At 60.0% G+C, this 46,435-nt stretch carries 30 protein-coding genes, 1 rRNA gene and 2 pseudogenes (1 of these 33 running past the window's edge); 14 read left to right on the forward strand and 19 right to left on the reverse strand.

The genetic code is table 11. The annotated features are described in order from the left end of the window. Positions 1-1,204, reverse strand: partial view of a PepSY domain-containing protein gene (locus ACQKEN_RS12885; RefSeq protein ID WP_427685986.1) — the 5' end (the start) only. It extends 1,349 nt beyond the left edge of the window; only the first 1,204 of its 2,553 coding nucleotides appear in the window; the start codon lies at positions 1,202-1,204; its stop codon lies beyond the left edge, outside the window. Between the two features lie 492 nt (positions 1,205-1,696). After that, positions 1,697-3,946, reverse strand: coding sequence for a TonB-dependent receptor (locus ACQKEN_RS12890; RefSeq protein WP_427685932.1), 2,250 nt, complete (start codon positions 3,944-3,946; stop codon positions 1,697-1,699). Positions 3,947-4,141: 195 nt separating this feature from the next. Here ACQKEN_RS12890 and ACQKEN_RS12895 point away from each other — a divergent pair, with 195 nt between their 5' ends. The 5 genes from ACQKEN_RS12895 to ACQKEN_RS12915 all read left to right on the forward strand — a co-directional run bounded on the left by ACQKEN_RS12895 (position 4,142) and on the right by ACQKEN_RS12915 (position 9,003). After that, positions 4,142-4,822, forward strand: a complete 681-nt coding sequence (locus ACQKEN_RS12895) for a Fe2+-dependent dioxygenase (protein ID WP_427685934.1) — start codon at positions 4,142-4,144, stop codon at positions 4,820-4,822. Positions 4,823-4,825: 3 nt separating this feature from the next. Continuing rightward, positions 4,826-5,632 carry a tetratricopeptide repeat protein gene (locus tag ACQKEN_RS12900; protein ID WP_427685936.1) on the forward strand — a complete coding sequence of 269 codons (807 nt, stop codon included), beginning with the start codon at positions 4,826-4,828 and terminating at the stop codon, positions 5,630-5,632. 224 nt (positions 5,633-5,856) lie between these two features. Further along, on the forward strand, positions 5,857-7,104 hold the full coding sequence (locus tag ACQKEN_RS12905) for an alpha-xenorhabdolysin family binary toxin subunit A (RefSeq protein ID WP_427685938.1): 1,248 nt from the start codon (positions 5,857-5,859) through the stop codon (positions 7,102-7,104). Between the two features lie 11 nt (positions 7,105-7,115). After that, positions 7,116-8,111: an alpha-xenorhabdolysin family binary toxin subunit B gene (locus ACQKEN_RS12910; RefSeq protein WP_427685940.1), complete on the forward strand. Its 996-nt coding sequence runs from the start codon at positions 7,116-7,118 to the stop codon at positions 8,109-8,111. Positions 8,112-8,175: 64 nt separating this feature from the next. Further along, positions 8,176-9,003 carry a hypothetical protein gene (locus tag ACQKEN_RS12915; RefSeq protein ID WP_427685942.1) on the forward strand — a complete coding sequence of 276 codons (828 nt, stop codon included), beginning with the start codon at positions 8,176-8,178 and terminating at the stop codon, positions 9,001-9,003. 52 nt (positions 9,004-9,055) lie between these two features. Here the strand turns inward: ACQKEN_RS12915 and ACQKEN_RS12920 are convergent, their stop codons facing one another. Continuing rightward, the gene (locus ACQKEN_RS12920; protein ID WP_108120815.1) at positions 9,056-10,219 is read right to left on the reverse strand and encodes a type III PLP-dependent enzyme; all 1,164 of its coding nucleotides are present in this window, start codon (positions 10,217-10,219) and stop codon (positions 9,056-9,058) included. Positions 10,220-11,513: 1,294 nt separating this feature from the next. Between ACQKEN_RS12920 and ACQKEN_RS12925 the strand changes: the two are divergent. Beyond that, positions 11,514-11,976, forward strand: a pseudogene (locus tag ACQKEN_RS12925) (hypothetical protein). Positions 11,977-12,112: 136 nt separating this feature from the next. Here ACQKEN_RS12925 and ACQKEN_RS12930 read toward each other — a convergent pair. From ACQKEN_RS12930 to ACQKEN_RS12945, 4 genes are read right to left on the reverse strand one after another with little or no spacing between them, the layout of a single operon-like run. Next, positions 12,113-13,282: a betaine/proline/choline family ABC transporter ATP-binding protein gene (locus ACQKEN_RS12930; protein WP_108120962.1), complete on the reverse strand. Its 1,170-nt coding sequence runs from the start codon at positions 13,280-13,282 to the stop codon at positions 12,113-12,115. An 11-nt stretch (positions 13,283-13,293) separates the two neighbouring features. Further along, on the reverse strand, positions 13,294-13,947 hold the full coding sequence (locus ACQKEN_RS12935; RefSeq protein WP_108120811.1) for an ABC transporter permease: 654 nt from the start codon (positions 13,945-13,947) through the stop codon (positions 13,294-13,296). Beyond that, entirely contained in the window at positions 13,944-14,912 is a 969-nt protein-coding gene (locus ACQKEN_RS12940) for a glycine betaine ABC transporter substrate-binding protein (RefSeq protein WP_427685945.1), read from the reverse strand. The genes ACQKEN_RS12935 and ACQKEN_RS12940 overlap by 4 nt, the downstream gene beginning before the upstream one ends. A 28-nt stretch (positions 14,913-14,940) precedes the next feature. After that, the gene (locus tag ACQKEN_RS12945) at positions 14,941-15,654 is read right to left on the reverse strand and encodes an ABC transporter permease (protein WP_065990221.1); all 714 of its coding nucleotides are present in this window, start codon (positions 15,652-15,654) and stop codon (positions 14,941-14,943) included. A 333-nt stretch (positions 15,655-15,987) separates the two neighbouring features. Here ACQKEN_RS12945 and ACQKEN_RS12950 point away from each other — a divergent pair, with 333 nt between their 5' ends. After that, on the forward strand, positions 15,988-17,571 hold the full coding sequence (locus ACQKEN_RS12950) for a peptide chain release factor 3 (protein ID WP_427685947.1): 1,584 nt from the start codon (positions 15,988-15,990) through the stop codon (positions 17,569-17,571). A gap of 135 nt (positions 17,572-17,706) precedes the next feature. On the opposite strand, the gene ggt is transcribed toward ACQKEN_RS12950, so the two are convergent. Together ggt and ACQKEN_RS12960 are read right to left on the reverse strand one after the other, a co-directional pair. Beyond that, the gene (gene ggt, locus ACQKEN_RS12955; RefSeq protein WP_427685949.1) at positions 17,707-19,374 is read right to left on the reverse strand and encodes a gamma-glutamyltransferase; all 1,668 of its coding nucleotides are present in this window, start codon (positions 19,372-19,374) and stop codon (positions 17,707-17,709) included. Positions 19,375-19,496: 122 nt separating this feature from the next. Then, positions 19,497-20,465, reverse strand: coding sequence for a DMT family transporter (locus ACQKEN_RS12960; RefSeq protein ID WP_427685950.1), 969 nt, complete (start codon positions 20,463-20,465; stop codon positions 19,497-19,499). A gap of 113 nt (positions 20,466-20,578) precedes the next feature. On the opposite strand from ACQKEN_RS12960, the gene ACQKEN_RS12965 reads away from it, so the two are divergent. Next, positions 20,579-21,457, forward strand: coding sequence for a LysR family transcriptional regulator (locus ACQKEN_RS12965; RefSeq protein ID WP_427685952.1), 879 nt, complete (start codon positions 20,579-20,581; stop codon positions 21,455-21,457). Positions 21,458-21,617: 160 nt separating this feature from the next. Here ACQKEN_RS12965 and ACQKEN_RS12970 read toward each other — a convergent pair whose 3' ends face one another. The 3 genes from ACQKEN_RS12970 to ACQKEN_RS12980 form a co-directional block, all read right to left on the reverse strand. Next, positions 21,618-22,514, reverse strand: coding sequence for a LysR substrate-binding domain-containing protein (locus ACQKEN_RS12970; protein WP_427685954.1), 897 nt, complete (start codon positions 22,512-22,514; stop codon positions 21,618-21,620). A gap of 148 nt (positions 22,515-22,662) precedes the next feature. Next, positions 22,663-23,247: an NAD(P)H-dependent oxidoreductase gene (locus ACQKEN_RS12975; RefSeq protein ID WP_427685956.1), complete on the reverse strand. Its 585-nt coding sequence runs from the start codon at positions 23,245-23,247 to the stop codon at positions 22,663-22,665. Positions 23,248-23,460: 213 nt separating this feature from the next. Further along, positions 23,461-24,225, reverse strand: a complete 765-nt coding sequence (locus ACQKEN_RS12980) for a sulfite exporter TauE/SafE family protein (protein WP_427685958.1) — start codon at positions 24,223-24,225, stop codon at positions 23,461-23,463. Between the two features lie 260 nt (positions 24,226-24,485). Here ACQKEN_RS12980 and argH point away from each other — a divergent pair, with 260 nt between their 5' ends. Next, a complete protein-coding gene (argH, locus tag ACQKEN_RS12985) occupies positions 24,486-25,913 on the forward strand; it encodes an argininosuccinate lyase (RefSeq protein WP_427685960.1) in 1,428 nt (475 codons plus the stop codon). Positions 25,914-26,107: 194 nt separating this feature from the next. Here argH and mmsB read toward each other — a convergent pair whose 3' ends face one another. The 3 genes from mmsB to ACQKEN_RS13000 form a co-directional block, all read right to left on the reverse strand. Further along, positions 26,108-26,998: a 3-hydroxyisobutyrate dehydrogenase gene (gene mmsB / locus ACQKEN_RS12990; protein ID WP_427685962.1), complete on the reverse strand. Its 891-nt coding sequence runs from the start codon at positions 26,996-26,998 to the stop codon at positions 26,108-26,110. A gap of 157 nt (positions 26,999-27,155) precedes the next feature. Beyond that, positions 27,156-28,682 carry a CoA-acylating methylmalonate-semialdehyde dehydrogenase gene (locus tag ACQKEN_RS12995; protein ID WP_427685964.1) on the reverse strand — a complete coding sequence of 509 codons (1,527 nt, stop codon included), beginning with the start codon at positions 28,680-28,682 and terminating at the stop codon, positions 27,156-27,158. A gap of 56 nt (positions 28,683-28,738) precedes the next feature. After that, positions 28,739-30,067, reverse strand: a complete 1,329-nt coding sequence (locus ACQKEN_RS13000; RefSeq protein WP_427685966.1) for an MFS transporter — start codon at positions 30,065-30,067, stop codon at positions 28,739-28,741. A 437-nt stretch (positions 30,068-30,504) separates the two neighbouring features. Here ACQKEN_RS13000 and ACQKEN_RS13005 point away from each other — a divergent pair, with 437 nt between their 5' ends. From ACQKEN_RS13005 to ACQKEN_RS13025, 5 genes and pseudogenes are all read left to right on the forward strand, one after another. Further along, complete coding sequence (locus ACQKEN_RS13005; RefSeq protein WP_427685968.1) at positions 30,505-31,452, forward strand: LysR family transcriptional regulator; 948 nt, start codon at positions 30,505-30,507, stop codon at positions 31,450-31,452. Between the two features lie 412 nt (positions 31,453-31,864). Then, positions 31,865-32,716, forward strand: coding sequence for a sugar phosphate isomerase/epimerase family protein (locus ACQKEN_RS13010; protein WP_427685970.1), 852 nt, complete (start codon positions 31,865-31,867; stop codon positions 32,714-32,716). 13 nt (positions 32,717-32,729) lie between these two features. Next, positions 32,730-33,793, forward strand: a pseudogene (locus ACQKEN_RS13015) (isopenicillin N synthase family dioxygenase). A gap of 125 nt (positions 33,794-33,918) precedes the next feature. Continuing rightward, positions 33,919-34,686 carry an ABC transporter substrate-binding protein gene (locus ACQKEN_RS13020; RefSeq protein ID WP_427685988.1) on the forward strand — a complete coding sequence of 256 codons (768 nt, stop codon included), beginning with the start codon at positions 33,919-33,921 and terminating at the stop codon, positions 34,684-34,686. A 167-nt stretch (positions 34,687-34,853) separates the two neighbouring features. Continuing rightward, a complete protein-coding gene (locus ACQKEN_RS13025) occupies positions 34,854-36,422 on the forward strand; it encodes an amino acid ABC transporter permease/ATP-binding protein (protein WP_427685971.1) in 1,569 nt (522 codons plus the stop codon). A gap of 209 nt (positions 36,423-36,631) precedes the next feature. On the opposite strand, the gene recD is transcribed toward ACQKEN_RS13025, so the two are convergent. The 4 genes from recD to rrf all read right to left on the reverse strand — a co-directional run bounded on the left by recD (position 36,632) and on the right by rrf (position 46,219). Next, the gene (recD, locus tag ACQKEN_RS13030) at positions 36,632-38,719 is read right to left on the reverse strand and encodes an exodeoxyribonuclease V subunit alpha (protein ID WP_427685973.1); all 2,088 of its coding nucleotides are present in this window, start codon (positions 38,717-38,719) and stop codon (positions 36,632-36,634) included. Further along, complete coding sequence (gene recB / locus ACQKEN_RS13035) at positions 38,716-42,414, reverse strand: exodeoxyribonuclease V subunit beta (protein ID WP_427685975.1); 3,699 nt, start codon at positions 42,412-42,414, stop codon at positions 38,716-38,718. The genes recD and recB overlap by 4 nt, the downstream gene beginning before the upstream one ends. Then, a complete protein-coding gene (gene recC, locus ACQKEN_RS13040; protein WP_427685977.1) occupies positions 42,411-45,896 on the reverse strand; it encodes an exodeoxyribonuclease V subunit gamma in 3,486 nt (1,161 codons plus the stop codon). Before recC ends, recB begins: the two co-directional genes overlap by 4 nt. Before the next feature lie 207 nt (positions 45,897-46,103). Continuing rightward, positions 46,104-46,219 (reverse strand): 5S ribosomal RNA (gene rrf, locus ACQKEN_RS13045). Between the last annotated feature and the right edge of the window lie 216 nt (positions 46,220-46,435).

A 46,435-nucleotide genomic window follows, 5' to 3' on the forward strand; every position in this document is an offset into this window, starting at 1 on the left:
CGCTCTGGCTGGCAAAGCCGATCAACCAGGCCGCGCCCTGCTCGCCGGTTGTTGTCGACACTTCACCGCGCGCGTTGCGGATCTCGCGCTTCTTGCGTCGGCGGTCCAGGTAGAGCAACCAGCCGGTGATGAAAAACAGCGGCATCAGCAACGCGGCCACGGTCACGACGATGCGCCCGATCAGGCCGAAATAGCTGCCGGTGTGCAGCGCATAGTTGCTGATCAACAGCTGTGAACCGAGGCTTTTCTCGGAATAGCGTGACACCGCCTTGAGCGAGCCGTCGGCAGGATCGAGGGTGATCTGGTTCAACGCACGGGGGTGCGGCGCGGTTTTAAGGAGGTAGAACACCGTCGCCATCTGGCCCGGTGCCTGGGGCATGCGCAGGTTGTACGTCTTGAGGTCGGGGCCGGCGGCGCTCTGGATGGTCTGCCAGATGGCGTCGTAGTCCGGCGCCGAGACCGTGATTGCCTTGGGCGCCTCTTTCACAGCAGGACCAGGACGCGGTCCTCCGCCACGGCGCTGTTCACCCGCCACGGGGGGATCGCCAATCAGTTTGGTCATGCCGTTGCTGAACCAGTCGTAGGACCACATCAGTCCGGTAATCGCCAGCAGCAGATAGATGATCAGGCACCAGGTGCCGAACACCGAATGCAGGTCCCAATTGAAACTGCGTCCCTTCTTCGCCCAGTCCATGGTCAGCCAGACGCGCCAGTTCAGCGGCTTGCGCGGCCAGCGCAGATACAGCCCGGACAGGCAGAAGAACACGAGGATCAGCGTGCAGGCCGCGGTGACTTGCTTGCCGTACTCACCTGCGGCAAGGAATCGGTGCAGGTTGAGGATGAAGCCGAAGAAGTCCTGACCTACGGCGTCCTCGGTGAAGTCGCCGGTGTAGGGGTTGAAGTTGTGCATCTCGCCGCGACGCTGGCCGGGCGGAGGTTTGAACCAGACCTGGGCGATTCTGTCGCCGTCGACGTCGATACGGAACATCGCCACCGTGTCTTTGCCCTGGGCTTCAACCTTGCTGACCATTTCGGCCAGTGACAGTTGACGGCCCTGGGGCTGCACGAACAGCACATCGGGATTGAGCACGTCGAGTATTTCGTCCTCGAAGGAATACAGCGCGCCCGTGATCCCCATCAGGGCAAGCACCAGACCGGCCGTGATTCCGAAGAACCAGTGCACTTGAAACAGGACTTTCTTCAACACCCTCGACACCTCACTCACCCGCTACGGCGCGCATTATGCGCACAAACGGCATACATTCTCATCTGTGGCTGATTCTTATCACAAAGCTGTGTGCGCTTGCTCGTGAAGAGGCTGGTACATCCGTTGGATATCCAGCGGCCGAGGGTCCGCCTTCGCGAGCAAGGTGGAGCGCCACCCCGGTCGCTCCTACAGGTACTGACACGCCACCACTGTGCGGCGAGCGCAAATTCTGTAGGAGTGACGTGCCGCATCCGGATCAGAAGTGGAAGCTGGCACTCATCAGCGCTCTTGGCGTGCTGACGACACCCGGTCGCTTGTCCAACGAAAATTCTGTAGGAGTGAGCTTGCTCGCGAAGAGGCCGGGACAGTCGCTGAAATCTTCGGCGACTGAACTAAGGTCTTCGCGAGCAAGCTCACTCCTACAGGTACTGACACGCCACCACTGTGCGGCCCGCGCAAATTCTGTAGGAGTGACGTGCCGCATCCGGATCAGAAGTGGAAGCTGGCACTCATCAGCGCGGTACGCCCGGCGGCCATGTGCGCGTAGTGGGTGGTGAAGACTTGGTCGTAGTAACGCTTGTCGGTCAGGTTCTGCACGTTCAATTGCAGGTCGACGTTCTTGGTCAGCGCGTAGGTGGCCATCGCGTCGTAGCGCCAGTAGGACGGCACCTCCACCGAATTGGCTTCGTTGCCGAAACGCGAATCGACGAAGGTCGCGCCGCCGCCCACGGTCAGCTTCGGCATCAGTTCGTAGGTCGACCAGAAGTTGAAGCTGTTACGCGGCGTGTTCGGCATGTGATTGCCCTCGTCCGCCTTGCTGGTCGCGCTGACGATCTCGCTCTCCATGTAGGTGTAGCCGCCGTAGACTTTCCATTTGCCGGTGATGTTGCCGCTGTAGGTCAGCTCCAGGCCATCGACACGCTGCTCGCCGTCCAGCACCTGGAACGTCGCGTTGTCAGGATCGGTCACCCGTGCGTTGGTCTTCTCGGTGCGGAACAGCGCAGCCGTCAGCGACAGGTTGTCGTCGAAGAAGTCCCACTTGGTGCCCAGTTCATAGTTGCGGTTCTTTTCCGGATCGAGGTTGGCGTTGTTCGCCGCGATTTCCAGACCGCCGTTGCCGCTGGTCTCACCCGACGGGTTGCTGGACGTCGACCATGCCGCATAGATGCTGCCGTTCGGCAGCGGCTTGTAGGTCACGCCCACCTGGTAATTCCACAGCTGGCTGGTGTTCTCGCGCTTAAAGCTGCCCGCCACCGAACCCCGGCCGCCAGTGCTGTAACCGCTGGAGCGCACGTCGTAATCGTCATAGCGCAGGCCGAGGTTCAACGACCACTGCTCGTTGAATTTCAGCGTGTCGAAGACATACGCCGCACTGGTTTTGGTGTCGGTATCGGTGTACGCAAGGCTGTCGGTGATGGTGCCGTTCCAGTCGTCTTTGGGCGACGGGTTGGACAGGCTGGTGCAGTCACCCGACGCCAGCAGCGCTGCATTACAGGTCGATCCGATGGTCCCGCCGCTGGCGCTGAGCACGTTGTAGCCACGGTTATGGGTGTCCTGATACGAAAACTCGAGACCGGTCACCAGGCTGTGCTGAATGAACCCGGTGTCGAACTTCGCTTGCAGGTCAGTCTGATTGACGAAGCCGCTGGAGGTGGAATTGCGGCTCTTCGCCGAGCGCGAGACCAGGCCTCGGGCGACGTTGCCTCGGCTGTCGTCCGGGTTGGTGACGATGTAGTCCAGGGTCGAGCGCGACATGCGGAAGCTGTTGGAGATCGTCAGGTTGTCGTTAAGGTCGTGTTCGAGGCGGATCGTGCCGCTGTCGTTGACGCTCTTGCGGTAGTCGCGGTCGGTCAGGCCGTAAAAGTTGTTTTCGTTGACGTGGGCCGGCTTGTCGACCACGTACTGGCTGCGACCGGGGGTGCTGGTCAGCGGGATGCCATAGTCGGGCATGTCGTCCGTGGACAAATGGTAGTAATCGACTTTGACCCGCGTGTCGGTGCCCAGACCGAATGCGAACGAAGGCGCAACGCCCCAACGGCTGTTGTCGACATCGTTGCGGCCAGCGACGTTGGAGTCATGCTTCATCAGGTTCAGGCGGAAGGCCGAGGTGTCGGTCATCTGCTTATTGACGTCGAGGGTGTAGCGCTGGGTCTGGTCCGAACCGAAGGTGTAGCCGCCGTTGAAGTCATCGCCCAGATGGGCGCCTTTGGTGACGAGGTTCAAGCTGCCACCCGTGGAGCCTGCGCCGGTGAACGCCGAGCCCGGGCCCTTGCTGACCTCGACCGATTCGACGTTGAAAATCTCCCGGCTCTGCGCCGCCACGTCGCGCATGCCGTCGATGAACACGTCGCTCTCTGCGTTGAAGCCGCGAATGATCGGGCGATCCGCATTCGGGTTACCGCCCTCGCCCGCGCCAAAAGTAATGCCAGGGGTGGTGCGCAAAGCGTCGGCCAGGCTCGTGGCCGCGGTGTCGCGGATGACTTGCTGCGGGATCACCGTGACGCTTTTCGGCGTCTCGCGCAGGGGCGCGGTGTACTTTTTCGAGGCAGACTCTTCGGTCTTGTAAGCCGTGTCGGCTCGCTCTCCGTCAATGTTGGTGGCCCCCAGATTCAGAGCATCCGATGCAGGTTCCGCAGCCTGCGCCACATGGGCGGCTGACATCGCGGCAAGGGCGACGCTGACGGCGCCGACGATGGAACGCTGTGAATGGGCGGTAACTGGTTCTGCTTGGCGCGACATTTTCCTTCCCCAAGGAAACAATAAGGCGGCGGAATATAGTTGAGACTGTTTCGCATTCGCAGAAAACTTACATTCTTTACACTTTCCCATTACTCAATTTTCACATCCACCCATTCACGCGCAGGGATGGTGTTTTACACGATCAATAAGAATCACTATCATCCGCCGCCTCATTCTTCTCGCAGGTCGCGATTCATGCTCCTACATATCCCCGGTCTGTTTTCGCCCGAGGAGGTGCGACGCATCCGTCAGGCGCTGGAAGAAACTGAATGGGCTGACGGTAAGATCACCGCCGGGCACCAGTCGGCGAAAGCCAAGCACAACCTGCAATTGCCGGAAGGCCATCCGCTGGCGCTGGAAATTGGCGCGGCGATGCTCGAGCGCCTGTGGCAAAACCCGCTGTTCATGTCCGCCGCCCTGCCCCACAAGGTCTTCCCGCCATTGGTGAATTGCTACACCGGCGGCGGCAGTTTCGACTTCCACATCGACAACGCCGTGCGTCAGGCCAAAGGCAGCACCGAACGTGTGCGCACGGATCTGTCATCGACCCTGTTCTTCAGCGATCCCGATGACTACGACGGCGGCGAGCTGGTGATTCAGGACACCTTCGGCACCCGTGAGGTCAAGCTGCCAGCGGGTGACCTGCTGCTTTATCCCGCCAGCAGCGTGCACAAGGTCAACGCCGTGACACGGGGTGCGCGGTACGCCTCGTTCTTCTGGACCCAGAGCCTGGTGAGGGACGATGGTCAGCGCACGCTGCTGTTCGACATGGACGCGGCCATCCAGCGACTCAGCCGCGACGTGCCTGATCACCCCTCGCTGCTGCAACTCACCGGCACCTATCACAACCTGCTGCGCCAGTGGGTCGAGGTCTGAGTCATGACCTGGAATCTGCGACGTGAAGAGGTGCTCGATGGCGACCAGTTGCGCGCCATGCTTGAAGACAGCCCGGCCAGTGCCGCACGGGCGATTCTGATTGCGGCGCAGGCCAATATCGTCGACGCCCAGGCGCTGCTCGGACAGATATTGCTCGACGGTAGCGGCATCGAATGGGATCCGGCGCTGGCGCTGGTCTGGTTTCAGATTGCGGCCCGTCGCGGACACGCCATGGCGCAGAACATGGCCGGCCGTTGCCACGAGCATGGGTGGGGCTGTGAGCCGGATGCCGCAAAGGCTGCCGAGCATTATCGCCTCGCCGCCGAGGATGGTCTGGATTGGGGCTTTTATAACTACGGCAATCTTCTGGCGACCGGACGTGGCGTCAATAAAGATCAGGCCCGCGCGTTAGCCTGCTATCGGAAGGCGGCAGAACTGGGCCATGCAAAGTCGATGAACCTGGTGGGGCGTTATCTGGAAGAGGGTCTTTGCTGCGAGCAAGATATCGCTGCAGCGCATGAGTGGTATCAACGGTCAGCACAGGCAGGTGATTTCCGCGGCCAGTTCAGCCATGCCTCGGTGCTGGCGGATGACGGTCATGTCGATGCGGCCCTTGTGTGGTTTCAAGCCGCCCTTGAGGTGGGCAACCTCAATTTTCTGCGGATCAGTCGCGAGGCGCTCACACAGTCCAGACATCCCGAAATACGGGCTCTGGCACTCGACTATTTCAGCAAAGCGGCAGAGTTGGGCAACAGCAACGACCAAGATGCCTTGTCCGCACGTTTGAATAGCAGACGCGGCGCCCCTTAGTATTCTGCTGAAACACGTTAGATATTCACTCAGCCTATCCCGGCCCTCTTGGGCTGGGGACGTAACTACGTTGCTGTCGTAAATATTCCTACAGCATATGAAGCCGAACCGACTTTGACAGCAGGCGATATTCGCAACTAGTCTCCGGTGACTGCAACAACAAAGGCAGTAAAGTGTATGAAAGAGGAACCAGGAAGGGGCCTCTCATTAATCAGGGAATTATTATGAGTTATGCACTAAGTGACACACCCGACGCTTCCGTGGAAGCCATCGTAATCAAGGCAGCCAATGCGCCGAAAACACTGATGGACGCCTCGACGGGGAATATAACCGGAAGTATCCGCCCCAAAGGGTTGATCCTGACGAAAGAGCAAATCATTGATTTGTATCGTTATGAACAGAAAGGTCTGCAGTTACCCACCAGCGACGCAGACGTCAGTGCATATTTGGGGTACGACCAAAGTAACCCGCCTGGCCGGGGACTGGAAGTCAAAGACTTCATCAAAACCTTCTCGATTATTAAAACCCATGCAAGTCAGTGGGCGGGTCTGCGCCAACGCATCAGATCAATCAGCGATGAACTCAAAATTTTCGCGTCCAGCATTATGAACACGGGCAAGCATGTAACGAATACGCTGGACACCATCGCATCGCTTAAAATTCTGAAAGAATACGGAATCAAAACGCTCGAAGACCTGAAGAGAATCGAAGCGGAGTTGGGCGATAAATTTCCAGGGGTAGAGCTGGATGAAGACGACGAAGAAGCCCTGTCGACCCTGGCGGGGTTCCTGAGTAGCTTACTTGAAAAAGTCGAAGCCCGGGAGCGCCAGACTGACGCGTTACAACAAGACCTGGACAACTTTGCCAAGGCACTGGCAACCGAGGTCCGTGCCGAAATCAAGTTTCGATTGGAAGCCATCGACAACAACACGTTCAAGGAGGACGTCATTCTTCTTCAAACCGAAATTGAAGCGTTGAACGAAGAGATCGATGAAAAAAATGCCAGTTACAAGCAGACGGTAAAGGATTCGCTGACCTCTGCCACCCAACTGAACGTGATCGGTTTGGGCATGGCTATTTATACCGGGATCGAAGCCGAAAAAATCCGCAAGGCGCGCAACGAGCTGAAGGCGAGTCGAGACAAAAAGAATGCGGAGATGGGCACAAAGAGCACTGTTCTGAAGCGCCTGAACCAAGTGAAAGCCGACATGCAGGATCTCGAATTCCTGAGCCTTCAGGCCGATGCGGCTACCGAGAATCTGGTCACCGTCTGGAACTCGCTTCATCTCTTCGTCAAGACATCCAAAGAACAATCAGAGGCCATCACTGATGCCTTGCAGGTCAGCGCTCTGGCGTATCACCTCGACGAGGTCATAGGTCCGTGGACTCACATTTTGGGTCAAGCCGACGAGCTGCACGAAGTGTTCATTGAAGCCGAGAACGAAATTAAAAATCTAAACATTCACGCCTAAGGTCATTATTCATGAATATTTTCCCATTCAGTACCGACGTTAACTATGTCATGCCTGACGTTAATGTAATCAAACTCAGTATCGAAACAATGCTGAAGCAGAATGCCAAGGCTGAGGTTGCATTCAATCAGACTCAGTACTTACCCTCCGTGCATGCCAAAGCGCAGATGCTGCACACCACGATCGTGCTGGCACAACGAACCGTGAACGAAAAGCTTCATACGCTGGAAACGGTGACCACCAAGGCGCTAAGAAATCTCAACATTTATCGCGCTGAGCTGACCGACGCGTTGTCCGAAGAACAACGAGAGGTCAACGATTACGCTCGAGAGCAAACGATCATCACGTTCAAAAAAGCGCTGACCCCGGCTGTGCAAGACCTTCAAAAGCAGTTCAAAACGCTCTCTGAGGTGGTGTTCGACCCCGCGCTTACCACGACCTACCAGGACGGTCTGCTGGCTGATCTGGCAAATTTGAACAAAGAAATGACTGCCACCGAAGAAAAGATAGCCTCGGGGGAGGAATCGAGAAAGATCATCAACGATGCGATGGCACTTCTGGAGAAGGGGAACTTTGTTGACATTGCAAAAGAAACCCTGCTTACAGGTGAGACTATTTCCGCTCTCGGAGTGGCCGCACCTGAGGTCGAACTCATCAAGTTCGCCATCGACCATATGCGCAAAACCCTTGAGCACACCGGTGAAGCAATCAACTACCAGACTATGTACGGGCAACGAGAGATGCTGATCGGCAAGATCAAGGCATTGAAGGCCACGTTTGCAGAGCACATGGCCGACGTGAAGACTGTCACCGGCAAGACTGAGTTGATCACCAGCATCCATGGTCTGTTCGACAGCTTTTTCAGCGCACGTGCCGAGTATGCAAAACTCGATCAGTCGGTTAATGCCCTCGTCGATCACCTCGCGCTCGCCGATCAAGCAGACTACGAAGACCGGCTGGTGGCTGCGGCCCCATCCTTCATTGCGTACTTGAAGAACGCCCGCTAGGCGTCTCCTGAGGCAGTGACAGCGGGCACGCTGTTACTGCCCTCCAGCCGACAAGGATGTCGATATGCCTAAACCCTATTTCAAGTTGAGCCACTTCGAGGCCATCAGCAACTACCGCATGACGTTGCGGCAGGCGCAGCAGCTGACTGAACATGCAAAGACGGACCTTGGCCTGACGTCAAACCAGGCGTTCATCCGGCTTCATCAGCCAAGTCTTGATAATACGTTTCGTCAGGCAGAGGGTCAGCTTAAGCACTGGCCAGCACTATTTGACTGGCCCAATCGGATTTTCTATCAGCAGGTGGATCTGGTTGCTGATATCAGGCGGTTCGCCGCAGAGTATTCCAGGGTCATCGACGGGATGAACCTGGTTGAACGCGAGGGTTTTCTCGCTTCGCTGGACTTTTCGCGCCCCCCCTTCGGACTGAGCGGCCGGCTGAAAGTATTGAGCCCAGGCGCGGGCTATCCTTTCGCTCAGCAGACCAAGCAGCATCTCTTTAACCTGTGGCACGAATACGACGGCGCATCATTTACTTGCAACAACCTGTACCAGAACTCGTCGCCCATCTTGCCGCGTCTGATCAACTTTCTGCAGGCTGCGATCGTTGCCTGCGCGAGTGCCAACAACGTCGATCCTCTTGGCAACGATCCCAGGATTGTCATGGTACGAGCGCTTATCCAAAAGATCGAAAGCGACGTTGCAAGACTTGCCGAGGCTACGAGGGATCTCAGTGAGGGCTATTCAAGTCTGGCAAGTTTTCTGATGGGCTCATTGAACGAGTTCGTCAATCTCTCCACCTCAATCACGATTGTGCGATTCCACAACATGGTCGAGTCCGCGATGATTCGACTGGAACTGGCCGAAGAGCTGATCGAGCACACCCAACAGTGACGCAAAAAAAACCTGCGATCTCTCGCAGGTTCCTTTTCACAACAGCAAACGCTTAAACGTAGAACGATTTCAGCGGCGGGAAACCGTTGAATTCAACAGCGCTGTAACTGGTGGTGTACGCACCGGTGGACAGCCAGTACAGGCGGTCACCGATGGCCAAGTTCAGCGGCAAGCCGTACTTGTAGTTCTCGTACATGATGTCGGCGCTGTCGCAGGTCGGGCCTGCAATGACCACTTCTTCCATTTCGCCTTTCTTCTCGGTCCAGATCGGGAACTTGATGGCTTCGTCCATGGTTTCGATCAGGCCGGAGAACTTGCCCACGTCCGTGTACACCCAACGCTCGACGGCAGTGCGGGATTTACGCGACACCAGCACCACTTCGCTGACCAGAATGCCGGCGTTGGAGATCAACGAACGGCCCGGCTCCAGAATGATTTCCGGCAGATCGTCACCGAAGTCTTCTTTCAGGTAGCGAATGATTTCTTCGGCGTAGGTTTCCAGGCTGTTGGTGCGGGTAATGTAGTTGGCCGGGAAGCCACCACCCATGTTGATCAGTTTGAGAACGATGCCGTCTTCTTCTTTCAGACGCTCGAAGATCACTTTCACTTTGGCGATCGCGGCGTCCCAGACGCTGATGTCACGCTGCTGCGAACCGACGTGGAAGGAGATGCCGTAGGGCACCAGGCCCAGTTCGCGGGCGAGGATCAAAAGGTCCATCGCCATGTCGGTCTGGCAGCCGAATTTGCGTGACAGCGGCCAGTCAGCCGTGGTCGAGCCTTCAGTGAGGATACGCACGTAGACTTTCGAGCCCGGCGCGGCCTTGGCGATGTTGCGCAGGTCCGCTTCGGAGTCGGTGGAGAACAGACGCACGCCCTTCTCGTAGAAGTAGCGGATGTCCTTGGATTTCTTGATGGTGTTGCCGTAGCTGATGCGATCCGGGCTGACACCGCGATCCATCACTTTATCCAGCTCGTAGATCGAGGCGATGTCGAAGCTCGAACCTTTTTCCTTTAGCAAGTCGATGATTTCGACCGCAGGGTTGGCTTTCACGGCGTAGTAGATGCTGGCAAATTCGAAGCCTGCACGCAGGTCGTCGTAGGCCTTGCTGATCATCGCGGTGTCGATGACCACGAACGGGGTTTCTTGCTTGTCGGCAAACGCCTTCATTTTCTCGAAGGTGCTTTTCTCGAAATAGTCTTCGACCTGGATCGACATGCGGGGACTCCTGTTGGCAAACGGTAAAAAACAATGGGTGTGAGCGCGCGGCTCGTGAACGTCCTCCGTATCCCCACTTTGATTCGCCTACTTCCCAAGGCTGCTCGGCCGAAAGCAAAAAGGCCATCCGGTGATACACCACGGTTGGCCTTGCTGTCTCGTCGTCAGTACTTGAGCCGGATGGATCGTTTCCAGCATGGACGTTCGGCGCGAACTGTAGGACCTGAGGGGCCGGAGATCAACTAAAAATGTCGCGTTTCTGCCCGTTTTTGCCAGACGGGAAATCCACGCGCGTTCAATCAACCCGTAGTAACCGACCGATGTGACAGGGTGATGTTCCCGGTGGGTGGCAAATGGGTAATCCGTCACGAAAGCCACCTGTCCGTCAGACATCGGCTACCTGATCACCCGAAATGCCCTACGCACCGGATCTCTCTCCCCCACGTATCCCATTGATCCTGATCACTAGGGTTGGCGTCCATTCGCTTCGCTCGAACTGTACGAGGCGCTGAATCAACCTGACCAAGGATCAAATTCATGCACAAGACTGCCTATTCCCCGCTGTACAAACAATGACGTCACCTCCGAGTACCTGCGTGATCTGGATCGACCGCCCTTTTCGGAAGAGGCGCTGACCACGTTCAGTCCGGCAGCGCTGGCTCAGGTGAGAGAGAGTGAGGCTTACAAGCAAGCCCACCCCTGCACCGGCATTTTCCGGGTGGCGGCGGAAGGCAGCCAGACCCGCGATGGCGGTGTGATCGTGAGAGGCGCCCTTGGCGTGGAGTTCAGACTGGCGGACGGAAGCAAGGTCGCAGGTGCTCGCGTCGGTGAATGCGCCGTTTACCCCGATGGCACAGGCCTCCTGAAGCATGAAAAAAATCTCGCTCATAATTGCGTTATTAATTTCACCACTCCCTTTTTTGGGCTTTTACCAAACACGATGGATAGAAGACGATCAGTTGACATTTTTCATTAAAAAACGCCCAACCTAAAAAATCAGTTTCATCAACGTATTTCGCAGTGATCATGAGGATAACTGGAATGGATATCTGGAGACCGAGGAGCGACAGTACGCCATCGATTTTTGCAAATATTACGTAGGTTTTGATACTCCCATAAATACGATGGACGACTTTAACAAGTGCAAGCAAATTTACGAACTCACCGAAACGCATGATTCTACGGTATCAGTGCGAATCTACTGAATCATAATCATGACGAGTGCGTCGCCATTGACCTGCAACCCGCCTAACCAATCTCGGGCGAATCCGTTGCTACGCCCCCTTAAAAATCTATGAATACCGTAAGCGATACGAATCTTGGGTTCACCTACAAACATGCATTCTGGTTGCTTGTAGCGGTTTTGATTTTCAATGCATCGTTCGGCGACTTTTTTTGAATTCGGAAGCGACGCTGATGAGGTAGTTTTGAAACGGCAGCTCCCTCAGGGCGACTGGCTATACATCACCCGCTACGGCGCGATGGCGACTGATCGGGACACTTTGCGATTTTTTATCAGCAGACCGCTTGAGGGCGATGATTCAGAAGTGCTGGAGCAGCTCAATAAGGCGAGCGAATTCATGATCACGGACAGCGCCTTGGAAAACGTAGTAATTCAAGAAACACCCGATGGCGTAGCCATAACGCTGAAAGGTGCGGTCTACCTCTATTTCAGTGAAGAGTATGTTACTGAAGGAGATCAGTTAAGAAGTTATCGGATTACGCTGACGCAACTTGGTAGCGCAACGAGGGACTAGTATAAATCCCACCACAATTGCTTGCCCCCACCGTGTATAACCGCTTCCACAGGACAGTGCATTTTACCTGTAGAAGCGAGTTCATTGACGCAGAGCCAGCCCGGGCACCAAAAGCACCCAGGCCCGTCACCTCAACTCAACTCAACGCAGCCTGCTCCACCAACTCAGCCGGCGAAACAATGCTGGTCTTCATCCCGCGCGACTGGCCGGAACTCAAGTAGGCCGCGATGGACTCCTGCGTCACTTCACCCAGGAACACGTTTTCGGCATCCAGCACCGGCAGCCACGAGCGGTTGAACTCGTACATGCGTGACAGCAGGATGCGCAGGTGTTCGTCGTAGGCGGCGGTGGCGTTGAACGGGCGCAGGTATTGGTCGCACGTGCCGGCCTGGCGGTGCAGGTCGCGACGGCGGACGTAGCCCATCGCCTTGTTTTCGGCATCGGTGACGACCACGTAGCGGCGGTCGTTTTCGTCCATGATTTCCAGCGCATCGGCGACCGGGGTTTCGGGGCTCACCGACGGGGCGTTGTCCGCCGCGTCTTCAGCCTTGACCAGCAGCAGGCGCTTGAGCGTGCTGTCCTGGCCGACGAAGTTGCTGACGAAATCATCTGCCGGGTGGGCCAGCAGCGTGTCCGGGTGGTCGATCTGCAGCAGCTTGCCGGCGCGGAAGATGGCGATCTTGTCGCCCAGCTTGATGGCTTCGTCGATGTCGTGGCTGACCATGATCACGGTCTTGTTCAGCGCGCGCTGCATCTCGAAAAACTCGTTCTGGATCATCTCGCGGTTGATCGGGTCGACCGCACCGAACGGCTCGTCCATCAGCAACAGCGGCGCGTCTGCGGCCAGCGCACGAATCACGCCGATGCGCTGTTGCTGACCACCCGACAACTCGCGTGGATAGCGATGCAGATACTGCTTGGGCTCCAGCTTGATCATGCTCATCAGCTCGCGAGCACGGTCGTGACACTTTTGCTTGTCCCAGCCCAGCAGCTTTGGCACCACCACGATGTTTTCTTCGATGGTCATGTTGGGGAACAGGCCGATCTGCTGAATCACGTAGCCGATGTTGCGGCGCAGGGTGACTTCGTCGAGACCGGTGGTGTCCTCGCCATTGATCAGCACTTTGCCGGAGGTCGGCATGATCAGGCGGTTGATCATTTTCAGCGTCGTACTTTTGCCGCAACCCGACGGGCCGAGGAATACGCAGATCTCGCCTTCATTGACGGTCAGGCTCACGGAATCGACGGCCTTCACTTCCTTGCCGTTGCTCTGGAAGGTCTTGGACAGGTTTTGCAGTTCGATCATGGTTTTGACAGTCATTTGAGCAATCCTTTTGGAGTCAGCGAGCGTTGCAGCCATTGCAGAAGCAGGTCGGCGAAGATGGCCAGAATGCTGACCAGTACGGCGCCGACGATCAGCATCGACATATCGCTGCGGCTGATAGAAGCAAGAATAAGTACACCCAGACCACCGGCGCCGATGGTCGCGGCGATGGTCATGACACCGATGTTCATGACCACGGCGGTGCGTACGCCGGCAAGGATCACCGGCACGGCGATTGGCAGTTCAACCATGCGCAGACGTTGGCCGAAGGTCATGCCAATGCCTTTCGCGGCTTCGCGGATACCTGGATCAACGCCCGTGAGGGCCAGATAGGTGTTACGCATGATCGGCAGCAGCGAGTAGAGAAACACTGCGGTGATTGCCGGCATCGGGCCCAGGCCCTGACCGAACTTCGAATAGAACGGCAGCAGCAAACCAAACAAGGCAATCGACGGAATGGTCAGCAGCACGGTGGCGCTGGCCTGCAACGGCCCAGCGAGGGTCGGAAAGCGCGTCATCAACACGCCCAGTGGAACGCCGACGACAATTGCCAATGTCACTGCGATGCCGACCAGAGTGATGTGTTGCAGGGTCAGGTGCATGACCTGATTCCAGTCCAGATGGGAGAAAGCACTGAGGAAACTCATGGTTTCTCCTCCTGTTTTGCCGCCGTCGCCGGCGGGACCGGCACGCTGTCGGCGGAAGGGTTAATCGGATGCTCGCGCAGGAATTCAGCCGCCACTACGGTAGGACTTTCGTGGTCGACGTCGATGCGCGCGTTCAGCGTACGCATGGTCTGGTTATCCAGCAGCGCGGCGAGCGGCTTGAGCAAATCGGACAGTTCCGGGTGCTTGTCCAGGTATTCCTTGCGGATCACCGGCGCCGCGGTGTAGTCCGGGAAGTAATGCTTGTCGTCCGCCAGCACCTTGAGCTTGAACGCGTTCAGACGGCCATCGGTGGTGTAGACGAGGCCGGCAAAAACCTGCCCGTTGCGCAGCGCGGTGTAGACCAGGCCAGCGTCCATCTGACGAGTGTTTTCACGCCCCAGGTTCATGCCGTAATGCTTGACCATGCCCACCAGACCGTCGGAACGGTTGGCGAACTCGGTGTCCAGCGCGACGATGTGGCCCTTGTCGGCCTCGGCCTTGAGCACCGTGGTCAGGTCAGACATGGTGTTGACCTGCGGATACTGCTGGGCAATCTTGTCCGGCAGCGCCAGCGCGTAGGTGTTGTTGAACTTGGACGGCGACAGCCAGACCAGCCCCTTCTTCGCGTCCAGTTCCTTGACGCGCTGATAGGTCTGCTCGCTGTCGAGCTTCTCATCCACGTGGTTGTAGGCCACCAGCGACACGCCGGTGTATTCCCACAGCAGATCCAGCTGGCCGCTTTCCTGAGCACTGCGCGCCAGGTTGCTGCCCAAGCCGCCAGTGATCTGGACGTCATAGCCCTTTTCGCGCAGGTATTGCGCGGTCAGTTCGGCCAGCATGGTCTGCTCGGTGAACACCCGCGCGCCGATCCGCAGAACAGGCGTTTCAGCGGGTGCATCGGCGGCATGGGCGAAACCGGACAGCAACATCCCGACGCCCATGATTAATGTGCATAACTTCTTCATAGCAATTCCTTTCTCGGCGGGGCTCGACTTATCGAGCCAGGCCGCGTTCCAGCCAGAGACGGCTTGCCAGGGTCACGGCGCCATCGAGCAGCAGCGCGAGCAACGCGGTACACGCGGCGCCCAGCACCAGTTGTGGCTGATTGTTCAGGGCGATGCCGGGGAAAATCAGGCTGCCCAGGCTGTTCGCGCCGATGAGAAACGCCAGTGGTGCGGTCCCGACGTTGATCGCCAGCGCCACGCGCACACCGCCGATGATGATCGGTACGGCGTTGGGCAACTCGACACGCCACAGCACCTGACGCGGTGTCATGCCGATGCCGCGCGCGGCTTCTTTGAGGGAACCCTGAACGTTTTTCAGGCCTTCGTAAGTGTTGCGCACGATGGGCAACAACGAAGCGAGGAACAAAGCGAAGATTGCCGGACCGCTGCCGATGCCCAGAATACCCAGAGCAATGGCCAGCACGGCGAGAGGAGGAACGGTGTTACCGATGTTGAAGATCTGCATGAAGCGTTCGGCGCGGCCAACCATGTTCGGTCGGCTAAGGACAATGCCGGTCGGGATGCCGACCACCAGTGCCGCCAGCATCGAAGCCAGCACAAGCACCACATGGGCTTGTAGATAAAACAGCAGATCATCCTGATATTGCCTGATGGTACTGATGCCGATCCATTGGACCAGCAGGGCCAGGAGTGCGATGACAATCACACCTCCCAACAGCCCCTTGCCATAGCGATTTGCCACGGGCGGACTCCTTATTTCAGTCGGCGAACGTCTGGCGTGGAACCGGCCTTTTCAGGCAGCACGCGAACGTTCGCGAAGAGCAGCGGGTGGGTCGCCGGAAAGGTGGATACCTCGGCGAAAACACAAGCCATGAGCGCAGCTTCGTCAAGCTAACTTGCTGATTTTGCAACCCTTGGCGTCTTGCGATACCTGGGAATGGACGTCTCCTTAACCGCAAAGGTTCCCACGTGCGATGGTATCTGGCCACCCCTTATCGACTGAACGGTTCGGTTATTGCGCTGGTTTGGGCTATAATCGCCGCCCTTTTTTGAATCACCTCTCGGGCGATTTCCCATGACCAGACAGGCCGCCGAAGTCGCGAAACGCCGCACTTTCGCCATCATTTCCCACCCCGATGCGGGTAAGACCACCATCACTGAAAAGCTCTTGCTGATGGGCAAGGCCATTTCCGTCGCCGGTACCGTGAAGTCGCGTAAATCCGACCGTCACGCCACTTCCGACTGGATGGAAATGGAGAAGCAACGCGGCATTTCCATCACCACCTCGGTCATGCAGTTTCCGTATCGCGATCACATGATCAACCTGCTCGACACCCCGGGCCACGAAGACTTCTCCGAAGACACCTACCGCACATTGACCGCCGTCGACTCGGCGTTGATGGTGCTCGATGGCGGCAAGGGCGTTGAGCCCCGCACCATCGCGCTCATGGATGTATGCCGCCTGCGCGACACGCCAATCGTGAGCTTCATCAACAAGCTCGACCGCGACATTCGCGACCCGATCGAGCTGCTCGACGAGATCGAAGCCGTCCTGAAGATCAAGGCCGCGCCCATCACCTGGCCGATCGGCTGCTACCGCGACTTCAAGGGCGTTTATCACCTCGCCGACGACTACATCATCGTCTACACCGCCGGTCACGGTCATGAGCGCACCGATGTGAAAATCATCGAGAAGCTCGACTCCGACGAAGCACGCGCTCACCTGGGTGATGAGTACGATCGCTTTGTCGATCAGCTGGAGCTGGTGCAAGGCGCCTGTCATGAATTCAACCAGCAGGAATTCCTCGACGGCCAGCTGACACCGGTGTTCTTCGGTACCGCGCTGGGCAACTTCGGTGTGGACCACGTGCTCGACGCCGTCGTGAATTGGGCGCCGAAGCCGCTGGCCCGTGTCGCCAACGAGCGCACCGTCGAGCCGGTCGAGGAGAAATTCGCAGGCTTCGTGTTCAAGATCCAGGCGAACATGGACCCGAAACACCGCGACCGCATCGCGTTCATGCGCATCTGCTCGGGCAAGTACGACAAGGGCATGAAAATGCGTCACGTGCGCACCGGCAAGGACGTGCGCATTGGTGACGCGCTGACGTTCTTCTCCAGCGAGCGCGAACAGCTGGAAGAAGCCTATGCCGGCGACATCATCGGCCTGCACAACCACGGCACGATTCAGATCGGCGATACCTTCAGCGAAGGCGAAGCCCTGAGCTTTACCGGTATTCCGCACTTCGCCCCGGAGCTGTTCCGCCGCGTGCGCCTGAAGGATCCGCTGAAATCCAAGCAGCTGCGCCAGGGTCTGCAGCAGCTGGCCGAAGAAGGCGCCACGCAGGTGTTCTTCCCGCAGCGCAGCAACGACATCATCCTCGGCGCCGTCGGTGTGCTGCAGTTTGATGTGGTCGCCAGCCGCCTGAAGGAAGAATACAAAGTCGAATGCGCCTACGAGCCGATCACTGTGTGGTCAGCCCGCTGGATCGATTGCAGTGACAAGAAGAAGCTCGAAGAATTTGAGAACAAGGCGGTGGAAAACCTGGCCGTGGACGGCGGCGGTCACCTGACCTACCTCGCGCCAACGCGGGTCAACCTGGCCTTGATGGAAGAGCGCTGGCCCGACGTGAAATTCCGCGCGACGCGGGAGCATCACTAAGGCTCACTCCTCCGAGTGATCGTTCCCACGCTCTGCGTGGGGACGCCGCTGCTGACGCTCCGCGCGATTGGACTGCGGACGCGGAGCGTCCAGAGATGCATTCCCACGCGGAGCGTGGGAACGATCAGTTACCCCCTATTTCACCACCATCCCCACACCCCGCCCACGGGGATCGGACGCGGTTTCGACTTTCGTGCCGTCGATCTTGATCGCCTGCACATTGCCCATAGACCAGCCTTGGTCCTTCAGGGTGTAACCCATCGACGTCAGCTCGTCGGCCACCGGGGTCGCCAGCGGCGCAAATTTCTCGGTGTAGATCGTGTCTTTCGGCAGCAACTGGTGATGAACCCGCTGCGCGGCAACCGCATCTTTCAGCGGCATGTGGAAGTCATAGATATTGGTCAGCACCTGAAACACCGTGGTGAAAATCCGTGAGCCGCCCGGCGTGCCCAGCACCAGTGTGACCGCACCGTCGCGGGTGACCAGGCTCGGGCTCATCGACGACAACATGCGCTTGCCGGGCTGGATGGCATTGGCATCCCCGCCCACCACGCCGAACGCGTTGGCAACGCCCGGTTTGGAACTGAAATCATCCATCTCGTCGTTCATCAAAAAGCCTGCGCCCTTCACTACAACGCCGCTGCCGTAGTCCCAGTTCAGGGTGTAGGTGTTGCTGACGGCGTTGCCCTTGGCATCGACGATGGAGAAGTGCGTGGTTTGGTGCGATTCAAGCCCGGCCTTCACGTTCTCCGTGGGCGAAATCGCAGTAGGGTTCACTTCATGGGCACGCTTGGCCAGGTACGCGTTGTCGGTCAGTTGGTTCACCGGCGCCACGGAAAAGTCCGGATCGCCCAGGTAATTGGCGCGATCGGCGAACACACGTTTTTCGATTTCTGCCAGCAGATGGATATAGCGCGCCGAATTGAGTGGCACGTCCTTGAAGTCATCGGCAAGCTGCTGCTTCATGCCGATGAGCTGCGCCAGTGCGATGCCGCCGGAACTGGGCAGCGGCGCGGTGTAGAGCGTGTTGCCGTTGAAATTCACGTGCAGCGGCTTGCGCCAGATCGCCTTGTAATCCTGCAGGTCCTCTTTAGTGATCAGGCCGTTGTCGTGCTGCATCTGCGCCACCAGCAGATCAGCCGTCTGCCCCTGGTAAAACTCATTGGCGCCCTTGTTGGCGATACGCTCCAAAGTTTTGGCCAGCTCCGGCTGACGGAAGGTCTCGCCGGTCTTCATGTCGCCGAAGTAATCCGCAAAATTGGTCTTGCCGTTGAGCTGCTTGATCGCCTCGGCACCGTACATGTACTGCTTGTCGGCGACCTTGAAGCCGTTTTTGGCATAACCAATGGCCGGCGTCAGCAGCTCGGCCCACGGCAGCTTGCCGAATTTTTCATGGGCTTCCCACAGCCCCATCACGGTGCCGGGAACGCCCGAGGCACGTGCGCCGACCAGACTCATGCCCGGAATGACCTCGCCCTTCTCATCCAGGTACATGTTGCGCGTGGCCGCTTTCGGCGCGGCTTCGCGGTAGTCGAGAAAGTACGGTCGGCCGTTCATGAACAGCGTCATGAAGCCACCGCCGCCAATGTTCCCTGCTTCGGGGTAGGTGACCGCCAGGGTGAACGCCGTGGCGACAGCGGCATCGACGGCATTGCCGCCCTTCTTGAGAATCTGTGCAGCGACCTGAGCACCGTATTGATCGGGAGACGCGACGGCGCCGCCTTCCAGCACCACGGCATACACCGGCGAACTCGCGGCGAAGATCACCGACAGGGCAAGGGTTTTGAGGGTCACTGCACGCATGGGGCTTCCTTGATGACAAATGCGACAGCTTGTTACTGATGTGCTGTCTGGAGGCTGAAGAGACTAACGGTCCGGCTGCACATTAATGATGAAACTTGCCACAAACGCAAACAGCCAGGCCCCTAAACCGGGGCACGTTCAGGCTGATCCCGGACGGGAAACACCACCGCCCTCTCCCGCCGCAGATTGAGCGCCAAGACACTCGCCAGCACCACAATCGATCCGACGATCACCCGCTGTGAGGGCAACTCACCCAGCATCACCGAGGCAATGGCGATGGCCATCGGCGGTGTCAGGTACAAACTCATGGACGCGCGGCTGACGTCCATGTGCTTCAGAACGTAGGCCCAAGCCAGATACGCCAGTGCGCTAGGGAACAGCCCCAGCACACCCACTGCCACATTGACCCTCAGCGGAGCGTTGAAGACTTCCCCAATCAGACCCGGCAAGTAAATCAGCAGGAACACCGTGCCCGCCCAGACCGTGTAACAGACCATGGTCAGGCCGTCGTACCGATGGCTGTGACGCTTCTGCAGCGAGAAATAAACGCTCCAGGAAAACGCTGCCACCAAAATCAACAACCCGCGCGTGTCCATGTGGCCAATGCCGCGATCACCGGTGACGACAATCGCGGCGCCCACCAACCCGAGCGCCACACAGCCCCAACGCCAGGCGCTGACCCGCTCCTTGAACACGAAATGCGCCAGCAGCGCGGTAAACAAAGGCGTCGATTGCACCAGCACACTGGACGCCCCGGCACTCACCCCGGCCTGGCCGAAATTCAGCGCGATGTGATGCAGGCTGACGGCGAAGAAACCCAACACCGCGAGCAACGGCAGATCCTTCTGGCGCGGCAACGCGATGCGCTGCGATGAGGCGATCAACAGCATAAACACCGATGCAATCAGGAACCGAAGCAGCGCCAGATGCCCCGGATCATAGGCCTGCAAACCGATACGAATGCCGGTCGGCGAGAAGCCCCAGCAAGCAACCACGAAGAAAGTGGCGAGGGCGACTTTCACCCCTTGCCACGGCACCGCAGCGCTCACCGTTGTATCCGAACTGCAAACGGGTTCAGCCACCACGCTCATCTCAATAACTCCTGCCGACAAGCCCGGCGCCTGCCCATGGCTGCGAGTATCGAAACAACCTATGCTCACCACAACCGAACAATAATGACGCAAACACTCACTTTTGGTGATGAATGGAACTGGCCCAGATTCGCATGTTCAAGACCGTGGTCGACACCGGCAGCATTGCCCGCGCCGCGGAGGTGTTGCACTGCGTGCCGTCGAACATCACTGCGCGGATCAAGGCGCTTGAGGCGGAGTTGGGCACCGAGTTGTTCTACCGTCAGGGCCGAGGGTTGCGCATCAGCCCGGCGGGGGAAATCTTCCTGACTTACGCCGGCAAAATGCTCAGTCTGGCCGACGAAGCCAAACGCGCGGTGCATCCCGATGCGGCGCCCTCCGGGCCGTTGCGAATCGGCGCCATCGAATCCTCGGCCACGGCGCGGCTGCCGCGACTCCTGGCGCGCTTTCACGCGCGTTATCCGCAGGTGTCACTGGAGCTGACGACGGGCACCGGCACGCAACTGCTCGACGCGACGCTCAACCAGAAGCTCGATGGCGCCATTGTTGCCATCGACGTCAAACGCCCACGGCTCAAGCGTACGTCGATGTACCGGGAGGATCTGGTGCTGATTGCCGCCGAGTCGTTGGGGCCGATTTACAGCCCGGCGGATCTGCGGGGCAAATCGATTTTCATGTGGCCCGAAGGCTGCCCTTATCGCGCGGCGCTGGAGCGCTGGCTGCAGCAAGACGGCCAGACTCAGTCCATCGTCAGCATCGCCAATTACGGCACCATCGTCGGTTGCGTCAGCGCTGGCGCCGGTGTGGCGCTGGTGCCCAAGGGCGTTTATGAGCAGTACCGGAAAGGCTCAGGCTGGGTCGGTTATGAATTCCCTGAACTGACCTCCATCGACAACCTGTTTTACTGGCACGAGAGCGCCGAGCATCACCCGGCGCGGGAGGCGTTTGTGCAGATGTTGCGGGCAGAATTCAGTGGGATTAGTGAGGCGTGATACCTGCCTGCAGGAGCGTGGCTTGTCCCGCGATCTGCTGCGCAGCAGTAGCAAAACCATTCCAGTCAAGTCCTCCAGACAGACCGCGTTTGCAGGGTTTGCTGCCGGCTCCCGGCAGATCGCGGGACAAGCCACGCTCCCACAGGGAATGTAAGCAGCCTCAAGCCGCGTACACCGCCAGCTTTTTCTGAATGAAATCCAGAAAGCACTGAATCCGCAACGCCAGTTGCGAGTTGCGGTAATAGACGGCGTGGATCGGCTGGCGATAGCCGCTGTTGGCTTGGGGCAAGATGACATTGAGACGGCCCTGGCGGATGTCTTCGTGGGTCATGAAGTGTGACAGGCAGACGATGCCCTCCCCCACCAACGCCAACTGGCGCAACGTTTCGCCGCTGGATGCCGAGACTGTCGGCTGAATGAACAACCGATCCCCGTCGGCATGACGCAACGGCCAGTGGTTGAGGGTTTCGGTCTGGGTGAAGCCGAGCAGCGAATGTCCGCTCAGCGCAGCGACGGTTTTCGGCGTACCGTGTTTTTCGAGGTATTCCGGGCTGGCAAGAATGTTCAGCGGACTGCTGCCGAGGGGCCGGGCGTGCAGCGTGGAGTCGGCCAGCACGCCAATGCGGATCGCCACATCGGTGCTCTGTTCCAGCAGATCGATGATCAGATCGTTGCTGTTCAGCTCCAGCTGGATGTCCGGGTACAGCGCGCGAAACTCGGCGACATACGGGACGATGGAATGCAGCATGAAGGGCGACGCCGCGTTGATCCGCAAACGACCGGAGGGCGTCTGCTGTCGCACCGACATGCGTTCTTCCAGCTCTTCCATCTGATCCAGAATCTGCCTGGCCCGCTCGAGGAAATACTTGCCCTCCTCGGTCAGGTCCATGCGCCGCGTGGTGCGGTTGATCAACGTCGTGCCCAGCTTGCCTTCGAGTCGCGACAGCGTGCGGCTGATCGCCGAGGGCGTCTGCCCGACCTGCTCGGCAGCAGCGGAAATCGAGCCGCTTTCGATCACCGTGACAAACACCTGCAACTCATCCGACCTGGCTTTCACTGTTGTCTCCCGCTCACAAGAGATCGGATATTAGCGCTCTTGGGAGCAAGCTATAAGCTGCAAGCTGCAAGTCACAAGCGGCCAGCATTGAGCTTTAAACTTGCCGCTTGCCGCTTGCCGCTTGAAGCTAGTAACTCGCTCCTCGCGCTCAGATCCCGAACACCGAGGCCAGATGCGCTTCATAGCGCTTCACGTCCGCCTCCACGTTCGGCATCTTCATCACGTCCACCGCCAGAAAGGTCGGCAGGCCGGTCATACCCAGGAATTGGTTAGCCTTGTGGAACGGGAAGTACACGGCATCCACGCCCTTGGCTTCGAAGAAATCCGCCGGGTCATCGAAGGCTTGCTGCGGCGCGTTCCAGGTAGCGGAAATCATGTACTGCTTGCCGTGCAGCAAGCCGCCGCTGCCGTACCGTTGGGAGGCATCGGAACGGGTGCGACCGTCGTTGGCGTACAGGCTGCCGTGACCTTCGGTGAACACTTCGTCGATGTACTTCTTCACGGTCCACGGCGCGCCCATCCACCAGCCTGGCATCTGCCAGATGATCACGTCAGCCCAGAGAAATTTCTGCACTTCTTCGGCCACGTCGTAGCCGCCATCGATGAAGGTCTGCTGCACGTCAAACCCGGCACGATCCAGCAGCGCCAGGCCGGCTTCATGCAGCGTGGTGTTGTAGCGGCCGTCGGAGTGCGCGAATTGTTTGCCGCCGTTGAGAAACAGTACTTTTTTCATATCAAGCCTCGTCCGCCGTCAATGCAGCCCGCTGTTTAGCGGTGCCGGATTGAGGGTCTTCAATTGGAATGGACGGCAGGATATCTGGCAGACGAGGCGGGAATAAGCCGCAAAGGGGCAAAATACATTTGCGCCTGAATCACGAGTCAGGCGCCTATTGATGAATTTAGGTTGATTGACCTGCAGCGTGAATGCGGGCCGGACACCGCGTAATCAGCCAGAAATCATCAAGTGCGTGCCCAGCAGCGCCATGCCGATGAAGAACATTCGCTTGAACACCAACGCGCTGATGCGTTGACGCAGCCACTGGCCGAACATCATGCCGAGCAATGCTGGAACCAGCGCCAGCAGCGAGGCGCCCATTTCGGCGCTGCCCACTGCGCCGTTCCAGAACAGACCAACGCCCAGTGCCAGGGTCGAGACTGTGAAGGACAGACCCAGCGCCTGCACCAGTTCATTGCGATCCAGCCCCAGGCCCTGAATGTAGGGCACCGCCGGAATCACGAAGACGCCGGTGGCTGCGGTGACCAGGCCGGTGATAAATCCGCACAGCGGCCCGAGCCAGCGCTCGGCAGCGGGCGGCACTTTCAGGGTCGGCAGAAACAAGCCACACAGTGCATACACAAACAGCGCGCCGCCCAGCGCCCTCGCCATGCCGTGCCCGTTGCCGAGCCCCAGCGCGTAGGAGCCGAGCAGCATGCCGATGACGATCATCAACAGCAGCGGCCACAACCGCGTACACAGTCCACGCAAATGCCCGCCGGTTGCCAGCTGCCAGAAGTTGGTCAGTGTCGAGGGGATCAGCAGCAGCGCCGCCGCCTGGGTCGGCAGCATCATCGCGCCGAGCAAGCCCATCGCCACGGTCGGCAACCCCATACCGATGACACCCTTGACCGTCCCCGCCAGCAGAAATGTCAGCATCACCAGCACCGACAAGGTCCAGCCGAGGTGTTGATAGAGCGATAGGAAACCATCCATGGGCGCATCCTGCGAAAAGGTCGACGAGAAGAGACAGCGAGCGTTGCAGGCGGCGCAACTTCAACACATTCGGGCACCTGCGGTAACAGAAAAATAGTCAGCTCGACGTCACTGAACAGCGATTTGATACCCCAGCTTTCCATTTCTGCCAACCCGACTTGCCATTTGTAACGTTTCACCGGCAGTAGGTTTTTTCTAGGATCCCCTGACGTCGTCGACGCCTGGCTCGCCAGCAATCACGTGTTTGAGGGGGAATGCATATGTCCGATGCAACTGAGCGTCTGTGGGGGGCGCGCTTCAAATCAGCGCCAGCCGAAGCGATGGCCAACCTGTCACGCTCGCCCGCCGTCTATTTCCGCATGACGCCCTATGACGTCGCGGGGTCCAAGGCCCACGCCCATGAGCTTGAGCGCGCCGGCTTGCTGGACGCCGACGAAACGCGGCGCATCATCGAGGCGCTGCAATCGATCGACGAGGATTTTGCCGCCGGCACGATTCAACCCATTCCCGCCGATGAGGACGTGCACACCTTCATCGAGCGCCTGCTCACCGAACGCCTCGGCGCACTGGGCGGAAAGCTTCGCGCCGGGCGCTCGCGCAACGATCAGACGGCCAACGACATGCGGCTGTTCCTGCGTGACCGAATTCGCGTGCTGACCCTGTCGATTCTCGACTTGCAGCAGGCGTTGGTCGGCCAGGCCGAAGCACATATCGAGACCATTGCCCCCGGTTTTACTCACCTCCAACAAGCGCAGCCAATCGTGTTCGGTCATCACCTGATGGCCCACGCCCAGGCGATTCATCGTGACATCCAGCGCCTGCAGGATTGGGATCAGCGTTTCAATCTATCGCCCCTCGGCGCCGCCGCCATGGCCGGGTCCGCCATCGCCCGCGACCCCCAACGCTCGGCGGCAGAAATGGGCTACGCCGGGCCGTGTGAGAACTCCATCGACGCGGTCGCCAGCCGCGATCACGTGGCCGAATTCCTGTTCTGCGCGAGCATGCTGGGGATCAATATTTCGCGCATGGCCGAGGAGTTCTGCATCTGGACGTCGCGGCAGTTTCGCTGGGTCGAACTGGATGATGCCTACGCCACCGGCAGCTCGATCATGCCGCAGAAGAAGAACCCGGACATCGCCGAACTGGCCCGGGGTAAATCCGGTCGTTTGATCGGCTCGCTGACGGCGATTCTGTCGGTGCTCAAGGCGCAGCCGCTGTCGTACAACCGGGATCTGAGCGAAGACAAACACGCGATTTTCGATGCGCTGGACACGCTGAATCTGGTGCTGCCCGCCTTCGCCGGCATGGTCCGGACCATGAAGGTGCGCAAGGACGAGTTGCTGCGTCAGGCCCCATTGGGATTCACCCTGGCGACGGAAATTGCTGATTGGCTGGCCGTTCGCGGCGTGCCGTTCAAGGAAGCCCACGAGATCACCGGGCAACTGGTGCAGCTGTGCGAGGCGCAGGACATCGGGCTGCCGGAGCTGACGCCAAAGATGCTTGCCGACACCGACACGCGCCTGACGCCGGAGGTGCTGGAGAGCCTGACGCTGGAAGCTGCACTGACGGCGCGCAGCGGCTGGGGCGGTACGTCACCGGTGCGAGTCGCCGAGCAGATCGAGCGGTTCAAACAGCACCTGGTGGCCCAGGAGCAGTGGGCCAAGGATTACAGCGGCCCGCGGGGTTGATTGCGCGCAGCCAGTCCCACTGACTGACCGCGTGCACATTGTAGGACTGGCTTTAGCCGGGAAGGCGTCGGATGTCACACCGCAAAATTACGGTATTGGTGCTGGCTTCTTCCCGGCTGAAGCCGGTCCCACTGACTGACCGCGTGCATGTTGTGGGACCGGCTTTAGCCGGGAAGAGGCCGGGGTGTGCGCCATCAGTTTTCCTTCTTGATGTATCCCTCAACCACCGCCGAAAAATCCTTGCCACCGTCACCGCGCAAACTCATGGCCTGATACAGCTGCTGCGCCAGCGCGCCCATGATCACGGGCTGGCGCGCGGCTTTGGCGGCCTCGGTTGCCAGGCCCAGGTCCTTGAGCATCAGCTCTGCGCCAAACCCTCCGGTGTAGCCGCGCGACGCCGGGGCGGTTTCCACGACGCCGGGCCACGGGTTGTACATTTCCGAGCTCCAGCAACGCCCGGTCGAGCTGTTGATGATGGTCGCCAGCACGCCGGTGTCGATGCCCAGGCTATTGCCCAACGCCATGGCTTCTGCCACGCCGATCATGGAAATGCCCAACAGCATGTTGTTGCAGATCTTCGCGATCTGCCCGGTGCCGACATCGCCGCAATGGACGATGTTGCGGCCCATCTGCGCCAGGATCGGCTTGAGCACCGTGAAGTGTTCAACACTCGCACCGACCATGAACGTCAGCGTCCCGGCCTGCGCCCCGCCAGTGCCGCCGGACACCGGCGCATCGCCGACGACTACACCTTGTCTGGCTGCAGCGGCCGCCACATCGCGAATGGTTTGCGGATCGATGGTGCTGCAGTCCACCGCCGGCACCCCTGCGCTGATACCAGCCAGGACGCCGTCGTCATTCAGGTAAACAGCGCGAACATGAGCGGCCGCCGGAAGCATGGTGATGATCAGGTCGGCGCCCTGTGCAGCATGTTTGGGCGACTCACTGATGCGGCTGCCCAATTCGGCCAGCTCGGACAAGACCTGTTGGTTGACGTCGAACAAATGCAGCTGATGCCCGGCACGGATCAGGTTCCGCGCCATCGGCGCCCCCATATTGCCCAGGCCGATGAATGCGATTTTCATGATTGTTCTCCTTGTTCAAAACCCAGCTCAAGCCAGTTGACGGAATACGATCCCTTTAGGAGCGCGCTTGCCCGCGATGGCGTCGTGTCTGTCAACTCACCCGTCACAGGCAGATCGCTTTCGCGGGCAAGCGCGCTCCGACAAAAGGGCGTCGCACTCAACGCAGATTGATCGTCGTATTCACCCCGTCATTCACACTGTCGTCATCGAACCAGCGGCTGGTGACGGTCTTGGTCTGAGTGTAGAACTGCACCACCTGTTTGCCGTACGGCCCCAAATCCCCCAGCTTCGAACCGCGCGAACCGGTGAAGCTGAAGAATGGCACCGGCACCGGAATCGGGATGTTGATGCCGACCTGACCCACGTCGATTTCGCTCTGAAATTTGCGCGCCGCCGCACCGCTCTGGGTAAACAGCCCGACGCCGTTGCCAAACGGGTTGGCGTTGACCAGCGCGATGGCCTGATCCAGCGTGTCGACTTCCAGCACCACGAGCACCGGCCCGAAGATTTCCTGAGTGTAGATCTGCATCTCGGTGGTCACGCCGGTGAACAGCGTTGGCCCGACGAAGTTGCCTTCCTCAAAGCCCGCCACCGTGATACCGCGCCCATCCAGTTCGAGGGTGGCGCCTTCCTGAACGCCGCTTTCAATCAAATCAAGAATTCGCTGCTTTGCGCGCTTCGAAATCACCGGCCCGACATCGGTGCCGGGCTCGCTTCCCGCGTTCACCTTGAGCTTCTGCGCCAGCGCTTTCAGATCGGGAATCCACTGCTTCGACGCGCCGACCATCACCACCGCCGACGTCGCCATGCAGCGCTGCCCCGCCGCACCGAAACCGGCGCCGACCAGTGCGTTGAGGGTCTGCTCGCGATTGGCATCGGGCAGCACGACGGCATGGTTCTTCGCGCCCATCATCGACTGCACGCGCTTGCCGTGTTTGCCCGCCAAGTCGTAAACGTGAGTGCCCACCGCCGTCGAGCCGACGAAGGACACCGCCTTGATGTCCTTGTGGGTGCAGATCCCGTCCACCACCTCTTTGCCGCCATGCACGACATTGAGCACGCCTGCCGGCACGCCCGCCTCGACCGCCAGCTCCACCAGCAGCATGGTCGACATCGGGTCCTGCTCGGACGGTTTGAGCACGAAGGTATTGCCGCAGGCGATGGCCATCGGGAACATCCACAGCGGAATCATCGCCGGGAAGTTGAAAGGCGTGATGCCTGCGCAGACGCCGATGGGCTGACGCAGCGTGTAGGTGTCGACGCCACCGGCGACGTTCTCGGCGAATTCGCCCATCTGCAAGGTGCCGATGGAGCACGCGTGCTCGACCACTTCCAGGCCGCGGAAGATATCGCCCTCGGCGTCCGCAATGGTCTTGCCCTGTTCAGCGCTGAGCACGGCGGCGATACGTTTGGAGTGTTCCCGGATCAGCGCCTGCAACTTGAGCATGATGCGCATGCGGGCGCCAATCGGCGTGTGCCGCCAAGTGGTGAACGCCTTCTGCGCGGCGGCGACGGCGGCATCAACCTCAGCGGCCGTGGCGAACGGCACATGGGCCAGCACTTCCTGAGTGGCGGGGTTGACCACGTCGAGCCATTCGGTGGTTTGCGACTCAACCCATTCACCGCCGATCAGCAGCTTCACGCGGGCCACGGTGGTGTTGTTTTTATTCAGTGACACGTTCATTGCCCATTGCTCCATTCAAGACAGCGCGCCGGTGTGGGCGCGCTGAAAAAGTCGATTCAGGCCGCGCGATGGCGAGGGGGATCACGCTTCATCAGCGCGGTACAGACCAATGCCACCAGCGCCATACCGATCAGGTAGGCAATCACATAGCGCGGACTGCCGCCGCCCATGGCCAGCAATTGCGTGGCGATCATCGGCGCAAATCCGCCGCCCAGGACGCCCGCCAACTGCACCGAAACGGAAATACCGCTGTAGCGAATTTCCGCCGGAAACTGCCGGGCGAACAACAGGGATTCCGGCGCATACAGGATCGGGAAGACCACACCGACTGCCAGCACCATCGCCCACCACACCATCTGCGGCTCGCGGGTGCCTAGCATGGCGAAGAACGGGTAAACGAAAGCGCAGAGCAGCAAAAGCCCGGCGAAATACAGACGTTTCTGACCAACCTTGTCGGACAGGTGCCCACACAGCGGCATCGTCACCAGGGACAGCGCAGCGCCAGCAGTGATCGCGCTCAGCACGTCGGCGCGGGGGATGAGCAACTGATTGGCGGCGTATGCCAACGCGAAGGTCACCGACATGTAAAACCAGGCGTTCTCGGCGGTGCGCGCGCCAATGATGGTCAGGGTTTCCTTGGGGTATTCGCGGAACACTCTGAACAGCGGCACCTTGACGGCGATGTTGTCTTTTTTGAGCTTCTCGAAATCGGGCGACTCCGGGACTTTCAGGCGAATCAGCCAGCCCACGCCCAGCAGCACGACGCTGGCCAGAAATGGAATGCGCCAGCCCCAGCTGAGCATATCGGCCTCCGGCAATTTGGCGACCATGCCCATCGCCAGCGAGGCCAGCACCAGCCCCGCGCCGACGCCGGTTTGCGGCAGGCTGCCGTAGAAACCTTTGCGGCCTTCGGGCGCATGTTCGACCGCCATCAGCACTGCCCCGCCCCATTCGCCCCCAACCGCCATGCCCTGCAGAAACCGCATCGCGACGAGCAACACCGCGGCCCAGTAGCCAATCTGTTCATAGGTGGGAATCAGGCCGATGATGATGGTCGGAATGCCCATCAGCATCAGGGTGAACAGCAGCATGGACTTGCGCCCGATCTTGTCGCCGAAATGGCCGAACACGATGCCGCCCAGTGGCCGGCCGAGAAAGCCCACGGCGTAGGTGGCGAACGCCGCCAGCACACCGATGATCGGGTCCAGTGCAGGAAAGAAAATCTTGTTGAAGATCAGAGCGGCGGCCGTGCCGTAGAGGAAAAAGTCATACCACTCGATGGTCGTGCCAGCCATGCTCGCCGCACCGGCAAGCCGGTAGGATCGGGCGTTTTTCACGGGGCTGGCATCGAGTGCGCCAGCGTCCGCCGTAATAGCGTTCTTCATAAACTCCTCCGCTTATTTATTGTTGTGCAGGGTGTTATGGCGTGTGGGGTGGGGCGGTTTTCTGGAGCGTCACTTCATCTCGGTCGGGTCACGGAATCTGGATGGATCACAGCCCCTGTAGGAGCCGGCTTGCTGGCGAATGCGTCGGGTCAGCGGCGCCGGTGCTCATGACACAACCCGGTTCGCCAGCAAGCCGGCTCCTACGGGTTTCGCGTACATCGCAGATTTTGCAGTTGGCGCAGATCTACTGTAGGAGCGCGCTTGCCCGCGAACCCGGTTAATCATCCACCGCAGCAGCGCCGGGTAGAATGCTTTCGCCAGCAAGCCGGCTCCTACGGGCTGTGTCGTTACTGGGGCTGCACCGGTTGGATCCGACCGCGCTTCGGAGTATAGATGTGCAAACTTCTAATAAGAACGCACATAAAAGCAGGTTCAACATGCAAAAAAACATCACGTCCCTGAGTGCGCTGAATTGGGATGACCTGAAGTTTTTTCTCGAAGTGGCGCGCACGCGCAAGGCCAGTTCTGCAGCAAAACGCCTCGCGGTGGACTACACAACGGTGTCGCGCCGGATCAGCTCGCTGGAGACGTCACTGGGCACGTTGCTGTTCGAAAAATCGCGCAACAACGGCTTCATCCTAACCGCAGAGGGCCAGCGATTGCTGGGCGCGGCCGAGTCCATTGAGAGCACGCTGCACATCGCCTGCGAGCAGGTTTCCGGCTCCGGCGTCGCGCTGTCGGGGCACGTGCGCATGGGCTGCACCGAAGGCTTCGGCAGCTTCTTCATCACCCCGCAACTCAGTCACTTCACCGACACGTATCCCGCTATCTCGGTAGACATCCTGCCGCTGCCGCATTTCATCAGCCTGTCCAAGCGCGAGGCGGACATTGTTATCGCGCTGGAGCGTCCGGAGCATGGGCCCTACGTGTGCTGCAAGCTTTGTGATTACAGCCTGAGGCTCTATGCCACTCAGGAGTATCTCGACCACCACACGCCGATCCTCAAGACCGAAGACCTCGCTGACCATCCGTTCATCAGCTACGTCGACGACCTGGCCTTCAGCTCGGAATTGCTCTACCTCAGCAACCTTCTCCCCGGCGCCCACGCCACCCTGCGCAGCACCAGCGTCATCGCCCAATACGTCGCCGCGCTGCAGGGACGAGCGCTGGCGATCCTGCCGTGCTTTCTGGCGGCACAGGATGCTCGGTTGCTGCCGGTGCTGGAGAGCGAGGTGAATATCACGAGGCAGTTCTGGATGTACTGCCGGGAGGATTTGAGGAAGCTGAAGCGGATTACGTTGTTGTGGGATTACATCCGTGATGCGACCGAGCGCAATCAGGCGTTTTTGTTGGGCAAGACGGATCGGATGACCTTTGTGGATTAGACCTGCCGAGCTTGTGTAGGAGCGTGGCTTGTCCCGCGATCGACGCAGTCGTCGTCCCGACTCCCGCGGTATATCAGGAAAAAAATATCTCTGCTGCTCCTGCTGCCGGTACCCGGCAGATCGCGGGACGAGCCACGCTCCTACGGGGTACGCGCAGGATTTGCCGTCTAGAAGGCCCCTCCCCGCCATAGTTCAGAAATCTCTGAACTATGCATTTGAGCTTTCCTATTCTTCCCGTTCATCCCCCGAATCTAAGATCGCCCCCAATAAAGGAGCCCGTCCAGTAGAGACACGGCCCGAAGATTGCCTTTTCTGATGTGACTGCCGCTGCACCCCGTTTCGGCCTGCGCCGTGGCGGAGCCCTGTCTCGGGTCACACGTCAGCCGCTTGATGCAATCTTTGAGGACGCTCGATGAAACTGGAAATCTTCCGCACGCTCTGGGGCTACCGCGCCAGCAAGGCCCAGGCGCTGGATGAGCTGCTGGAAGCCGGGTTCGACGGTATGGAAGCACGCCTGCCGCTGACGCCCGTCGAGCGCGCGGAATTCGGTGCCTTCCTGCGCGCCAATCACGTGCCTTACATCGCTACGGTGTTCACCGCCTACGACGTCCTCCCGGAACAATCAGCGACCACCGCAGAACACCTCACCGATCTGGAGCAGAAGCTCGCCTGGTCAACCGAACTGGCGCCCCGCTTCGTCAACGTGCTGGCCGGCAATGACCGCTGGCAATTGCCGCAGCAGGTGGACTTCTTCGGTCAGGCGCTGGAGGTGGCGCGCAAGCATGGCCAAACGGTGACATTCGAAACCCACCGCGCCCGCTCGCTGTTCAATCCCTGGGTCACCCTTGAGCTGATCCGCCAGTTGCCCGATCTGCGCTTCACCAGCGACATCAGCCACTGGATCGTCACCTGCGAGCGTTTGCTCGACGACCCGGAAGACGACCTCAGCGCGTTCGTCGAGCGCGTCCATCACATTCAGGCCCGGGTCGGTTACGACCAGGGTCCGCAAGTCCCGCATCCCGCGGCTCCCGAGTACGCCCGAGAGCTGGCATTCCATCAGCAGCACTGGGAAGCCGTGTGGAAATCCCAGCAGGCGCGAGGCTATCAGGTCAGCACGATGACGCCCGAATTCGGCGCAGACGGCTATCTGCACCACCTGCCCTTCACCAATGTACCGGTGGCCGATCTCTGGTCGCTGAACGTGTGGATGGGCCAGACCGAACGCGAACATTTCCAGCGCTTCACCCACACCACAAGCCGATAAGGAGCGTTTCGTCATGCCAGATCCGTCGCACGCGGCAGCCCCGAAGGTCGCCAACTTCAGCAGCATACCGGTGGTCGATATCGCCGGCCTGTTCACCCCCGATATCGCTCTGCGTCAGGCCGTCGCCGACGAACTGGGCAAGGCGGCGCGGGAAGTGGGCTTTCTGTACGTCAGGAATCACGGCATCGCGCCGTCGTTGATCGACGGTCTGCGTCAGGCGGCCAAGGACCTGTTCGCCCAGTCACTTGACTACAAAATGCAGCATTACATCGGCACTTCGCGAAGCCACAAAGGCTTCGTGCCCGAGGGCGAAGAGGTATACGCCAAAGGCAAGCCGGATCACAAAGAGGCGTTCGATATCGGTTTGAAGTGGGCGATGACGACCCACTGGTGATCGCCAAAACCCCGCTGATCGGCGCCAACGAATGGCCGGACCTGCCCGGTTTTCGCCCTGCGGTCGAAGCCTATTACGCGGCGGTGTTTGCCTTGGGCCGCCGCTTGTTCGATGGCTTTGCGCTGGCGCTGGGCCTGGAGGAAGGCTACTTCGACGCGATGGTGACACGTCCGCCCTCCAAGCTGCGTTTGATTCATTACCCATTCGACGGTGCCGCCCAGGACGCGCCCGGAATTGGTGCGCACACCGATTACGAGTGCTTCACCATGCTGCTGGCCGACAAGCCCGGACTGGAAGTGATGAACGACCTTGGGCAGTGGATCGACGCGCCCCCGGTGGATGGCGCGTTTGTGGTCAACATCGGCGACATGCTGGAGGTCATGACCGCTGGTACGTTCGTTGCTACGGCTCATCGGGTCCGCACGGTCAGCGAGGAGCGCTATTCGTTTCCGCTGTTCTTCGCCTGCGACTTCCACACGCTGATCAAGCCCCTCCCGCAGTTCGACAAGGGCACGGCCGACTACGAAGAAATCACCATCGGCGAGCACATGTTCGGTCAGGCGTTGCAGACCTACCAATACCTGCGGCGCAAGGTCGAGAACGGCGAACTCAAGCTGTACGAAAAGGCGCGCAAGCCGTCGAGCTTCGGCCATTTGAAGAGCCAGACACAGGACCCATCGTGATGCGATGCGTCCCCCTGTTCCACCCGAATACTCAACACACCCAGCCCTACCTTTCTGACGTGGAGTCGCCGACGATGCGCAACACTTTGAACACCGCTGTCCGCTTGACCGTGCTTGCCTCCGCCATGCTCGGCGCGTCGTTATTGGCTACCACGGCCGCACAAGCTGCTACCACCGTGACGCCCGGGCAATTCAAGGTCGGCATGGAGATTACCTACCCGCCGTTCGAATCCTACGACGAGAAGAAAAATGTCGTCGGTGCCGACCCGGACCTTTCGCGCCTGCTCGCCAAGCACATGGACCTCAAAGCGGAGTTTGTCGACACCAAGTTCTCCAGCCTGATCCTCAGCCTCAATGCCGGTCACTACGACGCGATCATTTCGGGCATGTACATCACGCCGGAGCGCCAGACCCAGGCCCAGACCATCCCCTACGCCGTAACGGGCGCGGCGATCATGGTGCTCAAGGACAGTCCGCTCAAACCCAAGGTGCCGGAAGACTTGTGCGGGCTGAAAATCGGCCTGGAAAAAGGCACCACCTGGGTCACCCAGTTCAACAAGCTGTCCGCCGAATACTGCGTGCCGAAGGGCAAAGGCCCCGTCGCCGTCAGCGAATTCCCGTCGGCACCGGAAGTGACCCAGGCGCTGCTGTCGGGCAACGTTCAGGCGCAAGTGGAAATCGACGGCGCCGCCGGGATGATCGCCGAACGCACCAAGGGCCGCGTGGTGGTCAGCACCGAGCATTCCATCTACCAGCAGACGCTTGGCATCTACGTGAAGAAGGGCAATGACGAGCTGTATCAGGCGTTGCTCAAGGCCTTCGACGAGACCAAAAAATCCGGCGAATACGCGGCGCTGTTGAAGAAATACAACCTGGAAGAGCCCGCCAACTGACGGCTTGATGCTTGCCCTTCTGTAGGAGCGCGCTTGCCCGCGATTGGCCCGGACAGACGATAAAGATGTAGCGACTGTACCTAAGTCATCGCGGGCAAGCGCGCTCCTACAAGGGATCGTGTTTGATAAGAGAATCCCGCCGGGCCCCGCCCTGCTGAGGTGTGTGTATGCAATTCGAATGGTCCTACTTTTTTTCTCTGTTCTCGGTCGCTGACTTCTGGGAGTCCTGCATCACCGTGATCGAGCTCAGCGCGCTGGGCTGGTTCATCGGCATGCTGCTGGGTTTCCTGCTGGCCTCGGCCAAGCTTTCGACCGCGCGCTGGATCAGCGTGCCGGCGTCGATTTATATCTGGTTCTTCCGCAGTGTCCCGCTGCTGGTGCTGGTGGTGTTTACCTACAACCTGCCGCAGATGTTTCCGGTCACCCGTGACGTACTGTCCAACCCCTTCTATTCCGGCCTTCTTGCGCTGGTGGTCACGGAAGCGGCATACATGGCGGAGATTCACCGCGGCGGCCTGATCTCCGTCGCGAAAGGCCAGAAAGAAGCCGGCCGCGCCCTGGGCGTCGGGCTGATCGGCATGCAGCGTCTGATCGTCATCCCCCAGGCATTTCGTATCTCCCTGCCAACGCTGGTGAATGAATACATCACCGTGGTGAAACTGACATCGCTGGTGTCAGTGATTTCGCTCACTGAACTGCTGACCGTGGGGCAACGCCTGTACGCGCAAAACTTTCTGGTCATGGAAACGCTGTCCGCCGTCGCGGTGTATTACGTGATGATCGTGACGGTGTTTGGCTGGCTGTTTCACTGGCTGGAGCAGCACCTGGAGCTGAGCAATCGCAAGCCGCAGACCCTCGACGACACTGCCCTGACTCACCTGCGCGCCAGCCTGGTCGCGCAGCCCGCGGTAGTACGCCAGCCGACAACAGGACCGGGGACGGCGCCAGCGCTGCAACTGGTCAATATCCACAAAAGCTACGGGCAGCATGAAGTGCTCAAGGGGATCAATCTGGAGGTGGACGCCGGTCAGGTGATTTCCATCATCGGTCCATCAGGTTCGGGCAAGACCTCGCTCATTCGCACCGTCAACAGCCTGGAGACCATCGACAAGGGCGAGATCATCCTGTTTGGCGAAGGCTACATTCACGCCGGCGACAACCCCAACGCGCCGCAGACTCGCCGTGGCGTGCAGCGCATCGGCATGGTGTTTCAGAATTTCAACCTGTTCCCCCACCGCACCATTCTCGACAACGTGACCCTCGCGCCGCGTTATCACGGCCGCGACCGCGACGTCAGCGAGCAGCGTGCCTACGCCCTGCTCGACAAGGTCGGGCTGCTGGCCCACGCGCACAAATACCCGCATCAGCTCTCCGGCGGTCAGCAACAGCGCGTGGCGATTGCCCGAGCGCTGGCGATGGACCCGCAGATCATGCTCTTCGACGAGCCGACTTCTGCGCTGGACCCGGAGCTGGTGGGCGACGTGCTGAAGGTCATCGCCGAGCTGGCGAAAGAAGGCATGACGATGCTCATCGTGACCCATGAGATGGACTTCGCCCTGTCGATTTCCGACCGGGTGATCTTCATGGAAAACGGCATCGTACAGGTCGACGCCGCGCCGCAGACGATTCTTGCCGACCAATGCGGCGCACGGGTGCGCACGTTCATGGGGCTTGACTCGCCTTCACTCAGCCCACAAACCGTCAGTAGGAGCCGGCTTGCTGGCGAACTCGGTTAATCATCCACTGCAGCAGCGCCGGGCAGAATGCTTTCGCCAGCGAGCCGGCTCCTACGGATTCGCGTACATCGCAGAATTCGCAGCTGGCGCAGATCAACTGTAGGAGCGCGCTTGCCCGCGAACGCGTCAGGTCATTCAGCTCGAAGCTGACTGACCGGCCCGTTCGCCAGCAAGCCGCTCCAATGACAGATCCAATCTCGACGCGCCGGTCACAACCCCAACATCAACCCGCTCAGGCGCTTGACCTTGCGCCGCAGCGCTTCTTCAAACACGCCCTGACGCGGCTCGATCAGGCTGAACCAGTGCTTGGCCCGGGTGATGCCGGTGTAGATCAGCTCTTTGGTCAGCACCGGATTCAGCGCCTCCGGCAGAATCAGCGCCGTGTGTGCGAACTCCGACCCCTGGGACTTGTGCACCGTCATCGCGTACACCGTTTCCACGTCATTGAGCCGACTCGGCAGCACGAAGCGCACGCCGCCGCTGCCGTCGTTACGCGGGAACGCAACACGCAGCGCCTGACGGTTCTCCTCGACCGGCCCCTCGGGCAGACGCAAGGCAATGCCAATGTCGCCGTTCATCAAACCCAGCCCGTAGTCGTTGCGGGTCATCAGCACCGGGCGGCCCTCGTACCATTGGTGATCGCTCTCGATCAGCCCGGCGCTGAACAGCGTTTCGGTGATCCGTCGATTCAACCCTTCCACGCCCCACGGCCCTTTGCGCACGGCACACAGCAGCTGAAACTCATCGAACGCGTTCAGCACCTGCCGCGCCCACTCGACGCTGCGCGGGTCTTCGATCTGCGTCAGGTCTTGCGGCCGCTGCGCGTGCATCACGCCCAGATAATGGCGATAGCCTTGCGGGCCGTCGCCGTGACCGTCGAGCAAAAGCCGAGACAGCGCGCGGTCCTGCTCACCCTTGAGCGCCAAGGAAAACAGATCCGGGTATTGGCGAGCCGCGAGCAATGCGCGCGCTTCCTGGTCCTGCTGCTGATTGACCAGTTTGGCCAACTGACCGATGCCGCTGCCCGCCACGAAGCGCCGGGAGTGGCGCAGCATCACCACTTGCTGAGCCAGCGCGTGATGCTGATCGTCGCCCTGCTGCAAACCGCTTCTGGAAAGATCTTCGCCGCTGACCGACTCAAGCCACGCCTGGGTCTGCGGGCTGTACATCCCCGCCTCCGCGTCGCGGCACAAATCGCCCAGCACCGCGCCCGCCTCAACCGATGCCAGTTGATCCTTGTCGCCCAGCAACACCATCCGCGCGTGGGGCGGCAACGCATCGAGCAGATTCGCCATCATTTCCAGGTCGATCATCGAAGCCTCATCGACCACCAGCACGTCCAGCGGCAACGGGTTGCCCGCGTGATGACGAAAATGCCGTGTGCCTGGACGGCTGCCCAGCAAACGGTGAACCGTCGTGACTTCGCTGGGGATTTTCTGCCGCACGTCTTCCGGCACTTGCAGCGTCTGCACCTGATGACTGATCGACTCGGTCAGCCGCGCTGCGGCCTTGCCGGTCGGCGCCGCCAGACGAATGCGCAACGGCTTGCCACGCTCCACTGCCGGCGATTGCAGCAGCGCCAGCAACCGCACGACCGTAGTGGTCTTGCCCGTGCCGGGGCCGCCGGTGATGATGCTGAACGCGCCACGGGTTGCCAGGGCGCAGGCCAGCTTTTGCCAGTCGATCAATGCGTCAGGCGCATGGTTGGCCGGGCCGAACAGCGCATCCAGCCGCTGAGGCAAGTCGCTGAAGCCCGTTTCCACCTGAGCCAGCCGCCGACGCAACGCCGCATCGATTCGTCGCTCATACGCCCAGTAACGGCGCAGGTACAGGCGCCGATCAGATAAAACCAACGGTCGCTGCGCCGCCGCTTCACTGACATCCCCGGCATGAGCAACCAGCGCGCTGGCTTCCAGCGCCTTGCACCAGGTCGCGCCGTCCAGCGATTTGAGCAGCGAGGACGGCAGCAACATCGGCGTCGACAACACATCGCCCTCGGGCGGCAGCGACAGGGCGAAGTCCGGTTCTTTCAGGGTTTCGTAGAGGTCCAGGCAGACATGCCCGTGACCCAACTGGTGGCTGGTCAGCGTGGCCGCCAACAGCACCAGCGAATCGGCGGCAGGATCAAGATCAGCCAGAAACGCCACGAACGCCTTGTCCAGCGCGCGCAACCAGCCGCGTTCGACCCAGCGCTGCAGCAACAGCAACAGGTCATCCACCCGGCTGAGGGGCTTCAGGTCGGCCAGGCTGTCGGCGTCCAAGGCTGTGGGCATCAAGTGAGCGAAGGTGCGGTTCATACGAGGTCTCCTGACAGCACGTCGGCCGTGATCGGCGCTCGGCCCTGAAACAGCAGATCGAGACTTTCGATCAGCTCGCGGGGCGGTCGGGTGAACCATGAACCCTGACTCCCGGCACGGCTGCCGCGCACGAACAGGTACACCGCGCCGCCCATGTGCCGGTCGTAATCGTAATCGGCGAGCCGCGCCTTGAGCTGACGGTGCAAGGCCAGCAGATAGAGCACATATTGCAGGTCGTAGCGGTTGTCCAGAATCGAGTTTTCCATCGCCTGCTCGGTGTAGGCATCGTCGTCGACGCCCAGCCAGTTGGATTTGTAGTCGGCAACGAAGTAACGATCTTCGTGCTCGAACGTCAGGTCGATGAACCCCTTGAACATGCCATTCAAAGAGACTGTCTCAGCGGCCGCTCGCGGCGCACCGTTGTGGGTGTAGCGGCGCACCAGCGCGTCCATCTGCGCCACATCGACCTTCGAGCAGGCGAACCAGAACTCCATTTCGACGCGGTACTGGTTCGGCTGATCCAGCTCGCACAAGGCCATGGGCTGCACCTCTGTGCCCAAACGCAGCGGCAGGGTCAGCAGATGCTGCAGCCAGTCGGTCAGCGTGTTGATCCAGCCCTTCCAGTCGCGCCGGTTGCAGCGTTGGGCGACGACTTTCTCCAGTGACAGCGGATCAGCCGCTGCTTCGGCAAAGCCCTTCTCGCCGGCCCATTCCAGCAAGCCGTGCAGAAAGGTGCCGGGATTCGGACCACGCGGGAATCGATGGATATCGCCGCCGCTGACCATGACCTCTCGCGGCGCATCCGGGTCGAGACGCTCATCGTCGAACAGCTTCTGCGCTTGCGGGCTGTCCGGCGACTGATCGCCGCTGTCGGTGATGGTGTCGCCGATGCGCAGCGCGCTATAGGACGCGATCCACCAGTTCTCCCGAGCGCTACGGCGGGGCACGCGCGGCTTGCTCAACGCGACCTCGTTGCGCGGCGCGCTGAAGGACTCGGTTGTCGGCAGCGGAACAGGCTCAACCTGCACGGCCGGGTGGTTGTCTGCCAGGGATCGCAGCCATTGGCCCAATCCCACTGACTCAGCCAGCTTCTGACCGCCGCCAAGCAAGTAGCCCAGCGCCGAACGGTGCAGTATCGAAGCGTTGTTACTGCCGCGCTTGAGATCGGCAACGCCCAGCCAGCACGCATGTTGAGCGCGAGTCAGGGCCACATACAGCAAACGCAGGTCCTCCGCCAGACGCTCGTCATCCGCCTGCTCGATCAGCGCCGGCGTGGGCTTGAGGCTGATCTGCGCGTGGCCGGCGGCGTCGTGGAAGTGCAGCGGCAAACGGCTGCCGTCCACCGGCTTCGTCGAACAGATGAAGGGCAGAAACACCATCGGGTATTCCAGGCCTTTGGATTTGTGGATGGTCACCACTTTGACCAGTTGCTCATCGCTTTCGAGGCGCAGGATCTGCTCCTCCCCTGCTTGCCCGGACAAAGCCAGATGCTCGCTCAAATGGCGAATCAAGGCCTGCTCGCCATCCAGCTCGGCGGCGGCCTGCTGCATCAGTTCGCTCAGGTGCAGCAGGTTGGTCAGTACGCGCTCGCCATCAGTACGCTGAACCAGCGCCTGGGGCAATTTGAAGTCGTGCAGCAGCCGACGCAGCATCGGCAGCACGCCTTGGGTGCGCCAGATGCGTCGGTAATCGCGGAACTGCATGACGCGGTTTTCCCACGCCAGTTCGTCCTGATTCAGCAGCTCAAGTTCGGCCAGCGGCAACGCAAGGGTGATGCAGGCCAAGGCCGCGCGAAGGGTCCGCTCGGCGTCAGGCTCCGCGCAGGCCTTGAGCCAGGCGAGCAGATCATGGGCTTCCTGCGCGGCGAACACCGAGTCCTTGTCCGAGAGATACACACTGCGCACGCCCCGCGCCGACAATTCGCCTCGCACCGCCTGCGCTTCCTTGCCGTCACGCACCAGAATCGCGATGTCGGCGGGCAGCAGCTTCTTCAAGGACTCGCCGGCTTTCGCAAAGCCCGCTTTGCCTTGTTGACCGGCGTTGAGCAAACGCACGATCTCACTGGCGCAGCTCGCCGCCAGTTGCGCTCGATAGACCGTGCCCGACACAGGTTGATCGGTTTCGAGCTGCCAGACGTTGAGCGCCGCAACCACCTGCCCGTCGACCTGCAACGTCTCTTTACGACCCTGAGAACCGACCGCCAGAAACGGCACGGGATTGTCCTGTGGGGTGCGGAAAAGAAACGCACCCCGACCGGCTTCGCTCGTTTCGGCGCGCGTGAATACGTGGTTCACCGCATCGACCATCGCGTGGCTGGAACGGAAGTTGGTGCCCAGCGTGTGCAAGCGTCCGGTGGTGGCCTGTCGGGCACGCAGGTAGGTGTAGATGTCGGCACCACGGAACGCGTAGATCGCCTGCTTCGGGTCGCCGATGAGGAACAGGCCGGTGCTCTCGTCGTTGGCCTCCAGCCGGTAGATGCTGTCGAAAATGCGATACTGCACCGGGTCGGTGTCTTGAAACTCATCGATCAACGCGACCGGAAACTGCTCGCGGATCAGGGTCGCCAGGCGCTCGCCACCGCTTCCGCGCAGCGCGGCATCCAGACGCAGCAGCATGTCGTCAAAACCCATCTCAGCGCGGCGGCGCTTCTCTTCTTCAAAGCGCGCCCCCACCCATTGCGCAGCGTGTTCGAGCACCGCTGCATCGGGCGTTGGCAGCGTGTCCAGCGCAACCTTGAGCTCAACCATCGCCTCGAACGCGGGGTGCGATGGCGGATTGTTCTTCCACGCTTCGGCAATGCCGTCGGGCGTCAGCCGTGTGAAACCGGTGCCGAGATCAAGTTGCTCCTGCTCGTCGTCATTGGCCCAGGCAATCAGCTTGTCGAACCAGGGTCTGAAATAACGCTCCTGCATCTTGCGGCCATCGACCACTTTGCACGCGACGCCGTCAATGCAGATCGCATGCAGCTCCGCGGCCCAGTTGGCCCATGGCGCCTTGAGCTGGCGGAGGGTTTCGCGCCGCTCTTGAATCGATTGCTCGATGAGCTGCGTCGGGCTTTGCGTCACGCTCGCCCGCTCACTGCCGAACAGCGCGCGAACCCTTGGCAGCAACGCCGCAGGGCCACTCCAGTTCTCGCGCACCCAGAGCAGCGCGTCACCGCTCATGGGGTAGCAGAACTTGCGCCAGTAATCGCGCAGTACTTCGCTGAGCAAATCGGTGTGATCGGTTTCCAGGCTCTGGGTAAACAGGCTACCGCTGTCGAAGGCGTGCTCGCGCAGCATGCGTTGGCACCAGCTGTGGATGGTCGATACCGCCGCTTCGTCCATCCACTGCGCCGCGATGTCGAGACGGCTGGCGCAGCCGGGCCATTGCTCAATGGCGAATTCGTCGCGCAATCCAGCGATCAACGCATCGGGCGCTTCGATTTCTTCACGGAAGAACCGCGCGGCTTCGGCCAGTCGCGTGCGAATGCGGTCGCGCAGTTCCTTGGTGGCTGCGTCGGTGAACGTCACCACCAGAATTTGTGGCGGCAACAGCTCACGGCCGAAACCCGAGTCTTCGCTGCCATGCCCTAGCACCAGGCGCAGGTAAAGCGCCGAGATGGTGAACGTCTTGCCGGTGCCGGCGCTGGCTTCAATCAGCTGGCTGCCTTTGAGCGGAAAGCGCAGCGCCAGAGGTTGTTGTGCATCACTCATGCGCCGGCCTCCTCGCGAGAAAGTGCCTGCCAGGGCGCTTCAAAAATAGGCTTGTATAACGCCTCGCACCAACCCACGAATTCCTCGCTGCCCAGCAACGCATCGAAATCCGGGAACTGGCGCGCCAGGGGAGTGCTTTCGGCACGCTCACCCTTGCTGTTCTGGCCATCGCCTTCATAGGCCCTGCGCGCGGCGGCTTCGGCTTTGACTTCATCGTTCTGCCCCAGCCAGGCAAAGGCCGTCTTCACCGCAATCGGCAGCGGTCGCTGCATGCCTTGATGCCAGGCCAGCAGCAGATCATTCAACGTCCGAGTGGCGGTGTCTTTGTCCAGCGGCGGCAGCAAGAGGGTTTCGTCGCTGGCCACCAGCGCGGTAGTCAACGGCAGATCGCACGCGCAGGCCACCAGATGGTTCACCCACGGCTTGGTCAGACGATGCCACTTGCGCGTCTTCTTGCTGGCGATGGCATTGGGGATAGCGGTGATCGCGAGTAATTCATTCTGAGGGTTCTGATAAAGCCCATCGACCCAGCCGTCTAGCTCGACGCCCTGGTGCTGATAACTGACCGGCAGCGCGCTGTGCAGCCGCACCGGCCAGCGAATCAGCAATTCGTGATAGCGGGCGACGAGATCGGGCAGCGGTTCGATCAGTTCATCCTGCAGCAATGCTCCGAAGCCGGCCATCGGCAGCAAGCCGCTGCCCTGCAAGCGCATTGCTTGAGCATGGAGCGATTCCTGAATGTGCTCGGGATCTGTGAGCGCCGCTTGCAAAAGGCTGTCGCTGAGGCCGTAGCGCTCAAGCGCGTCGAGCACGAAAGGCTCCTCGTCCGCCAAGGGCGCTTCGGCGACTTCAAAGAATATCTTCAAGCGCTGACTGAAGAAGTGCTTGACCGGATTGCGCAGGAAATCCTGCAACTGCATCAGACTAAGCGGCTCCTCCTGCTGGTGCTTTTGCAGGGCTTTTGTTTCGCCTGCTTCGGTGAGGGCTTCGTGAAGCACCTGCCACTCGCGGGCAAAGCTGAAGAACTCCGGGTTCTCCTGAAAGTACTTGGCACTGAACGGCTGCAGCGGATGTTCGACAGTCAGTTTGTGCAGCAACTGCTGACCCGGATCTCGCTTTTTATCGTCCTCGGGCTCAATGGCATCGGCCAGTCGCCAACCGCTGGACAGATGATCGCGCAACTGCCCGATGAGCACCGAAGCCGGCCGCTCGGAATTGTCGCGAATGCTACGCCCCACCCAACTGATGTACAGCTGGTCACGGGCGGACAGCAGCGCTTCAAGCAAGAGATAACGGTCATCCTCGCGCCGGGAACGGTCGCCGGGACGGTAGTCGCTGCCCATCAGATCGAAATCCAGCGGCGGTTGCGCGCGCGGGTAATCTCCATCATTCATGCCCAGCAGGCAGACGATTTTGAACGGAATCGCGCGCATCGGCATGAGCGTGCAGAAGTTGACCGACCCGGCCAGAAAGCGCTGGGACAACCTCCCTTGATCAAGCCCGGCCAGCCAGGCTTCACGCACGACCGTCAACGGCAACTCTTCTTCCAGGCCAACGGTCTCGCAGGTCTGCAGCCAGGTTTCGCGCAAGGTTTCCAGCTGACTCAACAGGTAGTCGTCGTGCTCACTGTCGGCCATGAAAAACAGCTGCATGACCGCTTGAAGGCGCGCGCCCCACATCGCAGGCGTGGCGGGCTGGGAGAGTTCGTTGTGCGCGACCTGAAGCGCGTCGATCAGGGACACCAGCGGGCCAATCAGGGCCGCATCCAGCCCGCCGATTTCGTCATACGGCTGAATGCCGTCGTAGGCCGCACCTGCCCCGACGGCGTACCCCAGCAACATGCGACGCAGCCCAAAATGCCAGCTGTTCTGCTCAAGCTCTTCAGGCAGACCCAAACCTTCGCGCTGTACCGCATTGAGCCCCCATCGCACACCCGCTCCCTCAATCCAGCGGTGCAGGGTTGGCAGGTCTCGCTCATCAATGCCGAACCGCGTTCGTAATGCAGGGACGTCCAGCAGATCGAGGATTTCACTGACCGGGAATCGACTGTCCGGAATCTTCAGCAAGTGCTCGACGGCGATCAGCAGCGGATCACGGCCACGCTGGCCCTGATCTGCGAGGGTGAAGGGGATAAAACGGCGATCGTCGCGATCCAGTTGACCAAACACTGCGCGAATGTGGGGGGCGTAGCTGTCGATGTCCGGCACCATGACGATGACGTCCCGCGGACGAAGGTCAGGATCCTTGCTGAAGCGCGCGAGCAGTTGATCGTGCAGCACCTCAACTTCGCGCTGGGCACTGTGGGCGACATGAAAGCGGATCGAGCGGTCGGTCTTTATGTCCACTGGCGGCCAGACGTCACGGGTCTCGCTCAAAGGACGCAGCTCGAGGATATCGTCCTGGAGTTGATTCAGAAGCGTCGTGGGCTCGCTCTCGCTGAACAGGTCAATGCGCCCGTCGCGAAAGATCGAGCGGTAGCTGTTCGGGTCGTCATGACTGTCGAGCAAGTTGATGTAGTCACGACCCTGCTTGCCCCAGGCAGCCAGCAACGGGTGAGCGTGCTGGTGCAGTGCATCTGGGTTGAGCACCACTGGCATGCCGGGTTTTCGCGATTGGCGTTTGTATTCGTGACGCAGGAGATCCTTGTCAGCCACGATGTCTGCCCAGTGATGGCGGCAGGGGTTGTGCACGCAAAGCAGAACCTGGCTGAAACGAGCCAGTCCGGCAAGCGCTTCCAATGCCTGGGCGGGTAATGACGAAATGCCGAAAACGATCACTCGCGCCGGCAAACCGGCCGGTGCCTCGGCCAGGCTGTTGATACGTTCTATGTAACGCTGATGCACCCCGGCCCGGCTCTGGGCCATGCCCTCTGCACCGACATCATGGAGCAGCGCACGCCACAGTTCGGCTTGCCAGCAGTTCTCTGTTTTCAGCGGCTTTGCCTCTCCCCTGCCGGTCCTGAGTTGGTGCTTGCCCGCGGCCCAGTCTTCCAACCAGTCGGCCCGGTACACCTGATACTGGTCGAAGAGGTCAGCGAGTCGCTCGGACAGTTGGTAACGCTTGCGCAGGTCTGTATCGGCCGTCAGGAATCGTTGCAGCGGCTCGAAATGCGGCTGATTGATCAGGCCGGGGAGCAGTCGCATCAATCGCCAGGTCAGGGGAGCTTTATCGAGCAACGAGGTTTCCGGAATCTCGGCCTTGCCCAGCACCGCACGATACAGCTGCCACATGAAGCTGCCAGGGAGTTGCACATCGATCGCGGCGGCAATGCCGCAACCACCTTGATCATCTTCCTTAGCGTCTTCGGCCAAGGCGAGCTTCAGCCACTGCGCAATACCGTTGCTTTGTACCAGCGCTACTTCGTTTTCAAGGGGCGTCAGGGGGTAACGCCGCATCCAGGACACCACAAGTCCACGCAGCTCATCCAGGCGATTCCCATGGACCACCATAAATCCGGGGTTGAGATTGGATGTCACCGGCATAGCTGCGTCCCTTGGTCTTTCAAAAGAGGGAGAAGACTACCAGAGGGAGAGGACTCGTTAGCGGTCGATCTTGTGAGGGCGGCTGGCAAACGCTCTCCGGTGGTGGTGATGCGGCGCAGAGTGGTTGGCAGTTTTCCACGCCTGGAACTTTTTCGCGTGCAAAAACAAAACCCCATCTGCTTTCGCAGATGGGGTTTTGGAATTTAATCTTGACGATGACCTACTCTCACATGGGGAAACCCCACACTACCATCGGCGATGCATCGTTTCACTGCTGAGTTCGGGATGGGATCAGGTGGTTCCAATGCTCTATGGTCGTCAAGAAATTCGGGTACTGACTCGTTCGTGAGAACGCTTCAGCAAATCGGGTATGTGATCAAGGTGCAATTTGTGTGTTCGCAAACTTTCGTCTTCATGCGTCTTCACACACCGCAATCTGCTGTCTTTCTGCAGATTGCTTGGGTGTTATATGGTCAAGCCTCACGGGCAATTAGTATTGGTTAGCTCAACGCCTCACAGCGCTTACACACCCAACCTAT

The organism is Pseudomonas sp. NPDC078416, from assembly GCF_050268485.1.
Classification (GTDB): domain Bacteria; phylum Pseudomonadota; class Gammaproteobacteria; order Pseudomonadales; family Pseudomonadaceae; genus Aquipseudomonas.

Excerpts from the sequence above, each read along its gene's own strand:
- ACQKEN_RS12965 (WP_427685952.1), top strand. The coding sequence starts at position 20,579 with ATGGAACTGGCCCAGATTCGCATGTTCAAGACCGTGGTCGACACCGGC.
- mmsB (WP_427685962.1), bottom strand. The coding sequence starts at position 26,998 with ATGAAAATCGCATTCATCGGCCTGGGCAATATGGGGGCGCCGATGGCG.
- ACQKEN_RS12995 (WP_427685964.1), bottom strand. The coding sequence starts at position 28,682 with ATGAACGTGTCACTGAATAAAAACAACACCACCGTGGCCCGCGTGAAG.
- ACQKEN_RS12975 (WP_427685956.1), bottom strand. The coding sequence starts at position 23,247 with ATGAAAAAAGTACTGTTTCTCAACGGCGGCAAACAATTCGCGCACTCC.
- ACQKEN_RS12895 (WP_427685934.1), top strand. The coding sequence starts at position 4,142 with ATGCTCCTACATATCCCCGGTCTGTTTTCGCCCGAGGAGGTGCGACGC.
- recC (WP_427685977.1), bottom strand. The coding sequence starts at position 45,896 with ATGCCGGTGACATCCAATCTCAACCCCGGATTTATGGTGGTCCATGGG.
- ACQKEN_RS12950 (WP_427685947.1), top strand. The coding sequence starts at position 15,988 with ATGACCAGACAGGCCGCCGAAGTCGCGAAACGCCGCACTTTCGCCATC.
- ACQKEN_RS13005 (WP_427685968.1), top strand. The coding sequence starts at position 30,505 with ATGCAAAAAAACATCACGTCCCTGAGTGCGCTGAATTGGGATGACCTG.
- ACQKEN_RS13020 (WP_427685988.1), top strand. The coding sequence starts at position 33,919 with ATGCTCGGCGCGTCGTTATTGGCTACCACGGCCGCACAAGCTGCTACC.
- ACQKEN_RS12930 (WP_108120962.1), bottom strand. The coding sequence starts at position 13,282 with ATGATCGAACTGCAAAACCTGTCCAAGACCTTCCAGAGCAACGGCAAG.
- ACQKEN_RS12935 (WP_108120811.1), bottom strand. The coding sequence starts at position 13,947 with ATGAGTTTCCTCAGTGCTTTCTCCCATCTGGACTGGAATCAGGTCATG.
- ACQKEN_RS13025 (WP_427685971.1), top strand. The coding sequence starts at position 34,854 with ATGCAATTCGAATGGTCCTACTTTTTTTCTCTGTTCTCGGTCGCTGAC.
- ACQKEN_RS12920 (WP_108120815.1), bottom strand. The coding sequence starts at position 10,219 with ATGTCGATCCAGGTCGAAGACTATTTCGAGAAAAGCACCTTCGAGAAA.
- ACQKEN_RS13000 (WP_427685966.1), bottom strand. The coding sequence starts at position 30,067 with ATGAAGAACGCTATTACGGCGGACGCTGGCGCACTCGATGCCAGCCCC.
- recD (WP_427685973.1), bottom strand. The coding sequence starts at position 38,719 with ATGAACCGCACCTTCGCTCACTTGATGCCCACAGCCTTGGACGCCGAC.
- ACQKEN_RS13010 (WP_427685970.1), top strand. The coding sequence starts at position 31,865 with ATGAAACTGGAAATCTTCCGCACGCTCTGGGGCTACCGCGCCAGCAAG.
- argH (WP_427685960.1), top strand. The coding sequence starts at position 24,486 with ATGTCCGATGCAACTGAGCGTCTGTGGGGGGCGCGCTTCAAATCAGCG.
- recB (WP_427685975.1), bottom strand. The coding sequence starts at position 42,414 with ATGAGTGATGCACAACAACCTCTGGCGCTGCGCTTTCCGCTCAAAGGC.
- ACQKEN_RS12940 (WP_427685945.1), bottom strand. The coding sequence starts at position 14,912 with ATGAAGAAGTTATGCACATTAATCATGGGCGTCGGGATGTTGCTGTCC.
- ACQKEN_RS12905 (WP_427685938.1), top strand. The coding sequence starts at position 5,857 with ATGAGTTATGCACTAAGTGACACACCCGACGCTTCCGTGGAAGCCATC.
- ACQKEN_RS12915 (WP_427685942.1), top strand. The coding sequence starts at position 8,176 with ATGCCTAAACCCTATTTCAAGTTGAGCCACTTCGAGGCCATCAGCAAC.
- ggt (WP_427685949.1), bottom strand. The coding sequence starts at position 19,374 with ATGCGTGCAGTGACCCTCAAAACCCTTGCCCTGTCGGTGATCTTCGCC.
- ACQKEN_RS12900 (WP_427685936.1), top strand. The coding sequence starts at position 4,826 with ATGACCTGGAATCTGCGACGTGAAGAGGTGCTCGATGGCGACCAGTTG.
- ACQKEN_RS12910 (WP_427685940.1), top strand. The coding sequence starts at position 7,116 with ATGAATATTTTCCCATTCAGTACCGACGTTAACTATGTCATGCCTGAC.
- ACQKEN_RS12980 (WP_427685958.1), bottom strand. The coding sequence starts at position 24,225 with ATGGATGGTTTCCTATCGCTCTATCAACACCTCGGCTGGACCTTGTCG.
- ACQKEN_RS12890 (WP_427685932.1), bottom strand. The coding sequence starts at position 3,946 with ATGTCGCGCCAAGCAGAACCAGTTACCGCCCATTCACAGCGTTCCATC.
- ACQKEN_RS12960 (WP_427685950.1), bottom strand. The coding sequence starts at position 20,465 with ATGAGCGTGGTGGCTGAACCCGTTTGCAGTTCGGATACAACGGTGAGC.